Annotated in this window: 58 protein-coding genes, 3 tRNA genes and 1 other RNA gene (2 of these 62 only partly in view); 30 read left to right on the plus strand and 32 right to left on the minus strand. The window is 31.7% G+C overall.

Annotation, left to right across the window (positions count from 1 at the left end):
- The 4 genes from GvMRE_RS04455 to GvMRE_RS13530 all read left to right on the plus strand — a co-directional run.
- Window positions 1-1,024, plus strand: the 3' portion of a protein-coding gene (locus GvMRE_RS04455) for a hypothetical protein (protein ID WP_147410071.1). The gene continues 68 nt to the left of window position 1, outside the view; 1,024 of the gene's 1,092 nt are visible here — the last part of the coding sequence; its start codon lies beyond the left edge, outside the window; the stop codon is at window positions 1,022-1,024.
- Window positions 996-1,523: a hypothetical protein gene (locus GvMRE_RS04460; RefSeq protein WP_147410072.1), complete on the plus strand. Its 528-nt coding sequence runs from the start codon at window positions 996-998 to the stop codon at window positions 1,521-1,523. Before GvMRE_RS04455 ends, GvMRE_RS04460 begins: the two co-directional genes overlap by 29 nt.
- 61 nt (window positions 1,524-1,584) lie before the next feature.
- Window positions 1,585-3,150 (plus strand): aminoacyl--tRNA ligase-related protein, encoded by a 1,566-nt coding sequence (locus tag GvMRE_RS04465; protein ID WP_147410073.1) that lies wholly within the window; start codon window positions 1,585-1,587, stop codon window positions 3,148-3,150.
- Window positions 3,151-3,224: 74 nt separating this feature from the next.
- Window positions 3,225-3,362, plus strand: a complete 138-nt coding sequence (locus GvMRE_RS13530) for a hypothetical protein (RefSeq protein ID WP_172575255.1) — start codon at window positions 3,225-3,227, stop codon at window positions 3,360-3,362.
- 255 nt (window positions 3,363-3,617) lie between these two features.
- On the opposite strand, the gene GvMRE_RS04470 is transcribed toward GvMRE_RS13530, so the two are convergent.
- Both GvMRE_RS04470 and ligA read right to left on the minus strand, forming a co-directional pair.
- Window positions 3,618-3,704 (minus strand) — tRNA-Leu (locus tag GvMRE_RS04470).
- A 153-nt stretch (window positions 3,705-3,857) separates the two neighbouring features.
- Entirely contained in the window at window positions 3,858-5,600 is a 1,743-nt protein-coding gene (ligA, locus tag GvMRE_RS04475) for an NAD-dependent DNA ligase LigA (protein WP_147410074.1), read from the minus strand.
- A gap of 223 nt (window positions 5,601-5,823) precedes the next feature.
- On the opposite strand from ligA, the gene GvMRE_RS04480 reads away from it, so the two are divergent.
- The 8 genes from GvMRE_RS04480 (at window position 5,824) to ssrA (ending at window position 11,631) form a co-directional block, all read left to right on the plus strand.
- A complete protein-coding gene (locus tag GvMRE_RS04480; RefSeq protein WP_147410075.1) occupies window positions 5,824-6,279 on the plus strand; it encodes a GreA/GreB family elongation factor in 456 nt (151 codons plus the stop codon).
- The gene (gene ychF, locus GvMRE_RS04485) at window positions 6,279-7,358 is read left to right on the plus strand and encodes a redox-regulated ATPase YchF (RefSeq protein ID WP_147410076.1); all 1,080 of its coding nucleotides are present in this window, start codon (window positions 6,279-6,281) and stop codon (window positions 7,356-7,358) included. Before GvMRE_RS04480 ends, ychF begins: the two co-directional genes overlap by 1 nt.
- Window positions 7,359-7,368: 10 nt before the next feature.
- On the plus strand, window positions 7,369-7,614 hold the full coding sequence (locus GvMRE_RS04490) for a hypothetical protein (protein WP_147410077.1): 246 nt from the start codon (window positions 7,369-7,371) through the stop codon (window positions 7,612-7,614).
- A 72-nt stretch (window positions 7,615-7,686) separates the two neighbouring features.
- Window positions 7,687-7,761: transfer RNA gene (locus tag GvMRE_RS04495), tRNA-Asp, on the plus strand.
- Between the two features lie 7 nt (window positions 7,762-7,768).
- Window positions 7,769-10,264 carry an endopeptidase La gene (gene lon, locus GvMRE_RS04500; protein ID WP_147410078.1) on the plus strand — a complete coding sequence of 832 codons (2,496 nt, stop codon included), beginning with the start codon at window positions 7,769-7,771 and terminating at the stop codon, window positions 10,262-10,264.
- An 8-nt stretch (window positions 10,265-10,272) separates the two neighbouring features.
- Window positions 10,273-10,350: transfer RNA gene (locus GvMRE_RS04505), tRNA-Cys, on the plus strand.
- Between the two features lie 5 nt (window positions 10,351-10,355).
- Complete coding sequence (locus GvMRE_RS04510) at window positions 10,356-11,219, plus strand: hypothetical protein (protein WP_147410079.1); 864 nt, start codon at window positions 10,356-10,358, stop codon at window positions 11,217-11,219.
- 41 nt (window positions 11,220-11,260) lie between these two features.
- Window positions 11,261-11,631: a transfer-messenger RNA gene (gene ssrA, locus GvMRE_RS04515) on the plus strand.
- 88 nt (window positions 11,632-11,719) lie between these two features.
- Here the strand turns inward: ssrA and GvMRE_RS04520 are convergent.
- The gene (locus GvMRE_RS04520) at window positions 11,720-12,730 is read right to left on the minus strand and encodes a DUF6940 family protein (RefSeq protein ID WP_147410080.1); all 1,011 of its coding nucleotides are present in this window, start codon (window positions 12,728-12,730) and stop codon (window positions 11,720-11,722) included.
- A gap of 121 nt (window positions 12,731-12,851) precedes the next feature.
- Here GvMRE_RS04520 and trpS point away from each other — a divergent pair, with 121 nt between their 5' ends.
- A complete protein-coding gene (trpS, locus tag GvMRE_RS04525) occupies window positions 12,852-13,868 on the plus strand; it encodes a tryptophan--tRNA ligase (protein WP_147410081.1) in 1,017 nt (338 codons plus the stop codon).
- A 103-nt stretch (window positions 13,869-13,971) separates the two neighbouring features.
- On the opposite strand, the gene GvMRE_RS04530 is transcribed toward trpS, so the two are convergent.
- The 14 genes from GvMRE_RS04530 to GvMRE_RS04590 all read right to left on the minus strand — a co-directional run bounded on the left by GvMRE_RS04530 (window position 13,972) and on the right by GvMRE_RS04590 (window position 23,383).
- Window positions 13,972-14,151, minus strand: coding sequence for a hypothetical protein (locus GvMRE_RS04530; protein ID WP_147410082.1), 180 nt, complete (start codon window positions 14,149-14,151; stop codon window positions 13,972-13,974).
- A gap of 47 nt (window positions 14,152-14,198) precedes the next feature.
- Entirely contained in the window at window positions 14,199-14,339 is a 141-nt protein-coding gene (locus GvMRE_RS13535; RefSeq protein WP_172575256.1) for a hypothetical protein, read from the minus strand.
- Window positions 14,315-15,301, minus strand: a complete 987-nt coding sequence (locus GvMRE_RS04535; protein WP_147410083.1) for an IS630 family transposase — start codon at window positions 15,299-15,301, stop codon at window positions 14,315-14,317. Before GvMRE_RS04535 ends, GvMRE_RS13535 begins: the two co-directional genes overlap by 25 nt.
- Before the next feature lie 84 nt (window positions 15,302-15,385).
- Window positions 15,386-15,712, minus strand: a complete 327-nt coding sequence (locus GvMRE_RS04540) for a HigA family addiction module antitoxin (RefSeq protein ID WP_172575257.1) — start codon at window positions 15,710-15,712, stop codon at window positions 15,386-15,388.
- A gap of 11 nt (window positions 15,713-15,723) precedes the next feature.
- A complete protein-coding gene (locus GvMRE_RS04545) occupies window positions 15,724-16,005 on the minus strand; it encodes a type II toxin-antitoxin system RelE/ParE family toxin (RefSeq protein WP_147410085.1) in 282 nt (93 codons plus the stop codon).
- 22 nt (window positions 16,006-16,027) lie between these two features.
- Entirely contained in the window at window positions 16,028-16,864 is an 837-nt protein-coding gene (locus tag GvMRE_RS04550) for a type II toxin-antitoxin system PemK/MazF family toxin (RefSeq protein WP_147410086.1), read from the minus strand.
- Complete coding sequence (locus GvMRE_RS04555) at window positions 16,854-17,117, minus strand: hypothetical protein (RefSeq protein WP_147410087.1); 264 nt, start codon at window positions 17,115-17,117, stop codon at window positions 16,854-16,856. The genes GvMRE_RS04550 and GvMRE_RS04555 overlap by 11 nt, the downstream gene beginning before the upstream one ends.
- A 163-nt stretch (window positions 17,118-17,280) precedes the next feature.
- On the minus strand, window positions 17,281-17,679 hold the full coding sequence (locus GvMRE_RS04560; RefSeq protein WP_172575258.1) for a type II toxin-antitoxin system PemK/MazF family toxin: 399 nt from the start codon (window positions 17,677-17,679) through the stop codon (window positions 17,281-17,283).
- Window positions 17,672-17,908, minus strand: a complete 237-nt coding sequence (locus GvMRE_RS04565) for a CopG family transcriptional regulator (RefSeq protein ID WP_147410089.1) — start codon at window positions 17,906-17,908, stop codon at window positions 17,672-17,674. The genes GvMRE_RS04560 and GvMRE_RS04565 overlap by 8 nt, the downstream gene beginning before the upstream one ends.
- A gap of 142 nt (window positions 17,909-18,050) precedes the next feature.
- On the minus strand, window positions 18,051-18,428 hold the full coding sequence (locus tag GvMRE_RS04570) for a hypothetical protein (RefSeq protein WP_147410090.1): 378 nt from the start codon (window positions 18,426-18,428) through the stop codon (window positions 18,051-18,053).
- Window positions 18,429-18,445: 17 nt separating this feature from the next.
- On the minus strand, window positions 18,446-18,982 hold the full coding sequence (locus tag GvMRE_RS04575) for a hypothetical protein (protein ID WP_147410091.1): 537 nt from the start codon (window positions 18,980-18,982) through the stop codon (window positions 18,446-18,448).
- 20 nt (window positions 18,983-19,002) lie between these two features.
- Window positions 19,003-20,166 carry a hypothetical protein gene (locus GvMRE_RS04580; protein ID WP_147410092.1) on the minus strand — a complete coding sequence of 388 codons (1,164 nt, stop codon included), beginning with the start codon at window positions 20,164-20,166 and terminating at the stop codon, window positions 19,003-19,005.
- Between the two features lie 132 nt (window positions 20,167-20,298).
- A complete protein-coding gene (locus GvMRE_RS04585) occupies window positions 20,299-20,796 on the minus strand; it encodes a hypothetical protein (protein WP_147410093.1) in 498 nt (165 codons plus the stop codon).
- Window positions 20,711-23,383 carry a hypothetical protein gene (locus tag GvMRE_RS04590; RefSeq protein ID WP_147410094.1) on the minus strand — a complete coding sequence of 891 codons (2,673 nt, stop codon included), beginning with the start codon at window positions 23,381-23,383 and terminating at the stop codon, window positions 20,711-20,713. The genes GvMRE_RS04585 and GvMRE_RS04590 overlap by 86 nt, the downstream gene beginning before the upstream one ends.
- A 131-nt stretch (window positions 23,384-23,514) precedes the next feature.
- Here GvMRE_RS04590 and GvMRE_RS04595 point away from each other — a divergent pair, with 131 nt between their 5' ends.
- A complete protein-coding gene (locus tag GvMRE_RS04595) occupies window positions 23,515-27,591 on the plus strand; it encodes a hypothetical protein (RefSeq protein ID WP_147410095.1) in 4,077 nt (1,358 codons plus the stop codon).
- Window position 27,592: 1 nt separating this feature from the next.
- Here the strand turns inward: GvMRE_RS04595 and GvMRE_RS04600 are convergent, their stop codons facing one another.
- Both GvMRE_RS04600 and GvMRE_RS04605 read right to left on the minus strand, forming a co-directional pair.
- Window positions 27,593-30,592 carry a leucine-rich repeat domain-containing protein gene (locus tag GvMRE_RS04600; RefSeq protein WP_172575259.1) on the minus strand — a complete coding sequence of 1,000 codons (3,000 nt, stop codon included), beginning with the start codon at window positions 30,590-30,592 and terminating at the stop codon, window positions 27,593-27,595.
- Between the two features lie 44 nt (window positions 30,593-30,636).
- Window positions 30,637-35,694 carry an HET domain-containing protein gene (locus tag GvMRE_RS04605; protein WP_147410097.1) on the minus strand — a complete coding sequence of 1,686 codons (5,058 nt, stop codon included), beginning with the start codon at window positions 35,692-35,694 and terminating at the stop codon, window positions 30,637-30,639.
- Between the two features lie 140 nt (window positions 35,695-35,834).
- Between GvMRE_RS04605 and GvMRE_RS04610 the strand changes: the two genes are divergently transcribed.
- From GvMRE_RS04610 to GvMRE_RS04625, 4 genes are all read left to right on the plus strand, one after another.
- The gene (locus GvMRE_RS04610) at window positions 35,835-36,251 is read left to right on the plus strand and encodes an HU family DNA-binding protein (RefSeq protein ID WP_172575260.1); all 417 of its coding nucleotides are present in this window, start codon (window positions 35,835-35,837) and stop codon (window positions 36,249-36,251) included.
- Window positions 36,252-36,329: 78 nt separating this feature from the next.
- Window positions 36,330-36,632, plus strand: coding sequence for a hypothetical protein (locus tag GvMRE_RS04615; protein WP_147410099.1), 303 nt, complete (start codon window positions 36,330-36,332; stop codon window positions 36,630-36,632).
- Complete coding sequence (locus tag GvMRE_RS04620; protein ID WP_147410100.1) at window positions 36,619-37,110, plus strand: type II toxin-antitoxin system PemK/MazF family toxin; 492 nt, start codon at window positions 36,619-36,621, stop codon at window positions 37,108-37,110. Before GvMRE_RS04615 ends, GvMRE_RS04620 begins: the two co-directional genes overlap by 14 nt.
- Window positions 37,074-37,517 (plus strand): hypothetical protein, encoded by a 444-nt coding sequence (locus GvMRE_RS04625; protein ID WP_147410101.1) that lies wholly within the window; start codon window positions 37,074-37,076, stop codon window positions 37,515-37,517. Before GvMRE_RS04620 ends, GvMRE_RS04625 begins: the two co-directional genes overlap by 37 nt.
- A gap of 287 nt (window positions 37,518-37,804) precedes the next feature.
- Here GvMRE_RS04625 and GvMRE_RS04630 read toward each other — a convergent pair whose 3' ends face one another.
- From GvMRE_RS04630 to GvMRE_RS04660, 8 genes are all read right to left on the minus strand, one after another.
- Window positions 37,805-38,206, minus strand: a complete 402-nt coding sequence (locus tag GvMRE_RS04630) for a hypothetical protein (RefSeq protein WP_147410102.1) — start codon at window positions 38,204-38,206, stop codon at window positions 37,805-37,807.
- Window positions 38,187-38,570: a hypothetical protein gene (locus tag GvMRE_RS04635; RefSeq protein ID WP_147410103.1), complete on the minus strand. Its 384-nt coding sequence runs from the start codon at window positions 38,568-38,570 to the stop codon at window positions 38,187-38,189. Before GvMRE_RS04635 ends, GvMRE_RS04630 begins: the two co-directional genes overlap by 20 nt.
- Window positions 38,571-38,776: 206 nt before the next feature.
- On the minus strand, window positions 38,777-38,971 hold the full coding sequence (locus GvMRE_RS14470; protein ID WP_425451141.1) for a DNA adenine methylase: 195 nt from the start codon (window positions 38,969-38,971) through the stop codon (window positions 38,777-38,779).
- Between the two features lie 95 nt (window positions 38,972-39,066).
- Complete coding sequence (locus tag GvMRE_RS14120) at window positions 39,067-39,441, minus strand: DNA adenine methylase (protein WP_216361616.1); 375 nt, start codon at window positions 39,439-39,441, stop codon at window positions 39,067-39,069.
- A 10-nt stretch (window positions 39,442-39,451) separates the two neighbouring features.
- Window positions 39,452-40,279, minus strand: a complete 828-nt coding sequence (locus GvMRE_RS04645; RefSeq protein ID WP_147410104.1) for a hypothetical protein — start codon at window positions 40,277-40,279, stop codon at window positions 39,452-39,454.
- 47 nt (window positions 40,280-40,326) lie between these two features.
- Window positions 40,327-40,605 carry a hypothetical protein gene (locus tag GvMRE_RS04650; protein WP_147410105.1) on the minus strand — a complete coding sequence of 93 codons (279 nt, stop codon included), beginning with the start codon at window positions 40,603-40,605 and terminating at the stop codon, window positions 40,327-40,329.
- A gap of 225 nt (window positions 40,606-40,830) precedes the next feature.
- The gene (locus tag GvMRE_RS04655; protein ID WP_172575261.1) at window positions 40,831-41,190 is read right to left on the minus strand and encodes an XRE family transcriptional regulator; all 360 of its coding nucleotides are present in this window, start codon (window positions 41,188-41,190) and stop codon (window positions 40,831-40,833) included.
- Window positions 41,191-41,204: 14 nt separating this feature from the next.
- Complete coding sequence (locus tag GvMRE_RS04660; RefSeq protein ID WP_147410107.1) at window positions 41,205-41,576, minus strand: hypothetical protein; 372 nt, start codon at window positions 41,574-41,576, stop codon at window positions 41,205-41,207.
- 294 nt (window positions 41,577-41,870) lie between these two features.
- Here GvMRE_RS04660 and GvMRE_RS04665 point away from each other — a divergent pair, with 294 nt between their 5' ends.
- The 8 genes from GvMRE_RS04665 (at window position 41,871) to GvMRE_RS04700 (ending at window position 48,491) form a co-directional block, all read left to right on the plus strand.
- Window positions 41,871-43,310 carry a GTPase gene (locus GvMRE_RS04665; protein ID WP_147410108.1) on the plus strand — a complete coding sequence of 480 codons (1,440 nt, stop codon included), beginning with the start codon at window positions 41,871-41,873 and terminating at the stop codon, window positions 43,308-43,310.
- A gap of 4 nt (window positions 43,311-43,314) precedes the next feature.
- On the plus strand, window positions 43,315-45,222 hold the full coding sequence (locus tag GvMRE_RS04670; RefSeq protein ID WP_147410109.1) for a GTPase: 1,908 nt from the start codon (window positions 43,315-43,317) through the stop codon (window positions 45,220-45,222).
- Between the two features lie 425 nt (window positions 45,223-45,647).
- Complete coding sequence (locus GvMRE_RS04675; protein ID WP_147410110.1) at window positions 45,648-45,827, plus strand: hypothetical protein; 180 nt, start codon at window positions 45,648-45,650, stop codon at window positions 45,825-45,827.
- A gap of 13 nt (window positions 45,828-45,840) precedes the next feature.
- The gene (locus tag GvMRE_RS04680) at window positions 45,841-46,029 is read left to right on the plus strand and encodes a hypothetical protein (RefSeq protein ID WP_147410111.1); all 189 of its coding nucleotides are present in this window, start codon (window positions 45,841-45,843) and stop codon (window positions 46,027-46,029) included.
- Window positions 46,010-46,366, plus strand: coding sequence for a hypothetical protein (locus GvMRE_RS04685; protein ID WP_147410112.1), 357 nt, complete (start codon window positions 46,010-46,012; stop codon window positions 46,364-46,366). The genes GvMRE_RS04680 and GvMRE_RS04685 overlap by 20 nt, the downstream gene beginning before the upstream one ends.
- 4 nt (window positions 46,367-46,370) lie before the next feature.
- Window positions 46,371-47,006, plus strand: a complete 636-nt coding sequence (locus GvMRE_RS04690; protein ID WP_147410113.1) for a tyrosine-type recombinase/integrase — start codon at window positions 46,371-46,373, stop codon at window positions 47,004-47,006.
- Between the two features lie 37 nt (window positions 47,007-47,043).
- Window positions 47,044-47,637: a hypothetical protein gene (locus GvMRE_RS04695; RefSeq protein ID WP_147410114.1), complete on the plus strand. Its 594-nt coding sequence runs from the start codon at window positions 47,044-47,046 to the stop codon at window positions 47,635-47,637.
- Window positions 47,638-47,855: 218 nt separating this feature from the next.
- Entirely contained in the window at window positions 47,856-48,491 is a 636-nt protein-coding gene (locus tag GvMRE_RS04700; protein ID WP_147410115.1) for a hypothetical protein, read from the plus strand.
- A gap of 92 nt (window positions 48,492-48,583) precedes the next feature.
- On the opposite strand, the gene GvMRE_RS04705 is transcribed toward GvMRE_RS04700, so the two are convergent.
- On the minus strand, window positions 48,584-48,850 hold the full coding sequence (locus GvMRE_RS04705; protein WP_147410116.1) for a hypothetical protein: 267 nt from the start codon (window positions 48,848-48,850) through the stop codon (window positions 48,584-48,586).
- Window positions 48,851-48,926: 76 nt separating this feature from the next.
- Here GvMRE_RS04705 and GvMRE_RS04710 point away from each other — a divergent pair, with 76 nt between their 5' ends.
- The 4 genes from GvMRE_RS04710 to GvMRE_RS04725 all read left to right on the plus strand — a co-directional run bounded on the left by GvMRE_RS04710 (window position 48,927) and on the right by GvMRE_RS04725 (window position 55,011).
- Window positions 48,927-49,289, plus strand: a complete 363-nt coding sequence (locus GvMRE_RS04710; protein ID WP_147410117.1) for a hypothetical protein — start codon at window positions 48,927-48,929, stop codon at window positions 49,287-49,289.
- A gap of 359 nt (window positions 49,290-49,648) precedes the next feature.
- Window positions 49,649-53,431 carry a leucine-rich repeat domain-containing protein gene (locus GvMRE_RS04715; RefSeq protein ID WP_147410118.1) on the plus strand — a complete coding sequence of 1,261 codons (3,783 nt, stop codon included), beginning with the start codon at window positions 49,649-49,651 and terminating at the stop codon, window positions 53,429-53,431.
- A 706-nt stretch (window positions 53,432-54,137) separates the two neighbouring features.
- Window positions 54,138-54,566 (plus strand): hypothetical protein, encoded by a 429-nt coding sequence (locus tag GvMRE_RS04720; RefSeq protein ID WP_147410119.1) that lies wholly within the window; start codon window positions 54,138-54,140, stop codon window positions 54,564-54,566.
- 1 nt (window position 54,567) lies between these two features.
- Complete coding sequence (locus tag GvMRE_RS04725; protein WP_147410120.1) at window positions 54,568-55,011, plus strand: hypothetical protein; 444 nt, start codon at window positions 54,568-54,570, stop codon at window positions 55,009-55,011.
- Here the strand turns inward: GvMRE_RS04725 and GvMRE_RS04730 are convergent, their stop codons facing one another.
- The 4 genes in view from GvMRE_RS04730 to GvMRE_RS04745 are tightly spaced (at most 38 nt apart) and all read right to left on the minus strand, a layout consistent with a single transcriptional unit that may run on beyond the window.
- The gene (locus GvMRE_RS04730) at window positions 55,012-55,632 is read right to left on the minus strand and encodes a hypothetical protein (protein WP_147410121.1); all 621 of its coding nucleotides are present in this window, start codon (window positions 55,630-55,632) and stop codon (window positions 55,012-55,014) included.
- Window positions 55,633-55,634: 2 nt separating this feature from the next.
- Window positions 55,635-55,859: a hypothetical protein gene (locus tag GvMRE_RS04735; protein WP_147410122.1), complete on the minus strand. Its 225-nt coding sequence runs from the start codon at window positions 55,857-55,859 to the stop codon at window positions 55,635-55,637.
- A gap of 38 nt (window positions 55,860-55,897) precedes the next feature.
- Window positions 55,898-56,764, minus strand: a complete 867-nt coding sequence (locus GvMRE_RS04740) for a hypothetical protein (RefSeq protein ID WP_147410123.1) — start codon at window positions 56,762-56,764, stop codon at window positions 55,898-55,900.
- A protein-coding gene (locus tag GvMRE_RS04745) for a hypothetical protein (RefSeq protein ID WP_147410124.1) crosses the window boundary here: on the minus strand, window positions 56,700-57,671 show its 3' portion. 204 nt of this gene lie beyond the right edge of the window; 972 of the gene's 1,176 nt are visible here — the last part of the coding sequence; its start codon lies off the right edge, out of view; the stop codon is at window positions 56,700-56,702. Before GvMRE_RS04745 ends, GvMRE_RS04740 begins: the two co-directional genes overlap by 65 nt.

Raw genomic sequence — 57,671 nt, forward strand, 5'->3', positions numbered from 1 at the left:
ACGGGGTAATTTTGTTCATACTGACCCAGATATGATGGAGGACGAGCATTTTTATATTGCCCAGGGTGGATTAACTTCCCAAGGTCATAAAGAAATTATAGAAAAATTTGTTGAGAAAATTATTGCTGAAAAAGAAAACTGATCCTTGAATACTAATAATGATTACTGACACCGACCAAGTGGAAAGATAATGAGCAGACTAGGATTTAGCAGCCAACAAAGTGAGAAGTTAAGAAGAGAATTAAGAAATGTCCAAGAAATCGTTAATGACGCAGCAAACAATAATAATGAAGACAATAACATTGAAGAACTAACAAGAGAAGTGGAAGAAGCAATTGCTCGCCAACAAAGAATGTTTGAAGCAATAGAACAATTTGAAAAGAGGTGTAAAGAATCAGACGAGCAACTAGCAAAAGAACTCGAACAAACCAAAAAGCAAATGGATGAAGAAAACAAGAAATTTAAAAAGGAAATGGACGAAATGCTTGAAAAGACCAGAAAAGAAATGGACAAAGCACATGAGGCTGTTCGTAATGAAATTAATCAGGAAAAGACGACTTATCGGGATAATCCTATTACTTGCGAACAGTGCTTTTTCAAGGTGGAAGTAGACGACCCCCGAACTTGTATTATCGACAAAAAAACTGGTAAAAAATTTTGTAGTGATCCTTGCTTTTCAAAATTTATTGAGAATGAAGTAGAAAAAGAACAATGAGAAGAGAGAATGAAGGAAATGGCAAAAGAAACTCAACAAATCAGAGAAAGTAGCACCAAAAAATCAGAAGGACAAACTAATACTAGTAGCCAGGAGAAAAAAAACCGCAATGAGACTAAAAATGAAACTAAATCGACAGACGAAGACTGAAAAAAGAAAAGTGAAGAGCGAGAAAAAAAGCGTGAGGAAGAACATAAAAAGTGAATGGAAGATTCGGAGAGAAAAAGACAAAATGATGCTAATGAAAGTTTAGAAGATAATAAAGCAGTGAGCTATAAATATGATAGAAAATTATTATCTGATTACTAAAGGCTATCTTTCCGAAAAAGAAGCCGAACAAGCATTAGGAAGTAACTGGAAAAGTCAAATCAATAATTGCTCCTCTTTTGATAAAATTATGAACAAGTACGATCAACTTAAAGGCAAACTAGAAAAATACTGAACCAAAATTTCTGATGCCAAAAACAAAGCTTTTAATGATATTCTTAACTACAAAAAAGACGAAAAATCAATTTATTTTTCTTCAATTGAAAAAGAATTACCTTCCCATTTAGCAAATGGTCGTTGAAAAGATTATTTGAATGAAAGCCAGTCCTTGACTCAACTAAATAGTAGACAGAAAGAAATAGAAAAGGCAATTGATAAAGGAGCTGAAAAAAGCGAAAAAACTGATAATTACCGAAACTATAATTCAAAAAATAGAGGAACAGGAATTACAGAAATTATAATAGGATTATTGATTATTGGAGCAATTATTGGCTTAATTATTTGATTAGTAAAAAGAAACAAAAATAAAGAGCAAAATTAACCTCTGTGCACTTGGTATTTATTATAAAAAACAGATTAAAAAATTAAGTTATAAGATTTTCGTGAATAAACAATTAGATGATTACAATAAAATTCTTTGTGAGAGTGGTTTATTTTTTCCGGGACCAACTAAAGGTTCTTTTATTTTTCCTCCCAATGGTTTAATCCTTTGACAAAATATTCAAAATATTTTAAACCAAAAATTTGCTAAATATGGAATAAAAAATGTTAGTTTGCCAACTTTAATTCCTTATAGTTTTTTTCAAAAGGAAAAACAGCACATTCAAGGGTTTAGTCCCGAGTTCTTTCAAGTTCAGCAAATTGGAGAAAAGAAACTAACTGAGTCATTAGTTTTACGACCCACTAGCGAAGTATTATTTTATGATTGATTTCGGCAAACTTTACGAAGTTATCAGGAATTACCTTTTCTTTATAATCAATGGTGCCAAGTATTTCGCACTGAGAAAAATACCAAGCCTTTTTTGCGAAATACCGAATTTTTTTGACAAGAAGGTCATACTTTACACGAAACTGCTAAAGAAGCCCAAGAATTTACCTGAAAAATGTGACAAGAATATCAAAATTACGTAGAAAATAGTTTGTGCCTTGCCATTATTGCTGGCAGAAAAAGTGAAAATGAAAAGTTTGCAGGAGCAGTGGAAAGTTATACCGTAGAATGCTTGCTTCCAGATGGTCAATGTTTACAATTAGCCACTAGTCATTATTTTGGAGATAATTTTTGTCGGGCAATGAATGTCGAATTTCAAAGCGTAAACAAAGATAAAGATGGTCAACCACAACACCCTTTTTCTACTTCTTGGGGCACTTCTACCCGAGCAATTGGGGCTATTGCCAAAACTCATAACGATAAATTAGGGATAATTTTACCTTTTGATGTTGCTCCGGTACAAATTGCTTTTGTTTTGAGAGAAGAAAACGAAGGATTAATTAACTATTATCAAAAAACAAAGGACTTGCTAAACACTTTTCGATGCCAATTATATAACAAATACAAACAGGCTAAATCAAATATTATCCACGCTGATAAAGAAGGCTGTCCACTCAAAATAATAATTGGCAAAAATGAACTGGAACAAAAAATAATTACCCTAGCAAGGAGGGATGATGTGAAAAGAAAGATAACTATTAGTTTGGAAAATAGCGAAACAGAGAAAAATTTTCTTCGTAATTTTGAAAACAATTTGGTAGAAAATCTAGAAAAATATAATTTAGAGAATAAGACTAAAGAACAATTGACCACAGAACACGAAAAAGCGGTGGACTCAGTAGAAAAAGGATTTAAAGGAGACAAAGTTATTAAGGTTATTAAGCAAGAAATAGCAGAGTTTCAAAAAAATATTTATCAAAAAAGTGCTAATTTTCGAGATAAACATATTTTTTTAGTAAATAATTTTTCGGAGTTAGAAAAAAAAGTAAATGAAGGTGTGAAAGGATTGTTTTTAATTCCTTTTTGTAATAATTTAGATTGCGAAAAAATTATTCCTCAAAAAATACCGGCTTATAGTATTCGCTGCTTGTCTTTGACTGAAAAATCAGAAGAGAAAGAAAAATGTATCTTTTGCTCTTCTTTGGCTGATAATTATGCTTATTTAGGCAGAAGTTATTAACTTATTTTGCTGAAAAAAAGAAAAAAATATAAGTGAAACAAATATAACAAAAAAGAACAGAAAATAATTAATATTTGGCGCTTTTAAAAACTTTTTTACTTTTTCGCCAAATTAGAAGTAAAAAGAAAGGACAAGAAGCAAAAAGAAACAAAGGAGTTATAAGAATTCCTGCTCAAAATAAAAACTCTTTGCTGTTTCCTTTTACTAAATAGTTAAAATACTACCAAAATTTACATAAAAGTCAAATAAGCAATAAACAAAAGCAAAAAAAAGAAAGAGCAAAAGATAGAAGACTAAAGTTTCCTAATTTATAGGCGGTAGTTTCTGAATCTTTTTTTCTAAAAAATAAAAAAGCAATCTTGAATAATAAGATAACTAAAATTAACACAAAAATAATAAAAAACAGAAAGCAAGTTTTTAGCGAAAAAAAGCCTACCGTTCATTTTACTTCTTTTTCCATAATAAATTGGTACGGGGCGAGGGACTCGAACCCTCACGCTTTTAAAGGCACTAGGTTCTAAGCCTAGCTTGTCTGACCATTCCAACAGCCCCGTAAATATAAATTTAAATAAAAAACGAACCAATGCTACTTGGAAACGGAAAAGAAAACCACACATTAAGCTTTTATATGATATTTTTATTGCTTTTTCTTTATCTCATCAGCACTTCCTAAAGATAATTAGCGTTCTGAAAGAGTAATAAAAAAATTAGCAATTAAACTGCTCCATATCCTTTAATATTCCTAAATTTTTAGGCTTTTGGAAATAATGCGTAATTTCTTTTTGAGTTTCAACTCCCAGGAATTTGCCAATCGGCTCTAACTCATTCTTTTCAATGGCTTGAAGAAGGCTACTTGGATTAGGATAAATGCTAGTAAGTTTGCGTGCTTTCACTCCTCCTAATAAAGGAATACCTAAAGCAGTTATTAAACAAAAAAAAGGTTTTTTTTTCGATTGTTCAATGTTATTTAAAAGATTATTAACTGATTTTTTTTGCAGGCCCTCAATTTTTAACAATTTTGATTTTTTTTGTTCTAAGAGATAGAAATCAATTGGAGTTTTTAATACATTAACTTGGTACAATTTGCGGATAATTGCTTCACTTACCCCTTTGATATCCATTCCTTGTTTAGAAACAAAAAGAGTTAAGGACTTAATGTTTCTTTCAGAGCAATCTTCATTAGGACAGTGTTGATAAATCTGTTCTTGATTTCATGTAAGCAAAGCAGAACAAGAAGGACAATTAGCGGGTGGAACTCAGCAAGTATTTTGTCCATTCATTTTAATTACTTGTACTACTTGAGGGATAATGTCGCCAGCTTTTTTGATTACTACTCGGTCACCAATAGCGAGATTTAATTCTTTGATGAAGCCATAATTATGAAGTGTGGCTTTGCTAATTTGGCTTCCGAGCAAAGAAACAGGAACGATTTGTGCGACATAGGAAACTCGACCGCTTCGGGTAATCTCCACTTGAATGTTTTTAACTTCACTCAGTGCAACCGAAGCAGGAAATTTGTAAGCAAAGGCTCAGCGAGGAAAACGATTAGTATTACCCAATTTTTCGTAATACTCGTAATTATTAACTTTAATTACAATTCCATCAATTTCAAATTCTAAATTGTCCCGTTTTTCTTTAACTTCTTGAAAATACTTTTGAATTTCTTCTAAACTATGGCAAATCCGATAATAAGGACTAGGTGCAAAACCTCAGTTGGCTAACTTTTCCAAGCAGTTTAATTGATTACTGGTTTCATTAACTTTATCGTTGTCATGCCTCAAAATTTGGTAAGCAAAAAAGTTTAAGTTTCTTTGTTGGGTGGGAATCAAAGTTCGCAAAGTTCCGGCTGCTGCGTTTCGGGGATTAGCTAAAAGAGACAGTTTTCTTTTTTTTAATTCATTATTTAAGCGTTGAAATTCTTCTTTTTTCATGTAAATTTCTCCACGGATTTCAATTATTTTAGTTGCTTCCGGTAAATTTTTTGGCAAGTTTTGAATTAGAGGAAGGTTGACACTAACATCTTCTCCTATTCATCCGTCTCCACGAGTAATCATCTTGCTTAGTTTGCCGTTTTGGTAATGCAAACTAGCTGATAAACCATCGATTTTTAGTTCGCAAAGATAATCTATTTCGTTAAGTCCGAGTTTTTTTTTTACTCTTTCATCAAATCGTACTAACTCTTTATAATTATCAGTACTTTCTAAACTAAGCATTGGAATTTGGTGAGCAATTGAATGGAATTTTTTTTTAACTTTGCTCCCAACTTTTTGCGTGGGTGAATTGGGCAAAACCAAACTATATTTTTTCTCCAAGTCCCTTAATTCTTGAAAAGTTTGGTCATAGATTTTATCGTCAACCGTTGGCTGATTTAAAACATTGTATTCATAATTCCACTTTTCTAGCAACTGGATTAATTTCTGCATTTGTTGAATTTCTTCTGTTGCAATCATATGAAGTTTTTATTTTATTTTAAATTCTTGTTTACTATTTGACTAAGAATTACTAAGTTTATTGTTGGGTGTTCCTTCTTTAATTTTCATTTATGTTCATATCTTTTTGCATGTAGACAAAAATGAACTAGTAATAAAAGGTCATGTTAAAAATAATCACTAATGACTGAAGAGATTAAAAATAAAATTTCTACCCTATACAATAAAAATAGAAACAATAAATATGAAAAAGATTAAAATTACTTCTGAAAGTTATTCTTTGTTGCAAAAAGAAATAGCGGATTTAGAAAAAACCATAAAAAAAACTTCTGAAGAGTTAGGACTAAGTGGTTTTGATTCTGATCTTACTGAAAATGGTGATTTTACGGCATTACTAGAAAAGTTAAAAGAAAAGACAGGCAAATACCAGGAAAAACTTTTTTTGTTAGAAAATGCTGAAATTTGCCAAAAAACTAATAATAAAGCATTAATTGGATTAGGAAGCATGGTTACTTACAAAATATTAAATACTGGAGAAGAAAAAACTGTGGAAATAACTGATGAAATTGAAGCGAATCCACCCCAAAAAATTTCCATGCATAGCCCTCGTGGTGAAAGTTTATTAGGAAAAAAAGTTGGTGACATTCTCAATAATCAGGGAAAAGATAAGCACCAAATTGAAATTTTAGCAATTAAATAATGATTAAAATTGGTTTAGTTGGTTTACCAAACATCGGAAAAAGTAGTCTATTTTATTTTTTTACCCGCCAAACAGAAGTTTTAAAAGAAATCGCTAATTACCCTTTTGCGACTATTGAGCCTAATCATGGCATAATGCCTGTTCCTGATTTTCGTTTAGAAAAATTAGCCCAAAATTTTCAGAGTGGCAAAATAACTCCTAGTGTTATCGAATGAGTAGATATTGCTGGTTTAGTCAAAGGAGCAGCCCAAGGTTCAGGTCTGGGTAATGAATTCCTTTCCCATATCCGAGAAGTAGATTTAATTTGTCACGTAATCCGTTGCTTTGCTGGTTCTAATATTGAGCACGTAGAGAAAAGTGTTAATCCTCTTCGCGATTATGAAATTATTCAAAGTGAATTAATTCTTGCTGATTTGCAACAAATTGAAAAACGAAAGCAAAAATTACAAACTTTACAAAAAAAACAACCGCAACAAACTGAGGAAGAACTAGAAATATTAATTTATTTAGAGCAGAATTTAATGAATGGTTCGGCTCTTTCCCAATTAAAGTTAACTGCTGAACAAAAAAAAACCATCAAAAGTTACAACTTATTAACAATCAAACCAGTAATTATTATTGCTAATTATAATCAAGGGGCAGAAATAAAGGAACTAGAAAATTACGCCAAGGAAAAGCAAATTTATTTTTTTCCTCTCTCAGTGAAGGCTGAAAATGAATATTTAGATTTATCTGTTGAAGAAAAAAAAGAACTCGGAATAGAATGACAAACTGCTAATCTTGGTCCGCTTACCGAAAAAATTAAAGAACTATTGAACTTAAAAGTTTTTTTTACTGCTGGTCCAAAGGAAACCAAAAGTTGACTGGCTAGTAAAGAAATGAGCGCTAAACAATGCGCAGGCTTAATTCACTCTGATATTGAAAAAGGATTCGCTTATGTCCAAGTGTACAATTATCAAGACTGATTAATTTACCCCAATGAACAGCAATTAAGTGAAAAGGGTAAAATTCGTAGCAAAGGTTCTCAATATATTATTCAAGAAGGAGATATTTGTCTTTTTTTATTTAGTGCTAGATAAAATTATTTATATGAAATTTAAAACTTGAGAATGAATTTACTGAGGCATAGTTTTGTTTTTCTTAATACTTATTATGGTGGCAATAATCAAAAGTGGAAAAGAAGGGTTTAAAGTTACTATTAAAAAGCATAACCAAACTACTATTACTTATTGAAGCAAACCCAAAGCATTTGGGTATTTAGTAGGCATTCCTTTTGGAATTATGTTTACTCTTTGGCTAATTATTAAAGCAGCCACTGGTGGATTTAAAGAATAAAAAAAACTTCTTAAATGGTTAAAAATTACTTAATGACAATTTTGCTTTTGTCATAAAAAATAAATATCCTTTGGTCCCGTAGTGTAGTGGCTATCACTTCTCGCTGTCACTGAGAGGACACGAGTTCGATTCTCGTCGGGACCGCCATAAAATTATGTCAGAAATAGCAATCAATGAACCAAAATTACAATTACCTCTTTTACTAACGGATGGATTTTTTCTTTTTCCTAAATGCAATTATTCTTTACCGTTAGTAGGAGAAAACGAAAAATTAAAACCAATTTTAATTCAGGCTTGAAAAGAACACCAAGGACAATTATTAATTATTTCTAGTAAAGAAAAAATTGCTGACCTGGGGACAATTCAGAGTTTAGATAATTTTTATTTCGTAGGAACCTGAGGAAAAATTATTTTAGATTTAACCCACGAAGCCAATGCCGAGTTAGTAATTAATTCGCTCCAAGAAATCCAATTAGAAGGATTAGAAAGAGTACAAATTATCAATCCACAAAAAGTTAATAATATTTGAAAAAGTGAATACCAAGTTTTATTAGAGCCAGAGCAAAACCGAGATGAAAAAGTTTTAACTAAGTTAACTGAAAAATTTGTTGCTCATTTACCTAATATTTTAAAAAAAACTAACTTAGATTTTGCGGAAAAATTTCATTATTTAGCCATGAGTAATTTAGGCAACTTTATTGATTTCTTAGCCCAAATCAATCAGGAAATGCCTCGTCACCATAAGCAAGTCATTTTGACAAGTGTCTATTTACCCCAAAGATTAGATTATCTTTTAGAAGTGCCTCCTAAAGAAAATGAACAAAAAGCAGTAGAAAAAGACATTAATAATCGAGTGAATGCTGAAGCCAAAAAAGAAGAAAAAATTTGACAATACCGAAAAATAATTAGTAAAGCCCAAGAGGAGTTAGAAAAACTTGAAGGTTCAGGAGCAAAAAGTTGAGAACAAAAACATTTACAAAGATTAGAACAAGAACCTTTTCCTCAGGAAGTAAAAAATGTGGTCCGGGAACAAATTGGGCAACTGAAAACCATGCCTCCACATTTTGGAGAAGCACATATTATTCGTAATTATGTTGACCTTTTAATGACTCTTCCTTGATTACCAACCCAAGTTTCTCCAGAAAACCAAGATATAGAGAAGGCTAAGCAAATATTAGAACAAGAACATTTTGGCTTAAAAAAAAGTAAAAAGACTATCCTTAAACTTTTGTCAACTATTCAGCATACTGGTGAAACCTTGGGAGAAATTATTTGTTTTGTTGGTCCCCCCGGCACCGGAAAAACTTCACTTGCTAAATCTATTGCTAGAGCAATGGAAAGAAAATTTGCTCATATTTCTCTGGGAGGAATCAGAGATGTGGCCTTAATATCAGGATTTCGTCGAACCTATATCGGAGCCATGCCCGGAGGAATTATCCAAGCGTTTAAGAAAGTAAAAGTAAAAAATCCCGTAATTTTGTTGGATGAGATAGATAAAATTAATAATTTTTCTGGTTATCAAGGCGATCCTTCTTCTACTTTGTTAGCAGTTTTAGACCCGGAGCAAAATAAAGAATTTGTTGACCATTATTTAGAAGTTCCTTTTGACTTGTCTCAAACCCTTTTTATTTGTACGGCTAATAATCTTTCAAATATCCCGCGACCTTTACTAGACAGAATGTTGATAGTTTCGTTTTCTTCTTATACCCCGTTGGAAAAGTTAGCCATTGCTCAGAATTATCTAATACCCAAAAATTTAGCAAAATATAAACTAGAAGCATTTAAAATTAATTTTCTTAAAAAAAGTATCGAATTTATTATCAATAATTATGTTCGGGAGAGCGGGGTGCGAGAATTAAATCGTTTAATTAGAGAAATCCTTTGGTCCTTTATTTTAGGTACTAAAATAAACAAAAATAAATTAGAAACAAAAGAAGTAAAAATTTCTCCAAAAATCATCGAGAGTGAAGATTATTTAGATAAACCTATTTACGAATTTACTCAAAAAGAAGAAAATCCTTCTCCAGGAGTGGTTAATGGTCTGGCTTGGACAGAAGTAGGAGGAGATATTTTGCCTATTGAAGTTAATTATCACTCAGGAAAAGGAGAATTAGGAAAATTAACCGGTAGTTTAGGCGATGTAATGAAAGAATCAGTAATAGTAGCTTTTAATTATGTTAGAAGTTATTTAGAAGAATCTAAAGACAAGACTAATACGGAAGTAGAAAAAGAAAAAATTGAAAATTATCTAGCAACTTTTAACAAAAGTAACTTTAATCTTCATGCTCCCGAAGGAGCAGTAAAAAAAGACGGACCAAGTGCAGGTATTGCTATTACTACGGCCATTCTTTCGTCTTTAACTAAACAAACTATTCCTACTGATATAGGAATGACAGGGGAAATTACTCTTACCGGTAATGTGCTTGCGATTGGTGGTTTAAAGGAAAAGGCTATCGCGGCCCACCGTAGTAAATTAAAAACTATTTTTATCCCTAAAAAGAATGAAAGAGACATTAAAGATATTCCAGTTGAAGTTCGCAAAGAGTTAAAAATTATTTTAGTCAGTAAATACTGAGAAGTGTGGGAAAATTTGTTTCCTCCAAAAATCGCTCCTCGCATTGCAAAGACTATAATTGCCACTTCTGCTTAATAATTTATGGGACCGTGACCGAGTGGCCTAAGGGAGCAGACTGCAAATCTGCTATTTCGTTGGTTCAAATCCAACCGGTCCCTCCAAAATTATGAATAATAAATTATTGCCAAAGAAAAGCAAGAAAAATATCTTTCTGCTCTCCGCCATAGGTTTATTACATTTTTGTTGTATAACTATGGCGGCTCACTTGGATTTATTTCGCCGTTCAGAGTATTCTTTTGCTTCGGCTAGTAATATTTGTTATTGGTTATGAATTTCTTCTTGGTGGTGTATCTGAGTTGGTTGATTAACAATAATTTGAGTTATTTATAAATTAACAAAAAAAGCAAAAAAGAGTTATTTTGAACAAATTTTTGATTTAACCGTTTTAATTGCTAATCTCTTAATGATTTTAGCCTTTTTAGCTAATTTTATAATTTACTATTTTTGGAAAGTAGAATGGATTTATGTGCCGGATACTGATAATCCCCACCGAGTTATTACTCTCTTTAATTCTTGACCAGTAAAAACCCAAACTTATTTCTGATTTAATATTGCTATTTCTCATATTGTAGTTCCTTTTATTATTCTTTATCATTTCTTAAAGTTCAGTCAAGTAGATTTATTAAGAAAAAAGTTTCGTACAACCATAGTCAGCATTTTAGCAAATCCAGCCGTTTGATTTCTTTTTGTCATCATTCGAGAAAAAATTAGTAATTATTGAATTCACCCTAACAAATTATCCTATGAATTTCCTCGCAATTATCCTTATGTTTTCTTTTATCGCATTATGGGTCAGCAAGCTTATGAGAAAGATATTAATTATTCTCATAGTCTAGTTTCTCGGTTTCTCTGATTGCTCGGCACAATTTTGGTGGCTGGTCTGGTTTTTTCTTTGTTAACCTATTTTTTAATTAAATGAAAAGAAAAAATAAATCATAAAACCCTTAAAAATAATATTATGAAGCATTAAAATGTTTACTTCTAATGTAGACAAAATAACGGCTTCTAAATGGGGATGTTAGTTTTGACTTAATTCAGTTGGTAATTAGGGCAGCAAAAATTTGAAAAAATCAAGATAATAACAAAATTGACGAAAGTCCAAATATTCCTGTAAGTTTGTTGAATAACAACTACAGAACTAACTACGCAAGAGTTTAATCTTAACTAGTTCTTATTACTTGCTCCCTTCAAGTAGTTCGTAATGATAGGGAATTAGCAAAGAGAGTTTGTTTATTTTCTCCTTTGTTAATTATTCAAAATAAACTGCTTGGCTAATAAATATTTGTCGGTTAATATTAAGCCAGGAAATTCTTAACTGAATAAGCTGTAGTCCTAATTATTACTATTTAAAGGACAGGGGTTCAATCCCCTCATCTCCACCATTTAAACAAAAAAAAAAAAACAACTAAGGATGTTGTAGACGAATAAATATATTCATGTCAATATTAATTGTTTTTTTTTGTTAAGGATTTATTTTTTCTTTCTCAATCAGAAGAAAATGCCTAAACCTATTGCTACTAATACTCCTCCGCTAATTCCTACAATTCATAGCAAACTATTTGAGTTGGTGGGCTGAGAACTATCAGAATTAGTTTGTTTAACTTCCTGGATTTTCTGATTAGTAGAGTCATTTTCAAAGTTTGGTTTTTCATCTTTCTTATCTGGCTTTAGTTTTTTACTATTGTAACCAGTCGGCGTTGGAGAATCAGAATTGTTATTTGAAAATGAAGGATTTTCTTCGGTTGGAAGATTTGGCTTTTTGTCTTGATTTACTGGTGGCTGATTATTATTTGGAATAGGCAATTTGCCATCTTTGTCATTCTGGCTATCTTTGTTATCATCAGGCAATTTGCCATCTTTGTCATTCTGGCTATCTTTGTTATCATCTTCTGTAAATTGCTTGTATTCATTCCAAGAATAATATATTGGCTGTTTATCAATCCTGACATGTAACCAGGAAATTCCTAAACCGTGCGTAGATAATCAACGAGGATTGTTGCTTTCTAAATTTGCTTCTAATTGATGAGCAACTTCTTGCCAAAAAGTTTGTTTTTGTTCACTAGTATCAGGAACATTTTGGATAAAACTAGTTAGATTTTTGTAATCCAATTCTTCATTGTTTTCATTCTTTTCTGGCAGAGGAATTATTAAAATATTTCCACTATTGCTTGTAAAACTGTTTTTTTTATCGTTAATGTGTTTTTGAAAGGGCGAATGGTTTGGAGTAATCCCATCTAAACTTTTACTCTTAATTACCACACATTCAAAGGGTTTATTTAAGGTATTCTTAGTTATTGGCGGACACTCCCAGAAATAGGCAGATTTTAGTTGCGAATTAGCATGTTTAAGGGCTTCAGTTATTTCTTGCCCTCCTTCTTTTAATAAGTTAATAAAATCTTTTTGGGTTAGTTTGCTGTTGTCCGACTTGGTGAATTGGTACTTGATAGTGTTATTATTTATTGTTGTTATTGAAAATTTCATATATATATATATATATATTATAGTTATTTTTTTTATTTTTGCCTGATTAGGAATATAACTTTTATAACTTATTTTTACTTATCCTGTTTCATCTTTATGTTCGTAAAAAAATAAGTTATATATGTCCACAAACCAACCTAAACCACGATTTTTTACTGGTATTCAAGCCACCGGAACTTTACATTTAGGACATTATTTAGGGGTAATAAGACACATTTTAATATTACAAGAAGAATATGAAGTAATCATTATGATTGCCGATTTACATGCTCTAACTGTTCCCCAAAAAGGAATGGATTATCAAGAAAAGGCCAAGGAAATTGCTGCTTTGTTGTATGCTTGTGGTCTGAAAGAAGACTGCAAAATATTCATTCAATCCCAAATTAAAGAACACCTGGAACTGGCTTGGCTTTTATCTCCTTTGGTAACTGTAAGCGAATTAAACAAAATGATTCAATATAAAGAAAAAAAAGGAAAACACGAAACTGGAAATTTGGCCTTGTTTTCTTATCCTGTTTTGATGGCTGCCGATATTTTTCTTTATGATGCAGACTTAATAATTGTTGGTCAAGACCAACAGCAGCATTATGAACTAGCCACTGATATTTTTCGTAAATTCAATAATTTTTACTGAGCATCAAATAAACAAGACGTCGTCTTGCTAAAATTACCAATATTTAATGAATTTTCTCAATTAGGAAGCAAGATAATGAGTCTCCAAAACCCAGAAAAAAAAATGTCAAAAAGCGGAAGTGAAAAGGACTATTTAGCCTTACTTGATAAACCTAAAGATATCAAAGATAAAATTAAGAAAGCGGTAACAGATTCAGAAAAAAAAATTTATTATGATCCAGAAAATAAGGATAAACTTGGCACTTCTAATCTTTTGCTTATTTATGCTTTGCTCAAAAAACTCACAATAAAAGAAGCAGAAAAAGAAGCAAGTAGTTTGGACCATCGTAGATTTAAAGAAAAATTGGCCGAACTAGTTTGTGATAAACTCCAAACTATTCAAGAAAAATTCCCCATTTACCAAGCCAAAATTGCTGATTTATTGGAAAAAAATCGGCGTTATTGTCAAAAACTTGCCCAGCAAAAATTGAAAAAAATTAAAAAAGTAATGAAACTTATAAATTAATTCCTTTTATGGCTTAAAAAAACTTTGCTGCTTCTCATAATAGTGTAATAGTGTGTTTTATTTTTCCAAAATAAACGCCAAAAATCTATTAACAAATATTTTTTTATTCAAAATGCTTGCTGGTTCTTTTAAGGCTTCCACTATTTTTGTATCAATTTATGTGATCTAGGCTATTTTGACTTGGAATAGGTTTTTCAACATCAGAAATAAAAATATTTATTATTTCTAAAATCTTTTCTATTGCTTGATTTTCTTTTTCTATAATTTGACTGTGTTGTTTCATAAACTAATTTTAACTTTATTTGTTATTAAACTATAACCCTACCAAAATTAAATGTTATATTCTTGTTGATTAGGTACATTAATATTTTTAAGTCTTTCTCGAAATTCTAATCTAGCTTGTTCTCTACGGGCTTCAATTTCCAGTCGAGAAGGATTGTTTTTGTCTAGTGATTGAAAAATACTCTCCAAGCAGTCAATTTAGCAAAAGCATGGCGGAAAAACTCAATAAAATTTTCTTTTTGTAGTTCTGCTACTACTTTATCAATGGCTAGTTCTAATTCCTCAAAGGTTCTTGGTCTTTGCTTTTCTACGCTTTGGCGAATGATGTTAAAGCATAATTCTACTGGATTTAATTCAGGAGTGTAAGGAACAGAATAAACAGGTTCAATATTCTTGCTAGCTAATAAATCCCTAACAGTAGGCAAATCCAGTTTTAAACAAGACTTTTTGGCGTGGTGAACTTTGGCATTGTCCAAAAAGAGATAATGTTTTTCCTGACTAGAAAGATTAATCCCTTGTAAGAAATCATGAAAAGATTGAGTTTTAAGTCCGCCTTTAATTAGCTTGTAGTGGATTACCCCTTGACTTTCTAAAAACTGGATACACAAAATCAAAGTATGATTAACACCCTTATTGCCTGGTCTTTGGGAAATTGTTCTAGTTCCTTTTAAAGAATAGCCTCTCCTTGGTGCTTCGTTGAGGTGAAAAGAACACTCATCGAGAGCTAAAAGTTTACTTGGAACTATGCCTGTGGGAATGTATCTTTTAATCAAAGAACTGAATCTCCATACTTCCTGAGCCATTTTATGCTTCTTTCTTTCGGAATACTGGTAAGTAAGTTTCTTATAAGTGATATTAGATTTTCGGAGGAGAAGAGAAACTGTTTGCTGGCTAATGGGCTGATTTATTTGCTGGGATAAATAATTGGCTATCTCCCGCTGGTTTAAGTCGCTATTTCTTTTGAGATAAAAGCCAAGGTGTTTTAAAGTATTTTGGTTGACTTTTGGCTTGGGTCCTTTCTTTTGAAGAGGTTTATTAACTGGATTTTCCCATCTTCACAAGGTCATTTCGCTAGTTTCGAAAATGTCGGATAGTTCTTTTCGGAAGAACCTTTGGCGAAGTTGGGTCAGATGGTGGGGTTGGAGTTTCATGTGGCTTTAGGAGCAAGCAATTTTAATTAAGAATTTAATCACTGTTCAACTGTCAGAAGAGGAATTTTATAAGTACCCTCTTAATTAAAAACTAGAATGAATTTCCTTATAAGGTTTAATTTCTTGCTTTCTTTTAGTTAGTTCTCCTTGTCAAATACTTAGACCTAATTCATAACGCTTTTGTAGATTCCACCAAAATTCTACTGAAATATCAAAATAAGCAGCTAAGCGACAAATTAAATCCATATCTAAACTTGCTTTTTCTTGAACTACTGCTTGAACTTTATCTAAAGGTAACTTAATATCTTGTGCCAACTTTTCTGGTGACAACTTTAAAGAAATTAAAAATTCTTCTCTTAATATTTCTCCGGGGTGAATAGGTTTGATAAATTGCCCTTGGTTTTTTTTCATAATACTCATTTTTAATGATAATCAATTATTCCTACTTTATAAGCGTGATTGTCTTTACCTCAAATGAAGATTAAGCGAAATTGCTTGTTAATGTCGATTGCTTTATATCCAGTCAAGTCTCCTTTTAAATTGTGTAAATCTAAACCAGGAATTTTCTTTAATTCTTCTAAATTAGGCACAGCATCTAATAACTCTAATCTTCGCAAAGCACGCTGTTCAATTTGCCCTCATTTAGGATTTTTCTTTCAGCGAAAAAGTTTTTCGGTGTCTTTATCACGAAAACTGATGATCACTATGTAAGAATTTTAGTAATGGTTAGAGATTTTTTGCTTGAACCAGAGGTGCCATAAATAGGTTGGAGAATTTGGCCTGAAACTCTTGCCTTTGTTGATACTCCCTGAACTGCTCTTTTAAATCAACTAAATTAATACTATTATCATTTAAAACTTGTTCAGGAGTTAAGTTTAATTTATCCCTCAAATAAGCATAAAACTCAGGTTCTTGTATAGCTTGTTTTTGATTGGTTGGAGCATGAATATTAGTTCAATTTCCGCTAGTTTCCACTAAAAAGTTAAGTTGACTAAGTTCTCCAGTAATTCCAGTAGAAGCAGTCTGTTCAGAGTCGTCTATTTTCATTGGTTCAGTTTGGTAAGGTGATTGTTCTTCAATAATTATTCTTGGTGATTTGCTTTCTCCTTGATTAGTATTAATTTGAGTATCAAGAGAAAGCTGTCTTTTAGTTTGATTGGCTAAGATTTGGTCTTCTTGCATAACATCAAATTCTGAAGTTTTTGACCGGTTAATATCAAAATTATCTAAATTATTAGAAAACTCATTAGCAGTTACAAAGGTAGCTACAGAACCTAACGAATTATAAAACAAGTCGTTTACTTCTTTACTATTTCTTGGTTCAGGAAGGTTTTTAAAGTCTAATAAACGACTGGTATAGAATGCTTGTGGGTGAAGTTTGTAGTCCATGCCGTATTGATTCTGAATATTATCACTAATTACTAGACAAGGACGAGTTGGTTTGCGGTCTTCTTTGGTAGGGGGAAATTTTACTAGTCAGATTTGCCCTTGTCGGGGAATGTTTAACATTTCTCCTTGTTTGGGAAGTGGAAGTGATTTATTATTGGGCTTCTTACTTATCATTTAATCCGTCTCCTGATATGCTATCTCACAACGCTAATTCCTTTTGAAGATTCTTATTTTTAGCCATTCTTTTATAAGCCGCAATTAACTTTTTTCTTAATTGTTCTTTTTCTCTTTTTTGTTCGTTAACTAATCCTTTTAACTCTTTTTCTACAGCTTGGTTAACAAACGAACTTATTTTTCCATAACCAACTTTGTGCTTTAATTCCTGATAAGTATTTTCTTTAATGACAATGCTTAGTGTTCTAGTCATAATAATTGTTAGTTGTTTTATATAATAGTTTTTGGTGCTTTCATGTTTTTCTGATAAATTTACTTTCAATAACCTCTCTTCAAATACTTATTAAAGGTATATATCTCTTATTCACAGGCATTCGCTCCACTAAATTCTTTAAGTTTCTCATATTCACCAGAATTTAATCTATCCCTGCCACTACTTTTAACGCTTCTTGGGTTTTTTTTATTATCTCAAAACTAGCATAACCAACATAATCTCGTAATCGTAATTTCACATCGATAGTTTGAATCCTATTCAGTAAAAGTTTACTGTCTTTCTCTAAACCATTTTTTTTATCAGCCTTAATTAAAACTGTAAAAGGTCGTTCTTTTTTCACTTCCCTAAATTCAGAAGTCAAAGGCACAACGACAATTTGGTCGTCAAACTCATTTTGACTGTTATTGCTGATTACTAGTGCTGGGCGGATTTTGCTGATTTCTTTGCCTTTTTTGGGATTAAAATAAACTTTATAAACTTCTCCTTGGTGTGGAAAGCCTTGCGGACACATTTTGTAAGTTTTGACTGCTAATTTACTCATTATCGCTAATTCCGTCGCCCACGACTTCATCTCAAACTGCTAATTCTTTTTTTAGTTTTTTATTCTTGGCAAAATCTTGGTAGGCAGCATTTAGTTCTTGCTCTTTTTGTTTTTTTAAGTATTCTTTTAAGAGATTGTTCACCAAGGGGCTAATTTGTCCGCTAGGAACAGTATTTTTTAGGGTTTGGTAAACACTTGGTTCTAAACTTAAACTTAGATTTCTTTTCATATTATAATTTTATAGTATGAATTTGTAATATAATGAGCAAAAGGTGAATATTGAGACCTATTAGGATTATCAGTATTTTTATTAGGACAAAACTCACTCTCAATAAATCTACTGATTTTACCACTACCAAAAATTTTGTAAACTATTTTCTTTTGAAAATTTTTTTATAAATAAATCATATTCCTAGAACAATTGAAACTAACAAAAATAATATAAATAGAGAACGGAAAATAATCGGAACCAATGAATAACTATTAGACGTTTTTTTATTTATTTTTTTCTCATATTCAGAAATGGATTTATCTTTTTTTTCTCTTTGGAGAGGAGAAACTAAAAAAAGAAATCGACCATTAGATTTAAGTTTTGTTTTACAAGTAATTCCTGTTCTGAGAGGAAAAACGCTGTAAAAACTAGTGATACGTCCACTTTCACTCACTTCTACCCGATAAAGGTTAAGATTTTCTACTCTTGAACGATAGCATTTTACTACTTCTCCTTCAACTTCAACATCTTTTCACATATTTTAACCTTTTTATATTATTGCTTTTTACGCTTTTTAGCAAAGTAATAACCTAACAGGAAACTTAATACACTAACAATAATAACTATAATACCGCCTATTAAGAGTGCTTTCTTTCCTTGAGGGTTGCTCCAAAAAGGGCGAGACTTTTTTTCGCTCAACTCTTTATCCCTCTTTTCTTTTGCTTCGGCTTGTGCTTCTTTTAACATTTCTTTAACTTTATCCATGGTTGTGTCTTTTTTAATGTCGTCTGAGTTTTTAAGGAATTCCTCTTCTAATTTACCTTCTGATTTCAGTTTTTCAATTCAAACATCTAGAATTTTATCTTGTGCTTCTTGTTGCTCTGAAAACCATTTTTGACATTTTTCGCAAAAAAGTTCGTCATAAATAACTTTTTCCAATCCTTCTTCATTCACTCCATCAGGAATAGTTTTTACTGACGCCTTTTCAAGAAATTCAACTGCTTTATATTTGTTTTCCTCTTTTCAGTGCTTTCAACTTAGGGAATTTTTAATTCTTTCAATTAGTTCACAGCAAGTAAATGTTTTTGACATGTTTTATGTGTTTTTTTTGATTATTCTTCTGGTTCTTTGCTTTTCTTTGTTAGTTGACTAATAATCACTCCAATTAAAATAATTCCGGCAAGTATACCGAAAATAATTGCTGCTTTGACTCCAGTTGACTGTTTTTTTCATCAATTTTCTTGTGATTGTTCTTGGTCTTGCGGTTTTTTATTTTTTAGATTTTCCAAGTGTTGAATGGCTTCATTTACTTCCTTTTTAAGGCTTTGCATTTGGGCAACTAACTGGCTGTTTTTTTGTAACTGTTCTAATTCTTCTTGTAAAGTTTTTGCAAGTTCATTGAACTCTTTTTTACCTTTGGCTTGATTTACTTTTTTTAATATTTCTTTAACTTTGTCCAAGCCATCATCTTTATCTTTTCCACCTTGAGTATTAATAGAATCAAGTTCACTAATAATTGTACCTACTGTTTCTGAGGTGATATTTTGTCAACCTTCTTCTTGAATAATTTGCTCTTCTTGGGAGCCAGATGAACCGTCTCCTGAACCTTCATCAGTGCCTCCTCCTTGATCGCCTGGTTTACCACTATCTTTGTCACCAGGAGGAGTTTTACCTCCGGAACTATTACTACTATCTTCACTACCAGAGTCGCCATTGTCTGGATAAGAAGGACCACCTGGTATAGGACCAGAACCTTCTTTGGCTTTTTCATCATCAATCAACTTGATTAAGCGATCTTTTTCAGCCGTAATTTCACCGGGAGTGCTTTTTCCGCTAATTCCACTTTCTCAGTTGCTTCCTAATACTGTATTTTGGTCTTTATTATTAACTTTGCTATCAGAATTGGCTTTATCTTTTCAGTGTTGATTAACGGCTTCAATGGCTTCACGGCGAAGTCGGTCTAAATCATTTTCCTGTGGAGGAGGTAGAGGATTTTCTTTTTTTCGGCGAGCTTCCTTAACAGCATTAATTGCTTGGCTTTCACGGGCATTTAATTCAGTTTGAGTTTGTGTCTCACGAAGTCAAGTTATTCAATTATTTTTCCCTAATTCAGTGTTTAACTCACTATCACTAACCGAAGGTGATTTCTGCATTTCATCTTTCACTCTTTGGATAGCGTCATTATGATCTGGTCCAGTTTGTGGTGGTATATAAGGATTAGCAAGAGCACGATGTGCTTGGTCTAAATAATTCTTATTTTGTTCATGAGGACGCACATCATTAGTTGTTTGTCCATAAGAAGTATAAGAAAAACTTTTATTTTCTGGGTCAGGATTAGCAATTTCTCCTCCTTTAGTATTAGCATCTCCTGCTGCTCCACCAACCCGTAAATCTCTTCAACCATTAGCCTAAGCTTGGTCGGCTTCGCTGTCAGTTACTCCAACACCATGAATTGGACTTAAACCACTAACTTTTCAACCATTTTTGATACCAGGGTCGGCAATAGCATCATCAACATTACCATTTGGATCAGTAAAGAAAATATCTCAAAGGTTATTATAAGCATGCTGAGCAGCGTCACCAGTAATGGCATTCACAGCAGTGTAAGCTTTTTGTTTGTCAGTGCCGGCTGTCGCTTTAGCAAAGTCTTCCAGAACTGCATCTCTTCCCCCAGTTCAATCTCCAGCGGCAATAGCAGCTTGGGCGTTAGCATCATCGGAAGTTCAACTGTTAGCTCTTGCTGTTCCAGCTCCCCCGCCGTCTAAGGTGGCGTTACCTTTAGCAGCTCGCAAGTGAGCTAACAAGATAGCAGCAGCATGTTTAGAAGCGTTGGTATCCAGAGTTCCCCGTTGAGCAGCTTGGAATAAAACTTGTTCGGCAACGGAAAGATCGGCCCCCCCCGTCATGAGTTCACAAGCGGTTAGCTTCGTTTCCATCGTTTTTCAAAGGATTTTCTCGTATGCCTTTGGCTTCTAAGTAATCCCGCATTCCATCCGGAGTCCGTAAAGCGTAGTTGTTTCCGTTATAAGTAATTTGACCTGGTGTAGCGTCACCATCTTGCATCACATCTCCTTCGGCTTGGTAAGTGGCATAAACTAAAGCGGCTGTTTCTGCGTTCATGTTTCGTGCGGTGTAAGCGTCTAAGTTCGGACCAGCACCTCCTCAGTTGGCATCAATGCGGTTACCGGTAAAGCGGTAACCAGCTATCGCTAATCCTGAGCGTGCAGTGTTAATCTTGCCAGTGATTTCCACCACAAAACCATTGAGGTTGTTTTCATTGTAATCGTCCCGGGCAATTCCACGAATAAACACAGGATAGTTTCGATAATCATTAGCCGTAGATAAAGCTAAAGTATTTCCTCCAGCGGCATCGGCTGCTTGTCTTTGGGGTAAATTAGCAGCATTTACTACTTCGCGCGCTGTTCCGTTATCGGCTAAATACATGGTAATCCGTCGAATAGCAATTTCCTTGTGAATATCTTGTAAGTAATCCCGTTTGGCATTAGGGTCTGCTGTTAAGTTAAAGACATCATTATCAAGAATGTTAGCGTAGTCCCGGAAAGCATTAGGACGAGTTTCATTTCCCGTTCTTCACTGGCGGGCTGTGCCATCATCGGCTAAACCATCCGCTGCACTGGTTCCTACTACTACGGCTTGGTCTTGGTTAGCGTTGTGGGCATCAATGTCTCCGGTTCCTCCGATGGCCATTCAATTGTTTACCTTAAAAGTCTTTGCTAAACGAACTTTTTCATTTCCTAACCTTGTTCTATTGACCTCATTAGCATTTCGGAAATTATTTCAAAAATTACCATCATTATCAACTACTGAAACTCCAAATGCTGCGAGCAACTGATTCATTTCATCATTGCCACGAACTAGTCCTCGATCTCCAAGTTCGGCTTCTAATACTTTTCTTTCTTGAAGGATACGAATCATTAAAGCCATTTCTTCCCAAGCAACGTTAAGATGATGTCTAAAAGGGCAATTAGGATCGGTTGCTGTTCCATTAAATACAAGAGTGCGAACTATATTGTCATTATTAATTGGAATTGTTTTAAATTTATCACTAAGCAAATTAACAAATCATCTTCGACGTCAAAAATAAATATTTTGAACACCACCATAGGTATCACCACCACGCTCTATGGGTCTATCATTGACTGCTGGATTAAGTGCATTAGCGGGGTCTCCAAGCATGTGTCTATTAAATTCGACTTCAATATCAGCTGCATCTCCTAACAAATCTGCAATTAACTTATTTAAAAAGTATAAGTCAGCCAAATTAAAAGCTCCGGTATCAACCATATTCTCCAACACGGCTCGTTCTCCTTGATTATTAGGAATTGCCTGTATGGTTCTTTTGCAAACATTTTTAGCATTTTCGATTAATTTCTTATCATCGCACAAATCTTTTAAAGCATCTTGCAAATCATTCCTATTATCCAGGACAGTAAGCATGTCTCTAATATCTTGTGGAATACCTCCATCAGTGTCTGCATGAAGAGTTGCTCCCGCATTAGTTATAAGTCATGTCAGGTCTTTTCTTCCCCCAGTATTTCCCAAAGCAAAAGTTAGTCATTCTTCTATTGCAGTTTCTACAAAATTTCCATCAATATTGTCTACACTCTGATTTGTTGCTTGAGAGATAGTATGTTGCAGATAATTTGCATAATCGTCCAGAACATGACCAATATGTACCGAAGCATTATTTCCTTTGTGGTTTTCTAAATTTATTGTCATATTTTTATTTTTATAAAATATTTCATTCAGCCGTTCAATTTCATCAACTAATTCACCTGCTCTATAAACTGTATCACCTCATCTTTTTATCTCGTCTAAACCGGTATCTCCCGTACTATCTCTTTCGATTTCTCTTAAATCATTTAAAGCCGTTTCAATTTCCTTTAAATTATTATTCTCATCAATTTTTCTTGCATTAAGCAGAGCTTTTTTACAATAAATAATAGCCAAAATTTTATTAGCATAATTTTCCAGTTCAAGATCGTTAAAGTTACCTGGGTTAATACCATCTCTCCTAGCTCGAATATTTTGTTCTCATCAACTAATTTCGCCCCTTACTTCATCAGTGATTTCTTCTCTTATTTGCTGGATAATACTATCAATAATACCTCCATTAAGAGCAAAACTGTCCGAGTCTATTTTTTTTAAATCTCTAATTGGCATAGGTATTATTTGTGCAACCTCCTTTATATTGATGCTGTTGTGCTCGTCGTTTTCAACTGAAAATTTGTCCTCAGCAAACTTTAATTTTACGATTATTCTCTCTCTCTCTCTCTCGAACATTTCACTTAAAACCCTTGAAGTTTCCTGATTTTGAATGATAAGTTGGGTAGAATTTACTGTCTTATTCTCTGTTGAGTTTTTTCCAACAAGTCTTTTAGTCACATGTAAATAATTAAATTTATAAGGCTCTATTCTTCAATCTCAATGCCGCCCAGAAAAAGAAATTTTTACTGTGGGAGGATTTAACAAATTAACTTTTATTGTTTTCATATTTTAAATTTTACGGCTTTTCACGTCAAGTAAAGAAGCACACACACACACACACACACACACACACAAATCTATTAAAAACTTAAAAACTATAAATAAAGAGGTTTAATATGAATGAAATAGCAAATTTTTGAAAAGAAGAAATAGAGTTCACTCTAAATGATTTAAAAATAACTCGGGAATATATATTACTGAATTATCCAAGGAGTATTTGAGAAAAAGAATTATTTTCTGATGATAAAACAGTTAAGCAAATAGAAGAATATGCCTTCTATATTTTAAATAAAATTTGGGACTCTTATTTCAAAAAAAATGGTTGGACAGGAGCAATTTTTTCTTCCCAAAAACAACGACCGACTAACTTTCTTAGCCGAAGAGCAGGAGAATATCAAAGAATTATTGACAAAAGAAGAAATGAATATGTAAATAAAGTAAAAAACCAGGCTGAAATTGAAGTTAATGAATTAAATGAAAAAATGCAAACTCTTGAAAGAGCAACCCAACAACTTATTTCTGAAAAACAAACCTTAGAAAAAACCAAAACAGAATTAGAAGATAATGTTAACGCACTCGCTCAAAGCAAAACTGAACTTGAAAACTCACTAACAGAAGCAAAAAAAAAACTTGACGAAAAACAAAAACATTTGGAACTTGACGAAGCAAAATTAAAAGATGATACCGAACACATAAATTATTTGACTAACCTAATTGAAAATGTAGAGAAACAATCACAAATATTAGAAACAGAGTTAGCCAAATTCTTGGAAAATAAAGAAAATTTCCTTAACTGATTAGATAACATTGAGAATGACCCACAAATAAACCCCGAGGAACTAGAATATTACAAATCAGCGGGAGATTTCATTTTAAATGCTTTTAATACTGTCAAAACGGATGCTCGCAACACCACAGAACTTTTGGGAGAGAAAAAAGAAACAGAAACTGGGGAAATTGTTGATAATACAAGAGAGAGAGAGAGAGAGAGAGAGAGAGAACAATCTTGAACCACTTATGCTAAAAAAGGACTTAGACAATCCGGAAAGGTTATTGATAAGGGTTTCAGATATTTAAAAAGAGGAGTTAGACACCCGCTTGAAGCCACTACGATAGCGCTAGGATTAACTGGGGCAGGATATACGGCTGGCTATCAAGAAGGACAAAATTCCAATAATTCTTTGGCTCTTTATCAAGATTCATCATTTCCATACTGTCCAGTTAATTTTAATCCCCAAGAATTCCACCAACTCCAAACTAATTTTAACCAAGCCCAAGCCGAAAATCAAAGGCTGTCCCAAGCAATTAATGCTCTCTACCAAGCCAATTTTAATAAAGACCATAAAGCCATGAAATTAGTGGCTCAAATTAAACAAATAGAGAATGAATTAGCCATTGTTAAGAGACAAAAAGAAGAAGCCGAGGAAAATAACCAAAATGATTTAGTAATAGAGGATTTGGAAAATAAATTAAACCAAACCCAGCAAAAAGTAGCCAGTTTAGAAGAGCAATTAACCAACCAAAAAGAAACTCACCAACAAAAAATTAAAGATTTTAAAGACCAATTGGTAACCAGTCAAAATAATTCTAATCAAAACTTCCAAGATACCGAAAAGAAATTAAATAAACAAATCCAAGATAAAGAGCAGGTTATTAGCAAACTTCAAAGCAATCTTACTCAAAGCAAAAACAATTTAAACCAAGCCAAAACTGATAAAGAACGCTTGCTAAAAGGAGTTAGTGAACTTAATACAGAAAGACAAAAGAATTATGACAAAATCAAAAAACTCAATAATAAAATCTCTGATTATGAAAAGGTAGAAGCCCAAAAAGAGCAAAGTATCAAAAACTTAACAACTGAATTAAACACCGCCAAAATAAAAGCCCAAAAAGAGCAAGAAAACTTAACTACGCAATTAACTACTTGAAAGGAAAAAGCCGAGACCAATCAACTTGCTTTTCAAAAAAAAACTGACGAATTAACTAATACTTTAAAATCCCTTGCTGATTTACAGCAAGAAAACCGCAACCTCAATCAATCTATTACTGACTATCAAAACCAAGCAAAAGATAAAGAAAAAGACCTTGCTAATTTAAATGCTAAACTAGCAACCAGCCAAAAAGAAAACCAAGAACAAATTAACCAACTAGAAAAACACCAAAAAGACAAAACTCAACTGGAAAACCAACTAGCAGGTTTAGGAAAAGATAACCAACAATTAAACCAAACTATTAGCGAACTACAAGGCAAAATTACTCTAACCACCCTAGAAAACAACCGAAAAGTTAAAGATTTAGAAACCAAATTAGCCAATCAAGCCTCAGATTATAAGGATAAAAAACAAAAATTAGCAAATAAGATTATCAACTTAAAAGCCGACTATGAAAAAACAAATCGCCAGCAAGAAGACAAGATTAATGATTTAGAAACTTCCTTGGAAGAAAACCAATGAGAAAAGGAAAACCTTAACTCAAAAATAGTTAACTTACAAAAAGATTTAAAAAACCGTGAAGGAAAACTTACGAAAACTTACCAAGAATTAAATGAAAAGCAAAATAAAATTGAGCAGTTAACAGGAGATTTAACTAGTCTTGAAACTGATAAAAAGCAAGTTGAGAATAAGTTAAAAGTCCAAGAGCAGGAACTTTCAGCGAAGCAAAAGGAACTCCAAAAAACTATCCAAGAAAATCAAAAGTCCACAACTAGCTTTCAAAAAGAAATTGAGGATAAGCAAAATGCTTTAAAAGAAAAGCAAAGAATATTAGAAGAAAAAGATAACAAACTCCAAAACCAAACTGCTATTAACCAGCAAAAAGAGTCAACTATTCAGCAATTACAGGCTAATCTTACTGATACAAAAAATAATTTAACTGAAACCCAAGAGCAATTAACTCAAAGCCAAAATCAAAACATTCAACTAACCGAACTTAAAACCGAACAAGAAAAAAATATTACTGATTTAGAGGAAAAGTTGGGAGACTTACAATTTGATAAAGAAGAATTAGAAATGATTATTGGATTTTTACAGCAAGAAGCAAAAGACCAAAAACAAACTTTAACTTCTCAAATAAAGACATTAGATAATAAATACCGCCAAACTAGAAATAATTATCAGAATAGCCAGTTAGAGTTAGCAGAAAAAAGCCAGTTAATTAAAGATAATGCTGAAACTATTGAACGATTAGAAAAAGAGAATAGTAATCTTAACCAGTCATTAACCAAAGAAAGAAAAAATGCTTTTGAAAAAAGATTAGATAAATTAACCCAAGATTTAGACAATATTATCCAGAATCAAAAAGCAAAAGACTGACAAACTACCAAGGATAATTTAATCCGATTAGCCTTTGAAGCCGGAGGGATAGCACTACAACACTTTGTCAATAAACTTCTCAATAAAGGTACTACTAAAATCTTAGAAGAACAATTACAAGATGAACAAAATCACAGCAATAACTTACAAACTCAAATTAATAATCATGTTTGTCCCGTAGCAAATGCCCCTGATTGTCCTTATCCCCATGACGATTACAGTCAAATTATAGAACAAAGAGATAAGGCTTACCAAGAAAAGGATAATCTTAACCAAGAATTAAACCAACTTAAAGCCGAAAAAGACCAAGCTCTTAAAGAACAAGAAAGCCAAATCATTAATCAACTTAACCAAGACTTAAAATTAGGCTTAAAAGAACTAACTTTAAAAGAAACTATTAGCAAAATTCAAGAGTTAATTAATAAACCACCAACTTATTGAGCAGACGATAGCAAAGCAGAAGAATTAGAAAAAGGTTTAGAGCAAAGTCAAGCAACTATTACTAAACTAGAAAGAGAATTAGCCAGTCAAGAATTAACTAATACTTCTTTTGAAGAAAGTTTAGATACTATTAAAGAAATTGAATTAGCAAGTTTAGAAAAACAACTAGGCATCAGTTTAAGTAAAGAAGTTAGAGAACAAATTCAACATGCTACTAGTTATCAACAATTGGCTCAATTAAGAAATAGTGCTATACAAAAGCATTTAGAGAAAAATATTAATCTTAATCAAAGCGTTAATAAAGAAACAACTGAATTGGCTCCACCAGCAACAACAGTAAATAAAGAAAGAATTATTTTAATTAGTTTATTAGTGGTGAGTTTAGTAAGTATTGGGGGATTGTTGATGAAGTTGAAAGAAGTTAGTAGGAAAAGGAAATAGTTTATTTAGAGGGACCAGGAATGCCGTAAGCTGGTTGGAGAATTTGAGCTTGTTGTTGATTTTGCAACAAATCAGTTTGTGATTCTACTGCTTTAAATCAAGATTTCTCAGCTAAGTTCTTTTTCTGTTGCTGAAATTTTTGCCGAAAATCACTTAAACTGCTATCAATCTTTTCTAGAAAGGCTTTTAACTCTTCTAAATTAAGATTAGGAAGATTTTTCTCTCAAACTTCACCAACCTTGAAAACATTATAATTATCACTAAAAGACCTTAACTGAGTCTTATCTAACCGAAAGGTATCAATAATGTTTCTAGTTATTTCTCCTTGCTCATTACCTGACCAAATGGTTTGAATTAGTGAGCGATAACTTTCGTCAAATAAAGACAAACTTTCTTTATCTTTATCAAAGACTTCTTGAAACTTCTTGAGACACTTTTTTAAATTCTTTTCTTGAATAACAGTTCCTGCTAAATTAATGGTATCTCCTAAAATTCCTAGAGGGGTTTCAACTACTCCGCCACCAGGAATGACATTAGTTAATTTGCTAGTAATACCCATCATGCTATTAAAGGTAACAAATTTAGTTGAATTATTCTTCCCAGCCAACTTGCAATAGGAATCAATTAAATGATTAATAACTTCTTGTCGATAATTGATAAAAAGTTCTTTGGTTCCTAAAAAAATAATAGTTTTATTAATTACTTGTTTTTCCTGAGGAGTAATTTCTTTAATGTCAAGGAACTCAATTTCTTTTCCTGTTTCCTCAGCTAGTTGTTGATAATTTTGGATATATTTAGTTTGATAATTAGTAATGACTTGATTGCTGAAAGAGGAATTATCACCAGTTGCTAATTGATTAACATTAACGATATTAATAGTTGGCTTATTCAATTGTTCTCAGAGGCGATTGTTTTCTTCTTTTTTAGCATCTAGTTCGGCTTTTACTTTGACTAGTTCTAGTTCTAATTGGTGAACTTTTTGTTCTTTTTCTTTGTTATTAGGTGTCTCCGATAAAATTTGCTTTTGGCTTTCGATTAATGAAGTTTTGTTATCAAGTTTAGCTTCCAATTCTAATTCTTGGGCTACTAACTCTTCGCAATCAGTTAGAATAGCTTCTATTTTTTCCATTGTTTCTTCACTGTTCTCCAATTTCTTTTCTAACTCACTATAAACCTCCTCTTTTTGCTTTCTTAATTTTATTACTGGTCGTTTTTGTTTTTTTGCTTTGGTAAATTCTAAATGAATTTTGATTAGTTCTTGCAATAATTCTTTTTCAGGAAAAACTTGTAAAAGAGAAGCAATGATCTTATCCTTTTGCTTCTTGCTTGCCTCAGTTAGTTCTTGAACCCGAGACTCCAAGTAATCAATCTTTTTTTCCTGATCTTTAAGAATAGTTTCAGTCTTTAATGAAGAAGCTAAAAATTGAAGATCGCCTTCAAAAGTACCAGTTCGAACATTAAAAAAGATACCACGTCGACCCAAGAAATCTCAAATATTTTGGCTAGGATCAATTTTTTCCAAGGTTTCTTTTAGCAACTTGTAAGGGGGTTGGTTTTCTTTTCAATACTGCAAATCATAATAAGTGACAACATTTTCTTCATTTTTTGACAGACTTCCTCACAAACCTACTGGTTTAAGATCCGTAGTTTTTTCTTTTAAGTCTAAAGTAAACTCGCAATTATTAGGCAAATATTCATACCCACCACTTATTTCTGTTCCAGAGGTACCTAGTTTCTTTAGCCTAGTTAAACTTCTCAAAGATTGTAAGCTTCCATAAAAAGAATTATTTGCTAAATAAAAACGCTCTAAATTTACAAACTTGCTAAAAATATCTATGTCTTGTCGAGGAAAAGAATTATTAGTAATATACAAAAAAGCTAACTTGTTAGAATCCAAGTTATCGAGAAAATCCAAACTAACTAAAGAATTATTAGTAACATTTAAATTACTAACTCCTGGACAATTATTGATAGTCAACTGATTTATTGTAGAATCAGGACAACTAACTCTAGTAAGTTTAGGCAAATTACTGAGTGTTAGACTAGTAAGTGGATTACAATAACAATCTAATATTTCCAAATTAGGAAAATTTTCAACAACCAAACCTCCTTCTAAGCCACTCCTTCTATCAATAACTAATCAGCGTAGTCATCTTCTTTCTTCTAGAGGATAGTTTTGTTCTAATCATTCTTGGACATTCCTACTTTTTTTTTTTAATTCTTCTAAATTCAAGTTTTGTTGCGGATTATAGCCTTTTGCTCTTAAATGAGCTACGAAGTGATGATCATCAGGTTGCAAACCAACTTTAATTCAATCTTTAACTTGTTGGTAATTGAAGCCTAATTTTTCTCATTGGTTTTGTTTAAATTTGTCGACGAATTCTGGGTGAATGTCTTTTCAATTTTCTTTAAAATTTCGACTACTAAGAAAAGAGTCCAATTGTCCGGATATTTCTCTTAATTTGCTTTCCGGTCTTTCTTTCGAAGAATAAGAAACTCGTCTAATACTGTCAGGAAGGAAATCAACGTTGCCATTAATATCTGTGTTGCTAATATCAAGATCTCTTAAATTGGCTAAGTTTTTTAAAGACTTTAAAGAACCGGAGAAACGATTGTATATTCCCTGGGCAATTTTTTCCTTATCATTACTACCAATTCTCAAATCTTCCAAATTAATAAATTGGCTAAAAACAGCCAGATCTTGTTCAGGAAGATTATTGTTATCTATAATCAGACCAGTTAAACTTTTAGGATTTAAAGAAGAATAATCCAAACTATTCAAGAGATTGTTATTACAATAAACTGTTCTTAATTGCTTCAAGCCAGTTAAGTCTAAACTAGTGATTTGATTATAAGAGCAATCTAACTTTTCTAGATTAGTGAAACCTCTTAAATCAAGATGACCTTCTAATTCTTTTTCTCTAATATATAAGTTTTTTATTTGGTTTCCTATTTCTTTGGGATAATTTTGGTTTAATCAGTTTTGTGCTTGTATCACCACGATAATTTAATTTTATTACTTTTTGTTAAAAATCACGATGATTTCTATTTTTGTCGAATTTGCGCTTGGAACTGTTGTTGACTGTTTTGTTCTTGTTGCATTTTACTTTCAATTTTACCTTTTTCTTTAATAATTGAATTTGCTTCTCCAATGATTACTTTCTTTTCTGGTGCTCCTTGCAATATTTTGACTGATTCTTGGTCTAATTCTACTAGACCTATACGATGATAGATATCTCCTTCTTTTGTCGCTAAAATAGCGAATAGTTTGTTGCTCTTTCATTCTTTTTTATTAGGCACTATTAAAAAGTAATCATTTTTTGTTACATCAAGTGACTTATAGACCCCTCATAAGATTATTTTTTTCTTATTTCCCTCTGGAGTTAATACCGAAAATTTTCTCTTATGAAGCCCACTATCAACAGTTGATTTTTCATCAGTACTAATTGGGCAATCATCATCATCACGAGAAGAAAAAACAATATACTCTGAGCCACTTATTTTAATACTACTATTGTCACCAGAAAAAAATTCTACACTTTTTTCTTTGCAATCTACATTTATTCCTCCTTCTATCTCAATCGAACCATTACTTGTGTTTACTGTCGGTAATCAACTGTTGCTTTCTCCATGTCAAGATAAAGGCTCGCCATGTCCATGTTCTACTGCTACTTTCATAACATCAAGTAAAGCATCATCTAACTCTTCTTTGAAATATGTGGGAAATTGTGTCTTTTGCTCTTCATGATGTTCACAAACTATTGCTTTTCGTCACTCACTTTCTTTTTTTTTACAATATTTACATAGTTTTTCTTTATATTTAGGTATCACTTTGCTGCCATAAGGCAATAATCCTAATATAGAATAGATGCTATCTATAGCCACAGCTCTTCCACGATTTTTTGTAGATCGAAGAATCTCATGTAGTCTTAGACTTACTTTGTCTTCTGGAGTATATCCTTCCTGATGATATACTCAACCCACTGGAGTAGCAATCTTTAGCGAACCTTCCAGCAAACCTTCAAAAATTCTGTCTTTTTCATGAGAATTATAAGTTGGCTGGTCAAGTGACCAGATTCCGGCTATAGCTTTACCGTCAATCAATTTATCGTCAAACATAAAAATCGTGTGTTTAGAAAGTCAACCTTCTTGGTAAGTTCAAGATCTAGTAAATCACTGTGAATCAACTATCTTTTTTAGTAAATTTAAAGAATCAAATTGTTTTTCTTCATTTTCTTCTTCAATAGTTTCTGTATTAGTATTGATAGCTACTAAAGTAACACTTGCATTATTATAATATCCTCTCATTTTGCGTACTTCACGTCTTTTTTCTTCAATATTATTTTGATTGATACATAACTGATCCATTCAAAGATAATCAATATTGAGAAGTTTACAAGTTTTAATGGCTTTGTTCAGATTTTTATTACTCCAGACAGTTGCTAATTGTTTTTTTCATCAAGGACGATTTTCCATTTCTGGAGTAGCTTTCATTGTCGGATCACCCCAAACATAAGACAATATGGCATAATCTTTTATATCATTACGTCCTTCAGTTTCTTCTACTTGTCCAGTTTTAACATTGTAAAGTTTAGTAGGTAACTCCTCGGTTGTCGGTAACTTATTTTTTCAAGAACTACTCGTTTCCAGATATATTTTGTTGTAATTTATTTCTTCAATATTGTAATTTTCTGTAAACTTACTTTCTTTTCCGAGTAATTGTAATGGCGTATTAGGCACTAACCTCAAGGATTCCTTTTTTTCCTCCTGTGAATTATCAGTTAGCAAAAATGGGTGGTTTTTTTCTTGAATTAACGCTTTGTTACTAAGTTTTTCTTTTAATTCTAGTTCTAAATCTACTAGTTGCTTGCAGTTATTAAGAATTTGTTGCACTTCTTTTATAAGTTCCTGACTCTGATTCTGACTTAGTTGTTGCTTTATTACTTCCTGATACTGTCTTTTAAGTTCAGAAGAAAGAAGACTTTGTTGTTTAGCTTTAATAAATTGTAAATAAATAATTATTAACTTGTTTAACTTATCTTTCTCTCCTTCTGAAAGAAAGTTTAGATAAGCATTAAATATCTTTTCTCTTTTCTTTTGGATTAAACTGGTCAATTCTTTGATACGAAGTTCTAAAAGGATGATTTCTCGCTCTTTCTTTTCAAAAAGAGACTCGTCTATTTGAAGCAAACTGGCTAAACCTTGAAGATTTCCTTGAAAAGTACCAGTTGCTACATTAAGAAAAATATTTTGTTGATGAAGAAATTCTTGAAGATCTAAATTAGGATTAGTTTTGCTGAGGTTTTCAACTATTGATTTGAAAACAGATTGATTTTTTTTTCAGGCTTGAGGATTATAATCATTAACTAATTTATTTGTCAAGTAATAGTCTTTTAATTCTTCTTTAATTTTTCTGTTTTTTTGATCTTCTCAAGCACTACAGCTAACTATATCTAAACCATCAGGTAAGTATTCTAACCCTGAGTCAATGTCAGTATCAGAAATGTCTAGATAGGTTAATTTGTTTAAATTTTGTAAGGGCTTTAAAGATCCATAGAAATGGTTGAAATAGTTTGTTGATTGCTTTTCACTGCTTAACTTAAAGACTTTGGCGTTGCCCAACTTAAGTTCTTCCAATTTTTTGAATCTACTAAAGCAAGACAAATCGCGTTCAGGAAAAAGATTGTCGCCAATAGCCAAACTAGTCAATTTTTCTGGATTCAAATTATTAATAAAGTTCAAATCTGTAAGAGAATTATAACTTACATCAATTTTTTGAAGATTGGGACAATTAATAATGGTTAAATGGTCAGCTTCACAATCTTGAATAGACAAAATTTTCAGTTCGGGTAAATTACTCAAAGTTACATTAGAAAAATTGTTTCTGAAACAGTCTAATTCTACTAAATTATCTCAATCATCGAGAGTCAAATCGCCTTTCAAGCTTTCGTTTTTAAGATCTAGTTTAGTGCTAATTTTTCTTTTTTCAACTGGGTACCAAAAGTTTAGCCAGGCTTGCGGATTAAGATATTCTTGTCACAGTTTTGCTAAATCACTGGTTAATAACTGTGAAGATTGATAGCCTTTGACTTTTAAATAAAAAACAAACCTAGAATGAGCAGGTTCCAGTCCTTTATCAATCCAGCCCTTGGTCTGCTGATAATTAAATCCTAAGTTTTCTCAATCTTCTTGATAATCCTTGTTTTTTTTTACACCAAAAAAGCCAAGATTCAAATAAGTGCTAAAATCAGGATGAATATTTTTCCAATCGCCAATTTCAATTTTTTCTGCTTCATTAGCGGAAAAGTTTTCGTTTGCCGCTTTTCTTTCTTGCGAATTATCGTATTCACTTCTCAATTCAATTAAATTATTCTTTATATCTTGAGGTTCAATTTTTTTATTGTTTTTCAAATAATGAGCAAAATCATAATCATTATCTCCCAAGCCGGCTTCTATTCAAGATTTAATTTCTTCAAAAGAGAAATCCAAATCTTTTCATTTCCTTTGCATTTTGTTAGTAAATAAATCTAATTGTCATTTAATTTCTTTGACTCTGCTTTCTGGTCTGTATTCGGTAGAACAGGAAATTTTTTTACTAAGATTATCAGGTAAATGTTCTACTCCTTCGTTAAGGTCAGTATTGTCAATGTCAAGCTCTTCTAATTCACTCATGTTTTTTAAATGCTCTAAACTACCATAGAAACGATTATAAATGCTCTGATTAATTCTTTCTTTGTTAAATTTACTTCCTAATCGCAATGTCTTTAAATTAACTAAATGATTAATAAAAGATAAATCTTGTTCAGCAAAATTATTATGGCTAATATCTAATGCTTTCAACTTTATATTCTGGCTTAAATCTAGGTTGGTTAAAAAGTTTTGGTAACAATTAAGTATTTTTAACTTCGGAAAAGCTCGAACGTCTAATTCTTTAAGTCGATTATTTTGACAAATAATCTCTTCTAAGTTAGGGCAATTAATCAACTCTAAGTGAGCAAGTGAAGTCCAATTATAAGAACATTTTATTTTTTTTAAATGTGGGCAGTTGCTTACTTTTAACTGAGTTAAAGCTCCCTGGTTTTTCAAATAGTCTTTTCCTAATTCTATTACTTCTAATCGAGGAAAGTCATCAATAATTAATTCGCCTTGAATTGCCTCTCAATCTTCAGAAACAATTTTTTTCACTGCTTGCTTATTAGGATATTTCCAATTGAGTCAATCTTGAGCATTTATTCTTACAAAAATGTGTGGTTTATTTACTATTTTACCCAGTTGAGGATTGCCATAAATATTTATTCCTTTTAAATTTGAAAAATCAGTTAAGTCCAAATCACCTACTAACTTTTGATTGCTCAAGTCTATGTATTCAACACTTCATCTTTTCTCTTTAGGATAATTCTTATCTAATCATTTTTGAGCTTCAGATTTTTTTACGTATGCTTGGTCGTCACTGCTAAAAACAAAGTTACCTGATTCTTTTATTAAATGCTCTATCTTTTTCACTCTGCTTGAAGGCTTTTCTTTGCTAGAACACCAAATATCTCTTACACTAATTGGCAAGTGTTCTAATCCTGAATCAATATCTGTATTAGCAATCTCTAACGACTGCAAACTGATTAGTTTTTTTAGAGGTTTTAAGGAGCCAATGAATCGGTTATAAACACCATTTTTTAGTTTTTTTTCATCTATGCCTCCGACCCACAACTGATTTAAATTGACAAAACGACTAAAAACCGACAAGTCTTGTTGCGAAAGATTATTATCACTGATGTTTAAACCAGTTAACCTATCAATACTTAAAGGCGAAAAATCTAGTTCAGTTAAATAATTATCAGAACAGTGAAATTCTGTTAGATTAGTTAAATTAGTCGTGCTTAAACTAGTTATTTGATTCATGCCACACTGAAGGTAAAAAAGCTTAGGACATTTGCTTATGTTCAGACTAGTTAACTTATTATGTAGACAATCTAGTATTTCTAAATTCACAAAATCACTTAGATCCAAGCCGCCTTCTAAATTAAGATTTCTAGCAACCATTTTGCTAACATTTTTTCTTCCTTCTTTAGGATAATTCTTATCCAATCATTCCTGTGCATTAACCATAGATAGTTTATTTTTATATAGAAATCAATTTTAATTTATTGTAAAATTCTATATTATTACTATTTTCTGTCTGTAACATGAGTCAAAAAGTTAACCCTTGGCGATTAGACACAGAATACTTTATCACTAAAACTTCTATTATGCAAGGAATTCAACAAATAAGTAAAGAAGTAAACAAAAAAAGTAAAATTGGCAATGAGGATACCACCAAAAAAGTATTAAATGCTTTTTTAGAAACTATTCAGCAAAAGTTAGTTCAGGGAGAAAGCATTAACTTTAAAGGTTATTTCACTATCCAAAGAAACAGCACTAAACCAAAAGGTAGTAAGAATTGCTTTAAACATGAAAAAGCTATTAATGATTTCAAACAAGCCAATAAGGGAAAAGGTATTGCCATTTTTGCTAAATCAGACAAGTTTAAGAATTTAGTGCGAGACACGAGAAATTGTAAAGACTGCCAAAGCAAAAAACAGCAATTAGCCAAAAGTGCTAAACCAACTAATAGAGTCAGTTTTAAACCTAGTAAAGATTTTTGAAAAGTAAGTAAAAAGAGATAAAATTAAGTTTAGGTAAAAGAAATTTCTAAGCACCTATATAGCAATCTCACTAAAACTTAACAATAAGAGGTAAATAAAATGAACAACCACAAAAGATTAAATGCCCAAGCCAATAACCACGAACAATTTGCTACTGAAAGTCGGGTTTTTCAAGAATTAAGAGAAATTAAAAATGAAATCAAAGAAGTCAAGAAGTTTCTTATTATTAATAGCCTTCGTCATTTAGCAAACAATTACGAAAAAATTACCCGAGCCAAACAAGGAAAATTAGCAAAAGATTGAGAATTAGCCGAAAAAGACGAAACCAGGAAAAAAGAAATTGCGGAATGAGATGAAATTCAAGAACAAGACGAAGTCCAAATAAACAATGGTAGCAATTAAAGCAAAAACCACCAAAAAAATAGCAGTTAAACGTGGTGAAGTATACTTAACTCGTTTTGACCCACTAAAAAAAGGCAAATTTAAAAAGATTGTTAAGAATACCGAAATTAAAGATCCGCATCCAGCAGTAGTAATTTCTAACAACATCCAAAATCAAAAAAGTAGTCGGATTACAGTAGTTCCTTTTACTCATACTCTTAAACCTTTTTATGAGAGTTGAGAAGTTTATTCTAATTTCAATAACGAAAAAGGAAAAATAATGTGCGACCAAGTAAAAAATATTGATAAAAAAAGAATAATAAAACATTTAGGAACTCTTGACCCAAAAACTCTGAAAGAAGTAGAAAGAAAAATCCTCGATGGTTTGGAATTAATTAAGTCTCTTGCTAACGAACAATTACTTTTAGAACTAGCCCGCCGGATTAAAACCAAAGAATTAGATTGAGAAAAAATTTTGGCAAAAATTGAGGAGGTGTAATTAAAAAAATTGATGATGATTCAGAATTGGGAGAAACCCAAACTGTAAAAAATATCAAGCAAAAAACAAAAGAACTTTTAGAAATTTATGATGAAAATAACAAAGGGGAAGAAGGATATGAAGAAATTGATTTAGAAGAACTAACCGATGAAAAGAAGCGAACAGAGTTGTCCCTAGACCTGGCTAAAAATAGAGAAGAAAGTAAATGATGAGGAATTATCAAAGATGTAAAAAAATTAGAAAACCTAGTGGTTGATTATCAAAAAACTGGTTCTCTGGAAGTAGACAAAACAAGTCAAAGCCAGAATCACCCTACACAACAGCAAACCGTAATCAATGTAAACCAACAAGCCCAAATTCTTCAAAAAGAACCAGGTTTCCCTCCTGGTTCTAGTAAAAATAACTAATATGTCCGCTGCAAAAATTTTTTTTTGAAACTATCACCACCCTCCAAAATACTTATCAGCAAGCCCTAAAAGTTAAAGAAACCACCCAAAAACAATTAAATCACCTCCTCAATGAAATCAAAAAAGCCGCTCAACAATTCCAGCAATGACAGAAGATTAATTATTATCAACAATTAGAAAGAGAGCAAAATCACACCCAAGCAAAAATAATTCACCCGCCACCATGAAAGAAAACTTAAAAAATAAAGAATTATTTACAACTAACTAAGTTTTTGCTGAGCTGGTAATTATCTTTTTCACCTACTACCAAACCGTTTTGTTGCTTCACTATACACAATAACAGTATCGTTGTAATTTTTCTTGAAAATTATTTTTGGCTTCACCATATTAAATCTGATTTCTCTATAATGAACAATACTGTCGTTTCGCATCTCAATCTCGCCAAGATTTACTCCTTCATGTTTAAGTATCACTTTTTGCTGTGGAAATTGATCTGAATGTCGTGCTTGAGAATTTAAAACAGTAAGATTATCCGTCATTATCTGTGCCACTTCTTTGCCTCAAAATACATGAAATTTGTTATTGTCGAATACAGTTAAATAATTGACTTCTCCGCCGTTAAACATTGACTTGTTAACGAAAACCTTTAATCGATGTTTATTTTGTAATTTATCGGCTAGTTCAATCATGTGTGGTCGTATTTTTTTCTTTCGCCTCTGTTTTATTTTTTTGATACTCATCAAAACTTTTAGGAAAGGCATTAATGCAATTAATCAAAAGTTCTCCTATTCTGTTCATTGCTCTAAAATCTTCTTTGAAGCGGTTTAACCCATACAGAAAAATTTGTCACTTTTTCTGTCCGCCTTTGACAGAATGGGAATCACCAGAAAGGTCAATAACATCTTTTTTTGCTTTTATGTCATTTTTGTAATCTTCACTAAGTCCAATTGATTTGGCAAAAAGAAGTGCATCATCATAACCTTGTTGTCTTGCTTGTCTAGCTTTTTCTGGCGAAGAGGCTCTTGATTTCCTTACTTTGTGGGGTTCATTCATATTATTAATTCGTGAGATTTTTTAACGTGAGAGCTGTTATTGTTGTTAAGCCTGTTTTTTCCAATTCTCGTGTCTCCTTGGCTGAAAGTACATTGCCAGGAAGGAGAAATCATATTAAAGTCTTTATATCATTCCCTAATTGCCGAACAGTCATTATAAGAAAGAATAAATCCTCCCTTGTGTGCTTTTAAGTTCGTGTTTAAATCCTAAATGGTGTGGATTGGGAAATTTCGGTGAGGATACATTCCCACAAACATTTTGCTATCATCATCCAAATAATAGGGTGGATCACAATACAAAAAATCATCTTTATATTTTGGGATTACTGTTTCAAAACTCTCGCAATATACTTTCAACTTTTTACAATCAAAATTTCTTACTTTTTCAATGGTTTTTCATAATTTCTTTTACTCTCGAATATTCTTCTTTGGTTGGTTTAAAACTTTTTAGTTTATTGGTCAGTCTTTCCGGCTCATTAATTTGATAATATCAATAGTTAATTAAAATATCAAAAATATCATAGCCAATCACCTCAAAGCCCCAACTCCTTTGCTAATGCAATTTCAACTGATGCTCCTCCAAGAAAAGGTGAAACTACTCTTTTTATGTTATTTGGTAAAAGATTTACGACATGTCCAACTGCAAGCGTTTTGCCTCCTGCGTATCGCAAGGGAGTTCCTAGATATCTTTTATAGTTATTTGGTTTTGTTTTGCTTCTTAATTTTTCAAGCAAGGCTTTTTTTCTTTCAACCGAGGTGCTATCCTCAACACCTTTTAGTAGATTAAACGCCGGGGAGGTTTTGGATAATTTTGGGACGTATTTAATTTGGTTGTTTAGCTCAACAACATTTTTAGTTTTAATTTCAGTCATATGTTTTTATTTATTCTTTGAAAGCCACAGCAGGAGTAATGTTTGCTAAACTTATCTCATAATAAATGTTAATATAATGAAAATCATTTAGGGAATAGGGCTTAATGAAGTAAGGAGCTAGTATTCCCCATTTAGCAATCATAATAAGTTTAATTCCGTTTTTTAAGTTAGCACAAATTATATCGCCTACTAAATTTTGTAAAAAATTATTGGTATCATTTTGCTTTATGAACTTATACGTTTCAGGTTCGGCAATTATCAAAACATCTTTTTCACTTCCGCAAAAAATACTTTCTTTGAATTTGTTATTCGTAATATTTTCAGTTAAGTCTTTGTTTCTTCCGTAAACAAGAAAATCAATGTATTTATATAAATTGTTGAAAAAAACATCCAAGTTATCTTTTTTTAACTCGCTAAAAGATTTTATGCAATTAGGATTATAATTTTCTTCGTTACATATTTCTTCAATTATATGATAATTATCCAAATTTCTAGCAAATTGTTCTACTAAAATATTTTCTATTGTTTTGCGAATCTCTTCGCTTTTTTTAGTTATCTCCCGAAAATCTGTTGCTTCGTAGTGAGAATAAACAGAGGAGTCGGGGTCAATAAGAAATCATTCTCGTTTTTCTCCTAGTCATACAAATTTGCTTGTTGGTTTTTTAGCAGTAGCGGACTGCTTAACAAGAAATGAAGGAAAAACAAATAATGCTGTCTTTGAACCTCTTCTTTCATCGATAAAAAAACGAGGTAAATGTTTTAAAAAACGAGACTTGGCTACCAAAATTTTTTCTAATTCTTCTTTTCTTTGTTTTGTTATAAAATTATCTTTATCCATATATTATTTTACAGACAGTTTAAAACTAATACGGCTAAAAACACATTCTATTTTTTTGACACAAGGTCATTTTTGTCCAGTAAACCATTATAAAGATAGGCTCGAAAACGGCTCTTTTTTTCCTCGCCAACTAATCTAAGAAAATCATCGGGATGGCTTTTTCTTCAATCTTTTAAGCAAGCACGACAAAGAATTTCATAACCTTTCCAACTTTTTCCTTCGGTTCAAAAACTCACCTCATTTAACTGACTTCAACTTCTCTGTGGTGCCACATATTTACGAATAAAGTCCCGTAAACACCTATCGCATTTTTCTATTTTTTCCATATTAATTTCGCTTTAAAACAATAAATAATTTCATATCGTATTAGTTATATATTTATTTTTATTGCCAATTTTGCAGTGTAGAAAATAACCCCCTCTATTTAGTTGCTTATCAGTCTCAACCTACTCTTTTCTGTTTTTCCTGTGCTTGATGGCAATTCCCCAGGAGCGAAAAAGAAAAAGCACTAGAAAACAAGTGATACCAAGCAAGGAAAAGTAAATAATCTGTTAAAAAGAACTACCTAGACCGCTTGCTACACTAACTTTTATTTGTAAAGGTAAATGTAGTTTTTCCACATAATTAATTAAACTATCCAAAGAAAAACTTTCGGTGTATCCTCGCACTAATCTAGCAGTATTATCTTTATCTAAATCTAATTTTTGAGCCAATTCTTCCTCGGAAAGATTGTTTTTGATTAGATAACGACAAATGACTTGGCTAAACTCATATTTAGTCTTTTCGCTAACACTGGCTTGCTCTCCGGGCATTCAACTTCCTAAACACTTTTCACTTTCTACTCACTGAAAAACTTTTTCTTCCTCAGCGTTAATAGGAATTTCAATGATTTCTCGCCCTTGGTTTTTCATATACTCTAATTTTACTAATCAGGGTGGCAAGTTCGCACTCAAAGATAAGTGTCTGCTTCTTTTCATCATCACCAAATTAGTTTATATCTTTTGTCGTTTATTTCAGGATAAGCTTTAAAATAATTCTTTTTCTCGGGTTGCTTACCGCTAAAAGGAAAATAGTGATTGTTTAATAATTGAACTAATTTCATAATTAACTTGTGGGTAATACCATGCTCTAAATGTTTATCACAGTGAGAACTAACTGCCACATATTTAATTGAGCGGTCGTTAACTATAATTGCTTGATCTAGTGGGTAAAGGTAATAAGTAATCACCTCTTTTTTAGTTTTTTGGGATGATGTTTCTTTATCTTTAATTGTGTTGGGATTTATTTTTAGGGGCATATAATTCATATTGCTCGCCCTTGGTTTTAATACCTTGTATATATTTTTACATGATTTGTTTAATTTCTTGATTTTTCTCTAACTGTTCTTGCTTGAATGCTAGAAAGGTTGGCTTTATAAGTATTTTTTTAGTGGTTGGTTTATAGATTTTAGCAGTTAAAAAACAAACACGCTCTTTTTGGCGGTTTATTTCTTCGGGTTTTTTAGAATACTATCTAAAAAGAGATATTATGAAAAAAACAATAATAATTAAAAGTCAAATAAATAAATTAGTGAAAGGAGAGAACAACTAACATGGTAAATATAAATGCCCAAAATTGATTAAATGAAAAGTATCCAGTAGATAAAGCGTGCCAAAGAGATGGTGATTCTGAAAATAAAAATAAAACTCGCAAAGAAATAACCCATTTGGATATTAGAAAAGGCAAGGTTGGGAGTTTCCTTAGTGGCGGGGACAAAAGCTTAGTAGGTTCTTTAAAACTAGAAGGATTTACTAGTTTACGAAAATTAATAGTTTCTTCTCATCAATTGATTGAATTAGATTTAAGTGAATGTAAAAACCTTGTAGAATTAGATTGTCGTAGCAATGAACTTAATAATTTAAATGTTAATGGTTGTGCTGATCTCAAAAGGGTTGATTGCTCTAATAATAATATTAGGGAATTAGATTTAAGTACTTGTTCCAAATTAGAAGAAGTAAACATAAATAATTGCCCAGAACTCACAACAGAAACAATAAAGTCTAATCTTACTTATAATTTCGAAAAAGGCAAATTAGTAAAAGATAATACAAAAGTAAAAATTGGTCCCCAAATAACCAAAGCCAAAGAAAATGATACCAGAAATATATTAGTAATTGGCATAACTGGCAATGGTAAATCTGCCCTTGCTAATGTTTTAACTGATACTGAACAATTTGCCGAAAATGCTTCTAGCACTAGTGTAACCAAGAATTTTCAATCTAGTAATGTTTTTGAATATCAAGGCAAGAATTATCGTATAATTGACAATATTGGATTTGGTGACACTAACAATATTTCTGACAAAGATGTTTTATTTAAAATCGGAGAAGGAATTAATTCCGCCAAAGAGGGAGTTAACCAAGTGCTTTTTGTCTTTAAAGGTCGGTTTGCTCCAGAACAAGTGGCAGCCTTTAAAATGTTTAAAGACTTCATTTCCGAAGTTGGTATCACCAAGTTTACTACCTTAGTGCGAACTAATTTTGAAAACTTCCAAAGCCAAGAAAGTTGTCGAGAAGATCACAACGATTTGCTTTCTCAAAGTCAGGAACTCAAAGAAATAATTAGTTCCTGCAACAGTGTTCTTCATGTAGATAATCCAGCGATACCGGTAATAAAAGATAAAGACAAGGGTAAAGTAAGAGAGAGAAAAGAACAAAGAATAATCGAAAACAAAAAATCTCGAGAGGCTTCCAAAGAAATAGTGTTAAGTCATTTAGCCGAAAATTGTTTAGAAATTTATAAACTTAAAAAATGAGACAGTATTCATGATAAAGTTGCTGGTTATGTGAATCAGATAACTCAAAAAGAACAGGAATTAGCACAAGCCAACAGTGTTTCAGAAAAAACTAGATTGCAAAATGAAATAAACGAAACAAAAGACAAAGTTGTCGAGGAGGTGAATGTTACACTTGAAGCCGAGATTTCAGCTTTACCTAAGTTGACTGCTCGAATAGAAATGAAGAATATTAGTATTTGACCTTTTAATAAGTAAAACCATGAACGACACTAAAATAATTCTCCTCATTGGAAGGTCAGGACGAGGGAAGTCCACTTTGGCTAATGTAGTTACTAACACTAATAATTTTAAAGAAAGTTCAGGTAGCGTTAGTGAAACCAAAGAAGTTCAATTTGAGCAATTTGAAGATATAGGTAATAAAATCAACTACGCAATAATAGATACTCCGGGCATTGGAGACACTAAAATGTCAGATAATGAGGTATTAAATGTTATTGCAAAAGCAGTTTATTTAGGCAAAGATGGCATTAGTCAGGTATTTTTTGTAAATGATGGTCGCTTTGACCAATATGAAATGGCCACTTATGATTTATTAAGAACCATTATTTTTGACAATGATATCACTAAACACACGACCATAGTTCGCACTCGTTTTCCGGAGTTTAGAGATGATGAAGAATATCAAAAAGACATTGATTCAATGAAAAAAGAAGCCCAAGCAAAAGAAACCGAACTAAAAAATAATATTGCTGATAAAAGAAAAGAAATAGAAAGTTTAACTTCGGGTGATGAACAGTATCAAAAGCTATCAGAGGAAATAAAAAAAGCCGAAAAAGAATTGACAGTTACCAATTTGGCTAGGATAATTGAATCTTGCCAAGGAAGAATTGTTTATGTAGATAATCCTTCCCTAGAAGTCAAGGATACTAATAAATTAAGGATGAACAAAGAAGATAGAGAAGATTCACGGGAAATATTGTTTGAACATTTAAAAGAACACTGTCAGGGAGATTCTTACAAACCAGAGAATTTAAAGAAGTTGAGTGAGGATATTGCCGATGATTACTTTCAATACCTAAATAAAAAAGCCGAACTCCAAAGAGAATTGGATGAAGAAATGAAAAGACTAAATTCTTGAACCAAAGCCTCTGTTTCTCAGGCTTCTTCAAATCAAACTAGCAATTTTAACATTGCTAGTGACCAAACAGAATTAACTACGAAAGAAAACCAAAATGAAATCCAAGAAAAGATCATAATTATTGAAAAAAAAGAGCGTGAAAGAATGATTGCTGAACTTCAAGACAAAAAAGAAAGATTAAAAAAACAAATCCAAGAAAAAGAGAAAATTATTCACCAAAAAGTTTTAAAACACATTTTTAATAATTATGAAGCCATTAATAAGGAACTAGGAGGGAATATTTTCTTAAATAGTGTGACCGGTGAACATCCTTGAACAGCAATTCATCCAGAGTTTACTAACCGCGAATTAGTAATAAAATGATTAAGTCAAGGTTTTGATTATGAACAAACCCAAAACTGAGCCGCAGCTTTAATTGATTTTAATCCCCAAATTGATGCTGATTTTTGTGCTTGATTAAGAGACAAGAAGCAGTTAACTGCGGAAAGAATAAAAAGAGCCAGTTATCCCCAAAACATTGAACGATGAAGACAAGAATATGCTGTTTATCTAGGAAAAGAAATTGGGGTACTGGATAAACATAAGCAGCAATTGGAAAAAAGAGACTGAGCCGACATTCATCCTGGTTTTGCTAAAGAAAGTTTTTACTATAAAAAAACCTACCAAGGATGTTGAGAAGAAAACAATTTAACTTACCAAGATGCTCAAAACTGGATTCCCGTAGGATTTATACCATGAAATTATAAAGAAGTTAACCAATGAAAAAACCATAATTTTACTCCCCAAGAAGTTAAGTCTTGATTAGATATTGATTTAGATAAAAATGATGCTGAATTTGCGGCTTATTTAAGAGGTGAAGGACATCAGCCCAGTCTGGATTTAAATTTAAAAGAAATGAAGATATCAGAGGCCTTTGGAGCAAAAGATTCATACAACAAGAGATTAAAGAATTATTCAAAGCCACTCCTTCGCTTAATCCTGCCCAAGATTATGAGTTTGTTCTCTGACTCGAAGATACCAAGAAACTAACTCTAAGCAATCCTTTAAGTAATGATAATTTAGAAAGGTTAAGAAATGAATATCAGCAAACAAAGTTAACTACCCAAATCATCCAACCTACTCACAACACACCTGGACCTTCTAAAAAATAATCACTATGTCTATTCACCTAACTGAATCTCAATAACTAAATACCAACTTCGCATTGACCAGAAATAAACGTTTACTGATGGCTTAGGAGCTGATGTTGTTAAGGAAAAAGAGACATATTTTAGAAACCAATCAAAGTTATTTTCATAAAAAATGAGAAAGATTTTTTAAGCGAACAGGATAATTTATTTTCCTTTCCACCTAATCGCAATTTTGTGGCAAACTAAATTAAAATATTCAGTTATTAGCAACAAAATTTAAAAAATTAGTGGCAAGAAAAAAGAAAAAGGTGTAAAAATAATATTATGACTAAAAAAGAGCAAAAAAGTGAAAAACATTCTGACCAAGAAAAGCAAGGATTTAAAGAATTCTTAAAAAAAGTGGAAGACCCTAACTATCAACGAGAAATTAATCGGGCTTTGCCACCTAACGCTAATTCTTTACAAGTAACTAAATATAAACTTTGTAAAAAAATCCGGCTATAAATTAGACAATAATTTGACTAGAGAACAAGTAGCTGAAAAAATCCAACTAAGCAAAGCGGAAACTGAAGATATTTTATTTTGTGAAATTGAAAGATTTACTCTTGATAGGTTAACCGATTATGCCAGCAAGTTATTCGCTCCTTGCGAAATAGAGATTAATATTAAAGAAAAAAAAGTTTCTCATGCCCAGACAACTATTTAAATTAATTAGTAAAGAATATAGTGAAAAATTTCAAGAGTGATGGTGAACTTATGAGGTTTTATTTGAATTTATTTTTAACAAGAGAACAATTACTTACATAACCATTACTAGTTATTACCAAACTAAACTAGGGCGAAAAATGATTACTAATGAATTAATTTTAGAATTATTAGTTAAGTTGAATGGGAAAATTTTAGAAGCAATGGAATATGATGGCAATCGAGAACCTTACGAATGAGAAGTTTTTCGTCAGGGTAAACCTTATGTTTTGTTTTTCTGATTCAAAGACGATACCATCAATCACCTCTGAATTAGAAACTGCCACTGAATAGATTAAAAATATGAAAAGAAAAAATAATTACACTCCCCGTCTATCCGAGGAAAAAACAAATCAAATTGTTCAAGAGTTATCTGAATCAAAAGCGACTCTAAAAACTAAAAAACCTCTCACCATCCTTCCTACTAATCAACTCCTTAACCAGATTTGAGATTATTTACTAACTAGACCTAATAAAAAAGGCGAAACCAAAAAAGCGGAACATGAATGCTTATTTCTTTTATGCTGAAAAGCCGGATTAAGAATTAGCGAAGCCATTAGTTTTGACTTAAACTTAGAACACGGAGAAACTGAATACAAGGGCTTATACCTTTTAAGAGGTAAAAGACAAAAAGAGAGATGGGTATATATTGCTTCTGAAATAACCAAAGAATTACGGAAAAGAAAATGACAGCAAAATAACGCTAATCGCTTTACTTTCTTTAAATTCTTAAAGCAAATTAAGGAAGAAATGAAATTACCAGCCAAAGTAGAATTGGCACCCCATACTTTAAGGAGATGTTTTGCTACTCGGCAAGCTATTAATGGCATGCCTTTGCCAGTTTTACAGAAAGTATTAGGTCATGCTAGCTTAAGTTCTACCAGTGTTTATATAAGAGCAGGAGATTTAGATAATTTGGTGAGATTTAAGCCAATTTAATGGATAAAATCAACTATAACAAAAACTTAAATAAACCATGTGAAAAACAATAGCTCGCTTTATCAGCAAACCAATTTACCACGAAGTTCAATTCATGAAATTCTACAAAGCCACTTTAGAGAATAAAGAAGGTAGGTTTGTCTGCTCTTTTGGGGAAAAATATTTGCAAGATTATTCCTCAGAAAAGAAAGTCTGCTTTTTAAAATGTAAAAAAACTAGTTTTGGATTCTCTTGCCAAGCCATAGAATTTTTAGATAACAATGAAGAAGTTACCTCGTGAGTAGAAACTGCTGGCAAAGCAAACAAAAAAGAAACTATCCAAAATCAGGAAAAGTTAAAAAAAGAACTTACGGAAAAAGTGCAAATACTTACTAGCTTGCTTGCAAAAGAGACTGGAAAGAATTGAACCTTTCGTATTGACTCCCAGCCTTTGTCTGTTTATTTAGAATGTTCAGAGAAACCACATTTAAGGTTTTTAGTCAGCAATTTTGCTAAAAATCAAGTAGTTCTGGACCGTAATTCTGCTCTTAATCATTTAAAGAATATTTATGTTGATTTAGCTAAAATTGACCTCTATTATTTGCTGAAAGATGTTGAGGAAAGAATTAAGGTTATTGAGAGGTTAAATTAGTCTTTTTAAGTATTTTTGCTTTTACTTTTAGAAAGTAGCTTAGAAATAAGGGATTTGGTGGTATATTACAAGATATTTACACACGTATGAGAACCTTTAAATTTAACCATGGTTTTTTGCCTATAAGTATATTTTATGGTATACCAGCAAGAAGTTTAATTGGAATTTAAAAATGTAAATATTATGATTACTTTGCAAGAATGATTTGATAAATGAATATGCATAAAAATAACAAAAAAACTAAAGAAAAATTAAAAGGTTTAAATAACTTTCAAGTTCAAGAAAAGACAATATATTTTCCTGATGCTTCCGACTATTCTTATCCAGGGAAGAAAACCAACTCTCAAAAATCTTTAATTCTGGTGATAGCAGGAGTTATTTGTTGTATTCTGCTTTTTTTATTGCTACAAAAGAAAGTTAAAAAAAACAGAACTAGAAGTAAAAAATTTATTCCAATAATTGTGAAAATTGTAAATTCTACTCCTTCACTCAGAAACGGAAAAAGATACTATTTTTTTGTATGAGAGAATAGTTTAGAGTATACAGGTTGATCTAGTTCTTGTTTTATCGTCAATGAAGACCATCCTGTTATCAAAGAAATGGGCGGCATTCCCCAAACTGACCAAAGATATTTTCTTGGAATTAACTCGTGAGGAAAAGTAATCAATGAGTGTGGAATTAATTCTCATTATTTTGAAAATAATAACAACATTAAGCTATTAGGCATGCAATGTTTTTTTTGTAGCAGCATCGATTTTGATGACAAAAAGAAGAGTCTAATGCAGTGTTGGTGCTCTTGTAGAAGAGACAACTTTTCAAAAAAGTGCATTTGTCTAGGCAAGTATAATAAATAGCAATGACATATTTTCAAAAATTACTAACTTACATCGAATATTTAAAAAATTTAAAAGAAATAGAAGTTAGAAAAAAACAGCAGAAAGAGAATTTAAGAAAGAGTTCAAGAGAAAACTCGAATAATTATCAAAAAATAGTTTAATATGCTACAAATCACTTTCTCAATAGTATTAACATTGCTTTCTCTAACATGCCTAATTTGTTCCTGATTTCTCAACAAAGAAAAAACAAAAAAAACAATTTCAGACTGATATTGAGCAACAGCAATTACAGAAGCAATTTTATTTCTTTTCAACGGCCTTAAAGAAATAATAAAATTAGCAAACACACTGTTAGTTACTTTGTTAGTATTGAGCATTAGAATTGTGTTTGAAGAAAGAAAAAAACTTTTTAAAGTGGTAAAAAAATTAATGAGACATATTTATGAAAAGTATATGAATAAAAACAATTTAGAACAGCAAAATGACTATGAGTTTTGTCGGAATCTGCATTTAGAAGAGCAAGGTTTTTCACCTTGTCCGCTCGTTGGTTACATCAATTCTTGGAAAAAAATTCCTTTTGAAGATGGAAAAAGGTTTCTCTATGAATTTTTTATAGAAGACGAAGTTCTTGGAAAAGGTTATTCTCACTATTTTTGAGCCAAAAATTTTTATCCATATGAAGATGAAGAATGATTGAAAAAAATATTAAAACCTGGGACTGAAATAAAAGCTCATGGAGACTATGTGAAAGTTGGCGGCACTAGAATTAAAGGTCTTAAAAGCAATTGAGAACAATGATGAAAAAAAATTACTTAACTTTCCCTTTTCCCATAAACTCCAAAACAATTTAAGCATACTTTTGGTTTATTCCTAGAATACTTAAACTCCTCCATTTCCTGATAAAATGCGAGAAACTTTATTTGCTAGTTCATATTGCGGGTCAAAAAAAACTAATTTAACTGAATTAGTAAGCAAAGAACACAATAATTCTAAGCCATTACCTTCATTTATGGTGTTGTAGGCAAAATTACTCTCTCTCTCTCTCTCTCTGGCTGTATAAGCATAATGTTTAATGTTTTTATAGGAAAATTAAGTATTATTTAGCATTTACTTTTAAAAAGTAGTCTGGAAATAAGAAGGTTTTTGAGTTGGTATATCATAAAATTATTAGTATTATGGAAAATAATAAAGAGAATTGGAAAGAAATACATAAGGAGTTTGAATATGAATCATGCCAAAAACTCTGAAAAGAATACGGCTTTGATTACCAACAAACTAAAGAATGAAAAGAAGCTTTAGGATGAAACTTTACAGTTGATGATTTTGCTTTTTGTGCCTGACTAAGAGACGAAAAGCATTTAACTACCCAGGAAGTTCAACAACAAAACAATTTAGAAAACTTAAAAACAGAATACCAGAAACTTTGAACTGATATTCATAAAGATTTTTCTGAAGAATACTATAGTAAATATAGAAAAGAAACCCATCAGCAAAACTGAGAAGAATGCAATTTAACTTATCAAGATGCCAAGGAATGAATTCCAGCTGGATTTGAACCAAAAGATGGTTGAGAAGTTAGAGAATGAAAAGATCAAGGTTTCACTTCTGAACAAGTCAAAGCATTAGTTGAAGAAAATGTTTGTGATTTATACTATGTTAAAAAATGAAAAAATCAAGGTTTTACTCCAGAACAAATAGTTAAATACTTGGTAAGAATTGGCTTAAATCTTAGGGAAATAGATTTTGCCAATTACTTAAAACAAAAAAACATTCAACTAACTGCTGACAATCTTTTTCAATTAAGAAAAGAATTTTATCCGGGTTACCCTAATGCTCAAGAATATCTAAACAAAAAATATCCCTGCACTTGCAGCGAAAGAAATCATTTAAATGAACTAATTCATGAAAAAAACTGCTCTAGAAATGATATCTGAGAAATCAATCTTTGTAACCTTAATTTAGAAGGAGATTTAGATTTAAAGGGATTTCCTCATCACTCTAAATATGTTATAGAAATCCATCATACTGGCAATCCTAGATTAGGAGAAATTAAGAATAAACCTGAACACGTTAAACTTATTTATCAAAATCCCCAAGAATGACTAAAAAATGAATATTCCAACAAAACCCAAGTAGAAAAAATTGATTTAAATTTAAACTCTGGGAGATCCAGAGAACTCATTATAGATGGTTATTCTAATTTAAAGTGAATACAAGGACATAATGTTTCTAACACAAGCAAAATAACCATTAGCAATTGTCCCCAATTATATTCGGTAATTGTTTACGATTCTAATAATATCCGAGATAAAAATATCCGAGAATTAATTCTTCATAATTTACCTAATTTAAAGAAGCTTGATTGTCATTATAATAAACTAACCACTTTAGAAATGAATAATTGTGATAATTTAGAAGGAATTAATTGCTCTGGTAATCAACTCACTGAAATTAAATTACCCTCGGGAGAAAAGTTAGAAGAATTAAATTTATGCTATAATAACTTCAACCAGGACTTATCTTTTTTAAGTCATTTGGTGAATTTAAAAAAACTAGATTTAAATAATAATCCTCTTTATGGTAGTTTAGAACCTTTGCAGCTGATGAATAAATTAAGATGACTTGATATTTCTAATACTGATATAGATAGTGGTTTAGAATATTTACCTAATAGTTTGAAAGAATTTATTTGTTCAACAAATATAAAAAAAGATGCCAAAGTAAAAGTTATTGAAGAAGATTTTGAACATTTCAAAGATATAAAAAAACTCAAAGAATTCAATGGTTCTGCCCGAAAGTGATTGAATGAAAATTGTCCAGAAAATGGAGAATGCAGAACAGATCGTGTTAAACCAGGAACAGGAGGACGCCGACGACGACGACGATGATACACGGATAAAGAAAAAGTAGAAGGTCCTAGCTGACACATTAATGGCAAAAAAAGAGCAGATATCACTGAACTAGGTATCAGTTATGAAGAAATTAACAAGAATGAAAAAGACGAAAACAAAAAAACAAAACTAAAAGGAGGATTATGGCTAAAAGGATTTACTGATCTAGAAAAATTAAATTGCTCAGATCATCAATTAACTGATTTAGATTTAAGTGATTGTCCCAACCTAATTGAACTTGACTGTTCTAATAATAGCTTTAAAGATTTAAACTTTCTCAAAACTCTCAAAAGTCCCGAAAAACTAGAAAAACTCTCAATTCAAAATAATCCACAACTGGTTGCTAAAAACTTAGATTCTTTATCTAATTTTACTAATTTAAAAGAATTAGATATTAATGATTGTCCTTTTGGAGGAAGTTTAAAACCTTTACAAAACCTAAATAAATTAGAAAAATTAAATATTAGTAATACTAATCTTCGTGAAGGGTTGGAATACTTGCCAGAAAGTTGCCAAATACTTTATTGTGATAGTGATTATCAATATAAGTCAGAAAAAATTATGAAAGAACTGGACAAAAGCAAATGCTCAGAAGGAGAGGGAGACAAAAAATATTACATTCCTACTAAATGAAAAATAGACAAAGCTAATAATACCACTGCTTCCATCATCCCCCTAGAAAGATTATTCGTAATTAGAGGTAATCTTAAACAGTTTATTAATAAATGAAATAAACCCCACGAAAACGACTGATATGAAAAATCAAAGAATTTTCTTCAAGAAAAATTACTTAGAAAATCAACTAAGGAAGTGAGTAACGAACTAACTAAATTACAATCTTCCGGTAACCCAGATGAGTTAGGAAAAGACCGATGAATAATTTATGGCACTCAAGCTTTCGGTCGCGGGGCAGCCATCGCGGGGACAGTTTTAACCTTTCAAGATCAAGGTACCCTCGGAGGAGGTATTTTAGGTGCTTATCCGATTGCTGAATTATTAGTTTCCAAACTAGATGAAAGACTAAAAAACAAAGAAATTAAATGAAATGAATTCTTGAACGATGCTGATACATTCTCGGATAATTTTAATGAGTTACTGGGAATTACTAAAGGAATTAAAACCAATGAATTAGGAATGGTAAATAAAACATTCAAAGTCTTAGAAAAAAAAGTAAAAGACTTTTTAAATGATTATGACGAAAACAAAGAAGGGGAAGAAGGATATGAAGAAATCGACCTAGAAGAATTAACTAATAAAGAAAAGCGAAAAAAGCTAGCTCAGGATTTAAATGATAAGGGAAGTAAATTATGAGAAATAGTAAAGGCTATAAAAGATTTAGAAGGCATAGTGACTAAATATCGTCAAGGAATCTTAGATGAAAAAGAAACACCAGAAATTAATCTACAATTGCATCAAATAACAAATGAAAAACAATCGATAAATCAGGCAAAAGAAACCCAAGACAAAGCAACTCAAACGGAAAATCTTACTTCCGAAAGTTGACTAGCAAAAGCCAAAAACTTACTCTGCTGTAGAAAAGATAAAAATGAACCATCACTTAGAGATAGTTTAAGTTTAAATAACAGTGAAAAAGAGTTAGAAATAAAAGAATCCCTTGAGTATTTAGAAAACACTCAAGAAAAAGATTCCTACACTTCAGTTAAAATGGAAAATACAGATTTAGACGAACACTTTGCCGAAAAAGATGAAATTGAGCAAATACAAGTAATCAAAGAAGGAACTAAACAGGAACCAGAAAACCAAGAACAACAAGAAGCAAATCCTGAACAAAAAAACTGACAAAACCAAAACTTCACCACCGAGCAAACCCAACAATGAATAGAAGCAGGTTTAACTGCTAATGAAGCTAACTTTGCCACCTGATTGCGAGATATAAAAAGCCAAGACTTAGAAAACTTTGCTAACCCCCAGTGAATAAAAGAAAAAATTGCCACCGGAGAATTAAACTTAAATGAACTAAGACAAGCTTATGAGCAAGAAAGTAAAGAAGTTAAAATAGATATGCAAGCACAGGTTATTCAACCACCAAAAGGAGTAAATAACTAATGCTCTCTCTCTCTCTCTCTCTCTCTCTCTCTGTAAAGAAGATTTAACATGGTAGATAAAGACAAACAACAAGCAGAATTAAGGGCTTTTGGGCTTTATTTTCCAGAAGGTGGTCGAAATCAGGGAATAAGAAAAGTATCAAGAAGCCAGTTTTGCTTGAAATAAACACAATACTAATGAAATTCATGCTAGAAATCACTATATTAGCGGTAAATTAAATGAACTAGGAATTAGTTTTAATGACACAATCGCAAAATACCGCCAACTAATCAGAGAATTATGAGACTTACAAATCGAAACTATAAGAGAACTAGAAAAACAAAAAAAATCCACTAAACCAAGCACTAAAAACCAATCTAAACCTAAACGGTATAAACCAAAACCTCAACAAGAAAACTGAACCTGCCAAGAATGCTTTTCAGAAATCAAGACCGGAGAAGAATACTGATATCACACTACTAAGCATGACAACAAAAAATTCTGTTCTGAAGAATGCTTTAGCGACCATTACAGCCAAACTTGCTCTAATTGTTTTAAAAAAACCCTAGAATACTATCCTGATAAACAATATCCTTCATTAGTTTATTGTTGAGACTGTCAGCAAGAAAGAGAGTATATCTGCTGAGGTTGTGCCAAAACTAAAGAAGGAGATTATTATGCTGAAAAGGATAGTTCAAAGTATTGTTCTAAGGAATGTTATGCTCGAATGTGTAAAGCGGAAGAAGAAAATAAAAAGTTAGACTTTGACTCTGAAAAACATATTAAGGATATGGTTGAAGCAATGAAAAAATCCATAGAAGAAAAGGACAAAAAAGACCAAGGAAACAATAAAGATAATCCTAACAACAATCAAGAGAGAGAGAGAGAGAGAGAGAGTAATTTGCCACAAAACAATTGCTTCAACTGTAATAAACTTTTAGGCAATAAAAATACTTATTGATATGATGAAGCAAAAAGTGATGACAAAGAGTTTTGTTCAAAAAAATGCTGTGAAGATTATTATAACAAAGTAAACACTAAACAAGAAAAAAACAATTCTAAACTACCACTTTATATTTTTGGTGGCATGATTGGAGTAGGAGGGTTAGTTTCTCTGATTATCTTTTTAATAGTTAAAACGAAGGGTAGAAAATAGCATGAACACAGAATTGTTTACCAAAGAACTAGACGAAGTTACCGAGAAGATAAATAAGTTAGAAATCCAAGAAACAGAAGAAGATAACAGTTGAAAAGTTTGACTTTGATATGGAAAAAATAATTGACCCAATGAAAAAATTTGCCTTGAAAGGAGAGCTTCTTGGCAAAGTTTAAAAAGCGAGATTGAAAGAAAAATCAACCTTATCAAAGAAATGCAAAAAAGCATTAGCATAGAGGAAAAGAATGCTTATTTTTTGCTTATCAACAGATATTATGACAAACTAGACAAAACAGAAAGAAAACTTAGAAAGTTAGAAGCTCATTTGGCTAATGCAAAAAGCCAGCAAATTACTCAATGGATTACTCTGATAATTTTTGGAATAATGCTAATTATCTTAGTTGCTTTTGTGCTTTACTACATTGTTTTCAAAGATAAGAGATAATTATCTTCTGTCGTCTTTAATAGCAATTTGATAAACTGCATAGATAGCTAGACATATTAGGATATTTTCCAAAGTAAGAAAAGCCATAATTCCCTTCTTATCTTTATCACCACCTCCGGAGCCAACAGAAGAGATATTTTTGTTATTATCTTTGATTCTATCATTTAATTGCTTGATTGTTTTGATAATATCGTCTCTTTCTTTTTTATCATCTTCTTGTTGAGCTAAAAGAACTGCTAATCTTTTTTTCAATTTTTGCCTTTTTTCCTCAGAAGTATTAGGGTCTTTTATTTCTCTTGTTATCTCTTCAATTTCTTTGCCTCGTTTTTCAATTTTATTGTCTATTTCTTTTAGTTTTTTGTCTTTTTCACTAACTTCACTATGAAGTTTCTCATTATCTTTTTTTAGAGTTTCAATAGTTTGACCTCTGATTTCAAGATCCTTAGCTTGATTTTTGACTTTCTTTTCCTCATTATCTACTTTGCTACCAATAAGGTTTCCAGCAATACCTCCTCCAATAGTAGCAACTACTAAAGGAGTAGCTGTTCCTCCGGTAGCAATTATACATACAGCACCAGCAACGCAGCCCGCACAAGTGCAAAATGTTTGTCAGAAGCCCATTATTAAGTGGCTCCTTTCGTGTTGTTTTCTTTTGTATTCATATCTTCTAAATTAAGTTGTTTTTTAATAGTAGCAAGTTGGTTGGTGAATTCTTTTAATTGTAAGTGATATTTGCCAATTAAATTGGCTCAAGATTTAAGGGAAGCTTTGGTGTTTTGGATGAGGGATTCAATTTGGATTATTTTTTGGTTTAATGATTCGATTTGTTTATTATTGTTTTTATTCATAATTGGTTTTGATTAGTAAGCATTGGGACAGGGATTGGCTATCAGGGAGGACTTCGTGACCTTCTACCACTCATGTTACCTGCTATCGTTGAAAGCAAGGCAGATATTTGTTGCATAGTTCTGCTTACAGTACCATTCATAGCAGTTTGACTTGTTTGGATAGCAGTTCTAGTTTGATTAGCAGTTTGGTTAAGTTCCTTTAATCTAGTATCAAGAGATTTGCTGATGTCTTCACTGATTTTATTAGCAGTTAATATTAGACTTTGGTCTACTCTCGCTAATACCTCTCCTATTTTTGGATTGCGAGGATTAGTAAATTTACCCTCAAAGTTTTCTAACTGTTTGCTATCATATAATCTTCAAAAGAACTCAAAGAATTCGCCTCATTTAATTTTTACTTTTTTTGGCTGTTGATTTGGTTGCTGATTGTTTGTTTGGTTATCATTATCTTTTTCTGGTTCATATTCAGCACCGGGATTATTGTTAATAAATTTGTTCCAAAATGGCAAAAAGTCTTTGTCGAAGATAATTTTATTGAATTTATTTACTCACTGGTTATCTTCATCATTTAAAGTTTTTGTTTCCATCCAGTGTTGAGGAAACTGAGAACTAATTCCGGCATCATCAGCATAATTTATAAAGTCACCTAGTGTTCAACTAAAACATAAAGGATTAGAAAGACGACCAGATTGGTAAACAGCAATGTCTATTTGGTCTAAATGATTAGTGGCAGCAATTCATAGATTTTGAGTTTCATTAGTTCTGTCATCGCCTCCCATACATTCTTTTAAAAAAGTTAGTTTAGTCGGTTCTTGCAAAACAGTGCTGGTATTAACTTGGTTAGCTTCATCTATAAACAGAATATATCTTACTTCACCATTTTCTTCTCTTATGAAAGAAACCAAAATCATCTACTAAGGTATGGTCAATGTCACAAAGGGTAAAGATAAATTTAGTTAATGGGTCGATGTTAGCATCATAATCGGCTTTGCGGGGAGTTAAGGAAGAACCCTGAATCACTACTAGCGGATATCTATCAGTTTCATAAGCCAACTTTTCTGCCATGATTGATTTACCGGTTCGTGGTGCTCCATAGAATAGGGCATTGTTGTCTAGTTCATTGAGTTGAGTGTTAAGTTCTCCTCTAATTGGGTTTGCTAATGCTTTTTGTTCTCATTCTTCAACTATGGAACTGAATTTATATTCTTGAACTTCCTCTCGTAATCTAAGTTCTTCTGCTCTATGATGTGCTTTTTGTTCTTCATTTAAATCATCTCAAAGAGAAGGGGGAAAGCAGATTTTATAGGAAGCAGTCATATTGAAATATGGCGGTTCTTTTCCAAGTTTATTAGTAAAAGAATCTCAGGCAGTAACAAAATCGGCTTGTTTATTTGCTAATCATTTGTCAGTTCAACTATGCGGTTCTCTTCGTCAATGTAATCTTTGCCTTTTAAATCTTTCTTGTTGGATTAACTCAATTGCTTCTGTCTTAACATCATTAATATCTTTGGTTGAATCTTCTTTTTTGATATATGGAGTTTTGTTAATTTTCTTAGTGTATTTCTCAATAATTTCTTTAATCTTTGGCATTTCTAGTTCTTCTTGCATGCAAGCTGCTTTTATATCTTCAATAGCTTCTTCACGGGCTTTTTTCGGCCTTTCTCTCTCTTCTTCTTCCAACTCTTCGGCTTTTCTTTCAATGGCTTTGAGCATCCTTGCTCCAAAAGCTTTTACTTGGGAGGGTAAATATAGAGAGTTTAAGTGTTCTTCTCAGTTTTCTTTTTCTTCTCACAGAGACTTATCTAGTTTCTC

The organism is endosymbiont GvMRE of Glomus versiforme, from assembly GCF_003546845.1.